The sequence below is a fragment of the Kitasatospora sp. NPDC089509 genome (assembly GCF_044749365.1).
In the GTDB taxonomy this organism is placed as follows: domain Bacteria; phylum Actinomycetota; class Actinomycetes; order Streptomycetales; family Streptomycetaceae; genus Kitasatospora.
In genome coordinates this window covers 1-57423 of record NZ_JBIVHS010000030.1, presented here as the reverse complement: position 1 = coordinate 57423, position 57423 = coordinate 1, and the positions used below count along the sequence as shown (strand labels likewise).

47 protein-coding genes, 2 tRNA genes and 1 pseudogene (1 of these 50 only partly in view) are annotated in these 57423 nt (G+C 73.3%); 19 read left to right on the top strand and 31 right to left on the bottom strand.

Going from position 1 to position 57423, the window contains the following annotated elements; genetic code table 11:
- The 3 genes from metG to rsmI all read right to left on the bottom strand — a co-directional run.
- A protein-coding gene (gene metG, locus ACIP4P_RS38970) for a methionine--tRNA ligase (protein ID WP_400927393.1) crosses the window boundary here: on the bottom strand, window positions 1-623 show its 5' end (the start). Its footprint begins 997 nt before the window's first position; only the first 623 of its 1620 coding nucleotides appear in the window; the start codon lies at window positions 621-623; its stop codon lies off the left edge, out of view.
- A gap of 192 nt (window positions 624-815) precedes the next feature.
- Window positions 816-1265, bottom strand: coding sequence for a hypothetical protein (locus ACIP4P_RS38965; protein ID WP_400927390.1), 450 nt, complete (start codon window positions 1263-1265; stop codon window positions 816-818).
- A 235-nt stretch (window positions 1266-1500) separates the two neighbouring features.
- Window positions 1501-2370: a 16S rRNA (cytidine(1402)-2'-O)-methyltransferase gene (gene rsmI / locus ACIP4P_RS38960; protein WP_400927387.1), complete on the bottom strand. Its 870-nt coding sequence runs from the start codon at window positions 2368-2370 to the stop codon at window positions 1501-1503.
- A gap of 105 nt (window positions 2371-2475) precedes the next feature.
- Between rsmI and ACIP4P_RS38955 the strand changes: the two genes are divergently transcribed.
- Window positions 2476-4272, top strand: a complete 1797-nt coding sequence (locus ACIP4P_RS38955; RefSeq protein ID WP_400927384.1) for a dolichyl-phosphate-mannose--protein mannosyltransferase — start codon at window positions 2476-2478, stop codon at window positions 4270-4272.
- 199 nt (window positions 4273-4471) lie between these two features.
- Window positions 4472-6244, top strand: coding sequence for a penicillin-binding transpeptidase domain-containing protein (locus ACIP4P_RS38950; RefSeq protein ID WP_400927381.1), 1773 nt, complete (start codon window positions 4472-4474; stop codon window positions 6242-6244).
- A gap of 130 nt (window positions 6245-6374) precedes the next feature.
- Here the strand turns inward: ACIP4P_RS38950 and ACIP4P_RS38945 are convergent, their stop codons facing one another.
- The 6 genes from ACIP4P_RS38945 to ACIP4P_RS38920 all read right to left on the bottom strand — a co-directional run bounded on the left by ACIP4P_RS38945 (window position 6375) and on the right by ACIP4P_RS38920 (window position 14228).
- Entirely contained in the window at window positions 6375-7778 is a 1404-nt protein-coding gene (locus tag ACIP4P_RS38945; RefSeq protein ID WP_400927378.1) for a glycosyltransferase 87 family protein, read from the bottom strand.
- A gap of 128 nt (window positions 7779-7906) precedes the next feature.
- Window positions 7907-9394, bottom strand: coding sequence for an amino acid permease (locus ACIP4P_RS38940; protein ID WP_400927375.1), 1488 nt, complete (start codon window positions 9392-9394; stop codon window positions 7907-7909).
- A gap of 247 nt (window positions 9395-9641) precedes the next feature.
- Window positions 9642-11165: a penicillin-binding transpeptidase domain-containing protein gene (locus ACIP4P_RS38935; protein WP_400927372.1), complete on the bottom strand. Its 1524-nt coding sequence runs from the start codon at window positions 11163-11165 to the stop codon at window positions 9642-9644.
- Window positions 11165-12499 carry an FtsW/RodA/SpoVE family cell cycle protein gene (locus ACIP4P_RS38930; protein ID WP_400927369.1) on the bottom strand — a complete coding sequence of 445 codons (1335 nt, stop codon included), beginning with the start codon at window positions 12497-12499 and terminating at the stop codon, window positions 11165-11167. The genes ACIP4P_RS38935 and ACIP4P_RS38930 overlap by 1 nt, the downstream gene beginning before the upstream one ends.
- Window positions 12500-12699: 200 nt before the next feature.
- On the bottom strand, window positions 12700-13383 hold the full coding sequence (locus ACIP4P_RS38925; RefSeq protein ID WP_400927366.1) for an ABC transporter: 684 nt from the start codon (window positions 13381-13383) through the stop codon (window positions 12700-12702).
- Window positions 13362-14228: an ATP-binding cassette domain-containing protein gene (locus ACIP4P_RS38920; protein WP_400927363.1), complete on the bottom strand. Its 867-nt coding sequence runs from the start codon at window positions 14226-14228 to the stop codon at window positions 13362-13364. The genes ACIP4P_RS38925 and ACIP4P_RS38920 overlap by 22 nt, the downstream gene beginning before the upstream one ends.
- 185 nt (window positions 14229-14413) lie before the next feature.
- Between ACIP4P_RS38920 and ACIP4P_RS38915 the strand changes: the two genes are divergently transcribed.
- The 3 genes from ACIP4P_RS38915 (at window position 14414) to ACIP4P_RS38905 (ending at window position 17120) form a co-directional block, all read left to right on the top strand.
- A complete protein-coding gene (locus ACIP4P_RS38915; RefSeq protein WP_350515374.1) occupies window positions 14414-15736 on the top strand; it encodes a VWA domain-containing protein in 1323 nt (440 codons plus the stop codon).
- Between the two features lie 2 nt (window positions 15737-15738).
- Entirely contained in the window at window positions 15739-16620 is an 882-nt protein-coding gene (locus ACIP4P_RS38910) for a peptidase (RefSeq protein ID WP_400927359.1), read from the top strand.
- Between the two features lie 65 nt (window positions 16621-16685).
- On the top strand, window positions 16686-17120 hold the full coding sequence (locus tag ACIP4P_RS38905) for a universal stress protein (RefSeq protein ID WP_350515376.1): 435 nt from the start codon (window positions 16686-16688) through the stop codon (window positions 17118-17120).
- On the opposite strand, the gene ACIP4P_RS38900 is transcribed toward ACIP4P_RS38905, so the two are convergent.
- The 10 genes from ACIP4P_RS38900 to ACIP4P_RS38855 form a co-directional block, all read right to left on the bottom strand.
- A complete protein-coding gene (locus ACIP4P_RS38900) occupies window positions 17110-18729 on the bottom strand; it encodes a DUF2079 domain-containing protein (RefSeq protein ID WP_400927355.1) in 1620 nt (539 codons plus the stop codon). The genes ACIP4P_RS38905 and ACIP4P_RS38900 overlap by 11 nt on opposite strands.
- Window positions 18730-18755: 26 nt before the next feature.
- Complete coding sequence (locus ACIP4P_RS38895; RefSeq protein ID WP_400927352.1) at window positions 18756-20084, bottom strand: glycosyltransferase 87 family protein; 1329 nt, start codon at window positions 20082-20084, stop codon at window positions 18756-18758.
- 244 nt (window positions 20085-20328) lie between these two features.
- A tRNA-Ala gene (locus tag ACIP4P_RS38890) sits at window positions 20329-20402 on the bottom strand.
- Window positions 20403-20474: 72 nt separating this feature from the next.
- Window positions 20475-21479, bottom strand: a complete 1005-nt coding sequence (locus tag ACIP4P_RS38885; RefSeq protein WP_400927349.1) for a hypothetical protein — start codon at window positions 21477-21479, stop codon at window positions 20475-20477.
- Window positions 21480-21629: 150 nt separating this feature from the next.
- A complete protein-coding gene (locus ACIP4P_RS38880) occupies window positions 21630-22256 on the bottom strand; it encodes a GNAT family protein (protein ID WP_350515418.1) in 627 nt (208 codons plus the stop codon).
- Complete coding sequence (locus ACIP4P_RS38875) at window positions 22253-22771, bottom strand: MogA/MoaB family molybdenum cofactor biosynthesis protein (RefSeq protein WP_350515380.1); 519 nt, start codon at window positions 22769-22771, stop codon at window positions 22253-22255. Before ACIP4P_RS38875 ends, ACIP4P_RS38880 begins: the two co-directional genes overlap by 4 nt.
- A complete protein-coding gene (gene moaC / locus ACIP4P_RS38870; protein ID WP_400927481.1) occupies window positions 22768-23208 on the bottom strand; it encodes a cyclic pyranopterin monophosphate synthase MoaC in 441 nt (146 codons plus the stop codon). The genes ACIP4P_RS38875 and moaC overlap by 4 nt, the downstream gene beginning before the upstream one ends.
- Before the next feature lie 163 nt (window positions 23209-23371).
- Window positions 23372-24709, bottom strand: a complete 1338-nt coding sequence (glp, locus tag ACIP4P_RS38865) for a gephyrin-like molybdotransferase Glp (protein WP_400927344.1) — start codon at window positions 24707-24709, stop codon at window positions 23372-23374.
- 26 nt (window positions 24710-24735) lie between these two features.
- A complete protein-coding gene (gene galU / locus ACIP4P_RS38860; RefSeq protein WP_350515383.1) occupies window positions 24736-25656 on the bottom strand; it encodes a UTP--glucose-1-phosphate uridylyltransferase GalU in 921 nt (306 codons plus the stop codon).
- 51 nt (window positions 25657-25707) lie between these two features.
- Window positions 25708-26616 carry a diguanylate cyclase domain-containing protein gene (locus tag ACIP4P_RS38855; RefSeq protein ID WP_400927340.1) on the bottom strand — a complete coding sequence of 303 codons (909 nt, stop codon included), beginning with the start codon at window positions 26614-26616 and terminating at the stop codon, window positions 25708-25710.
- Window positions 26617-26709: 93 nt separating this feature from the next.
- Here ACIP4P_RS38855 and ACIP4P_RS38850 point away from each other — a divergent pair, with 93 nt between their 5' ends.
- Window positions 26710-27285, top strand: a complete 576-nt coding sequence (locus ACIP4P_RS38850) for a 5-formyltetrahydrofolate cyclo-ligase (protein WP_400927337.1) — start codon at window positions 26710-26712, stop codon at window positions 27283-27285.
- Window positions 27286-27343: 58 nt separating this feature from the next.
- Here ACIP4P_RS38850 and ACIP4P_RS38845 read toward each other — a convergent pair whose 3' ends face one another.
- Window positions 27344-30067: a penicillin acylase family protein gene (locus tag ACIP4P_RS38845; RefSeq protein WP_400927334.1), complete on the bottom strand. Its 2724-nt coding sequence runs from the start codon at window positions 30065-30067 to the stop codon at window positions 27344-27346.
- Between the two features lie 284 nt (window positions 30068-30351).
- Here ACIP4P_RS38845 and ACIP4P_RS38840 point away from each other — a divergent pair, with 284 nt between their 5' ends.
- From ACIP4P_RS38840 to ACIP4P_RS38830, 3 genes are all read left to right on the top strand, one after another.
- The gene (locus ACIP4P_RS38840; protein WP_350515387.1) at window positions 30352-31836 is read left to right on the top strand and encodes a potassium/proton antiporter; all 1485 of its coding nucleotides are present in this window, start codon (window positions 30352-30354) and stop codon (window positions 31834-31836) included.
- 489 nt (window positions 31837-32325) lie between these two features.
- Window positions 32326-33585: an MFS transporter gene (locus tag ACIP4P_RS38835; RefSeq protein WP_400927478.1), complete on the top strand. Its 1260-nt coding sequence runs from the start codon at window positions 32326-32328 to the stop codon at window positions 33583-33585.
- 126 nt (window positions 33586-33711) lie between these two features.
- A complete protein-coding gene (locus tag ACIP4P_RS38830) occupies window positions 33712-34053 on the top strand; it encodes an FmdB family zinc ribbon protein (RefSeq protein WP_400927330.1) in 342 nt (113 codons plus the stop codon).
- Between the two features lie 640 nt (window positions 34054-34693).
- On the opposite strand, the gene ACIP4P_RS38825 is transcribed toward ACIP4P_RS38830, so the two are convergent.
- Both ACIP4P_RS38825 and ACIP4P_RS38820 read right to left on the bottom strand, forming a co-directional pair.
- Window positions 34694-35092 carry a hypothetical protein gene (locus tag ACIP4P_RS38825; protein ID WP_400927327.1) on the bottom strand — a complete coding sequence of 133 codons (399 nt, stop codon included), beginning with the start codon at window positions 35090-35092 and terminating at the stop codon, window positions 34694-34696.
- A gap of 123 nt (window positions 35093-35215) precedes the next feature.
- Window positions 35216-36202, bottom strand: a complete 987-nt coding sequence (locus ACIP4P_RS38820) for a sigma-70 family RNA polymerase sigma factor (RefSeq protein ID WP_350515391.1) — start codon at window positions 36200-36202, stop codon at window positions 35216-35218.
- Window positions 36203-36648: 446 nt separating this feature from the next.
- On the opposite strand from ACIP4P_RS38820, the gene ACIP4P_RS38815 reads away from it, so the two are divergent.
- Complete coding sequence (locus tag ACIP4P_RS38815) at window positions 36649-37476, top strand: phosphatase PAP2 family protein (RefSeq protein ID WP_400927324.1); 828 nt, start codon at window positions 36649-36651, stop codon at window positions 37474-37476.
- A gap of 96 nt (window positions 37477-37572) precedes the next feature.
- On the opposite strand, the gene ACIP4P_RS38810 is transcribed toward ACIP4P_RS38815, so the two are convergent.
- Window positions 37573-37645: transfer RNA gene (locus tag ACIP4P_RS38810), tRNA-Arg, on the bottom strand.
- Window positions 37646-37829: 184 nt separating this feature from the next.
- Window positions 37830-40181, bottom strand: coding sequence for a D-alanyl-D-alanine carboxypeptidase (locus tag ACIP4P_RS38805; protein ID WP_400927321.1), 2352 nt, complete (start codon window positions 40179-40181; stop codon window positions 37830-37832).
- Window positions 40182-40479: 298 nt separating this feature from the next.
- On the opposite strand from ACIP4P_RS38805, the gene ACIP4P_RS38800 reads away from it, so the two are divergent.
- The 3 genes from ACIP4P_RS38800 (at window position 40480) to ACIP4P_RS38790 (ending at window position 42709) form a co-directional block, all read left to right on the top strand.
- Window positions 40480-41220 carry a GPP34 family phosphoprotein gene (locus tag ACIP4P_RS38800; protein WP_400927319.1) on the top strand — a complete coding sequence of 247 codons (741 nt, stop codon included), beginning with the start codon at window positions 40480-40482 and terminating at the stop codon, window positions 41218-41220.
- Between the two features lie 419 nt (window positions 41221-41639).
- A complete protein-coding gene (locus ACIP4P_RS38795; protein ID WP_350515410.1) occupies window positions 41640-42503 on the top strand; it encodes a helix-turn-helix transcriptional regulator in 864 nt (287 codons plus the stop codon).
- Entirely contained in the window at window positions 42500-42709 is a 210-nt protein-coding gene (locus ACIP4P_RS38790) for a DUF397 domain-containing protein (protein WP_350515411.1), read from the top strand. The genes ACIP4P_RS38795 and ACIP4P_RS38790 overlap by 4 nt, the downstream gene beginning before the upstream one ends.
- Before the next feature lie 162 nt (window positions 42710-42871).
- Here the strand turns inward: ACIP4P_RS38790 and ACIP4P_RS38785 are convergent, their stop codons facing one another.
- Together ACIP4P_RS38785 and ACIP4P_RS38780 are read right to left on the bottom strand one after the other, a co-directional pair.
- Complete coding sequence (locus tag ACIP4P_RS38785) at window positions 42872-43987, bottom strand: ADP-ribosylglycohydrolase family protein (RefSeq protein ID WP_400927475.1); 1116 nt, start codon at window positions 43985-43987, stop codon at window positions 42872-42874.
- A 165-nt stretch (window positions 43988-44152) separates the two neighbouring features.
- Window positions 44153-46741: a bifunctional FO biosynthesis protein CofGH gene (locus ACIP4P_RS38780; RefSeq protein WP_400927315.1), complete on the bottom strand. Its 2589-nt coding sequence runs from the start codon at window positions 46739-46741 to the stop codon at window positions 44153-44155.
- A gap of 182 nt (window positions 46742-46923) precedes the next feature.
- Here ACIP4P_RS38780 and ACIP4P_RS38775 point away from each other — a divergent pair, with 182 nt between their 5' ends.
- Genes ACIP4P_RS38775 through ACIP4P_RS38765 form a run of 3 tightly spaced genes read left to right on the top strand, consistent with a single transcriptional unit; the run spans window position 46924 to window position 50239 of the window.
- Entirely contained in the window at window positions 46924-48219 is a 1296-nt protein-coding gene (locus ACIP4P_RS38775; protein WP_400927312.1) for an outer membrane lipoprotein carrier protein LolA, read from the top strand.
- Window positions 48220-48222: 3 nt separating this feature from the next.
- Window positions 48223-49317 carry an ABC transporter ATP-binding protein gene (locus ACIP4P_RS38770; RefSeq protein WP_400927309.1) on the top strand — a complete coding sequence of 365 codons (1095 nt, stop codon included), beginning with the start codon at window positions 48223-48225 and terminating at the stop codon, window positions 49315-49317.
- Complete coding sequence (locus ACIP4P_RS38765; protein WP_400927306.1) at window positions 49304-50239, top strand: ABC transporter permease; 936 nt, start codon at window positions 49304-49306, stop codon at window positions 50237-50239. Before ACIP4P_RS38770 ends, ACIP4P_RS38765 begins: the two co-directional genes overlap by 14 nt.
- 48 nt (window positions 50240-50287) lie before the next feature.
- Here ACIP4P_RS38765 and rarD read toward each other — a convergent pair whose 3' ends face one another.
- Both rarD and ACIP4P_RS38755 read right to left on the bottom strand, forming a co-directional pair.
- Window positions 50288-51268 (bottom strand): EamA family transporter RarD, encoded by a 981-nt coding sequence (gene rarD / locus ACIP4P_RS38760; protein WP_400927303.1) that lies wholly within the window; start codon window positions 51266-51268, stop codon window positions 50288-50290.
- A 174-nt stretch (window positions 51269-51442) separates the two neighbouring features.
- Window positions 51443-52321, bottom strand: coding sequence for an SDR family oxidoreductase (locus tag ACIP4P_RS38755; RefSeq protein WP_400927300.1), 879 nt, complete (start codon window positions 52319-52321; stop codon window positions 51443-51445).
- Between the two features lie 70 nt (window positions 52322-52391).
- Here ACIP4P_RS38755 and ACIP4P_RS38750 point away from each other — a divergent pair, with 70 nt between their 5' ends.
- Window positions 52392-52784, top strand: a complete 393-nt coding sequence (locus ACIP4P_RS38750) for a winged helix-turn-helix transcriptional regulator (protein WP_400927297.1) — start codon at window positions 52392-52394, stop codon at window positions 52782-52784.
- Here ACIP4P_RS38750 and ACIP4P_RS38745 read toward each other — a convergent pair.
- The gene (locus ACIP4P_RS38745) at window positions 52781-53548 is read right to left on the bottom strand and encodes a TetR/AcrR family transcriptional regulator (protein WP_400927294.1); all 768 of its coding nucleotides are present in this window, start codon (window positions 53546-53548) and stop codon (window positions 52781-52783) included. The genes ACIP4P_RS38750 and ACIP4P_RS38745 overlap by 4 nt on opposite strands.
- Before the next feature lie 63 nt (window positions 53549-53611).
- On the opposite strand from ACIP4P_RS38745, the gene ACIP4P_RS38740 reads away from it, so the two are divergent.
- A complete protein-coding gene (locus tag ACIP4P_RS38740; protein WP_350516870.1) occupies window positions 53612-53803 on the top strand; it encodes a DUF6011 domain-containing protein in 192 nt (63 codons plus the stop codon).
- Window positions 53804-53850: 47 nt separating this feature from the next.
- On the opposite strand, the gene ACIP4P_RS38735 is transcribed toward ACIP4P_RS38740, so the two are convergent.
- Window positions 53851-55833: a hypothetical protein gene (locus tag ACIP4P_RS38735; protein WP_400927291.1), complete on the bottom strand. Its 1983-nt coding sequence runs from the start codon at window positions 55831-55833 to the stop codon at window positions 53851-53853.
- Between the two features lie 363 nt (window positions 55834-56196).
- On the opposite strand from ACIP4P_RS38735, the gene ACIP4P_RS38730 reads away from it, so the two are divergent.
- The gene (locus ACIP4P_RS38730) at window positions 56197-56916 is read left to right on the top strand and encodes a chitinase (protein ID WP_400927288.1); all 720 of its coding nucleotides are present in this window, start codon (window positions 56197-56199) and stop codon (window positions 56914-56916) included.
- A gap of 284 nt (window positions 56917-57200) precedes the next feature.
- Here the strand turns inward: ACIP4P_RS38730 and ACIP4P_RS38725 are convergent.
- Window positions 57201-57423 (bottom strand): annotated as a pseudogene (locus tag ACIP4P_RS38725) (transposase); the annotation flags it as partial.

Genomic DNA, 57423 nt, shown 5'->3' with positions numbered 1-57423 from the left:
TCGTTGCGGGCCGAGGCCGGCTGGATGAAGTCCGGGTTGGCGGCGTAGAACTCCAGCAGCCGCTCGGCGTAGGCGGAGAGCCGGAAGAAGTAGTTCTCCTCCTCCAGCCACTCGACCGGCCGCTTGTGCACGGCGCAGAGCTTCTCGTCCTCGGTGGCGCCGTCGAGCAGTTCGGCGGGGAGCTTGAACTCCTCGCAGCCGACGCAGTACGGGCCGGAGTAGCCGCCCTTGTAGATCTCGCCCTTGTCGAACAGGTCCTGGACGAACTCCTGCACCCGGGCGGTGTGCCGCTCCTCGGTGGTGCGGATGAAGTCGTCGTTGGCGATCTCCAGGTGCTGCCAGAGCGGCTTCCAGGCCTCCTCGACCAGCTTGTCGCACCACTCCTGCGGGCTGACGCCGTTGGCCTCGGCGGTCCGCATGATCTTCTGACCGTGCTCGTCGGTGCCGGTCAGGTACCACACCTTCTCGCCGCGCTGGCGGTGCCAGCGGGTGAGGACGTCGCCCGCCACGGTGGTGTACGCGTGGCCCAGGTGGGGACGGTCGTTGACGTAGTAGATCGGGGTGGAAACGTAGTACGCCGGGGCGCTCGCCCCGGTGGTGCTGTGGTCTGCAGTGGCCGCCATGGTCGGAAAGCTTAGTCGGGCCCGAACACACGACTCGACCGCATTACCGCCGCACGCGTCCGCACCGCCCGTCGCACCGCCCACACCCGCACCCGCGCACACCCGCACCCGCGCCGCACCCGCGCCGCACGAGACCGGGGCCGCCCGCCGCACTGCTCGCGGCGGGCGGCCCCGGTGGTCCGTGGCGGGCGGTCAGCCGAACAGCCGCGCCCAGAACCGGGCCCAGGGCCCGCGCGGCCCGGACACCGGGGTCGCCCCGGCCGACTCGGCCGACTCGGTCGGCGCGGCCGGCGCGGGCTCCGCGTGCGCCGGGTAGCCGGGGGCGTGGTGCCGGGACTGGTCGGCGGAGGCCACCCGGCCCTCGCGCATGATCCGCACGGTGTGGCCACCGCACCCCGGGCAGGTCGGCTTGAGCAACGGGGACGGCACCCGGACGCCGTTGGCGTGGTACTCGAACACGATGTGGCCGTCCTTGGCCACGTGGTGCTCGATGTCGTACGCCTGCTCCCAGCCGTACCCGCAGCGCAGGCAGGCGAAGGAGTAGGCCTCCCGTACGGTCTCGACGGGAGTGTGCGCCGCCCCGGCCAGCCCGGGGACGCCCAGCGCGTTGCCACTGCGGGGGCTACCGATCGTGTCGCTCATAGCCAACTCCCAGTGCCCGTCGGGCGCTCGCCCGGCTGGGGCTTTCCATTCCAGGAAATGCCCGGACCGCCCCGGGTGACGCCCCTCTTGTGAAATCTTGGATGCGGGTTGGGAAGTCCTATACGAAGGGCCTCCCGCACCCCGGAAACCGGGGCCGAACCTTCAGCTCGGCGAGCGTTTACCGGGGCCTTCCCTCCAAGGTACGACTCCCCGCCCGCCCCGCACCCCCCGGAATTCACCCCTTTTTCAAAGCCCCGTCCAAGCCGTCCTTCTTGGCCGCCACCACGGCGTCGAAGACGTCCCGCTTGGGCACGGACAGTTCGACCGCGACCGCCGCGATGGCCTCCTTGCGCCGCTCCCCGGCCTCCTCCCGGAGGGCCACCAGCCGGGCCAGCTCGGCCGGGGTCAGCTCCTGCGGCGCGGCCGGCGGGGCGCCCGCGACCACGACGGTGATCTCGCCCCTGACGCCCTCGGCGGCCCAGGCCGCCAGCTCGCCGATCGGCCCGCGCTTGACCTCCTCGTAGGTCTTGGTGAGCTCCCGGCACACGGCCGCCGGCCGCTCCGGCCCGAAGGCCTCGGCCATCGCCGACAGCGCCTCGGCGATCCGGTGCGGCGCCTCGAAGAAGACCATGGTGCGCGGCTCGGCGGCGACCGAGGCCAGCTGCCGGGCCCGGTCGCCGTTCTTGCGCGGCAGGAAGCCCTCGAAGGTGAAGCGGTCGACCGGCAGGCCGGACAGCGCGAGCGCGGTGAGCACCGCGGACGGCCCGGGCACCGCGGTGACCTTCACGTCCGCCGCGACCGCCGCCGCCACCAGCCGGTAGCCGGGGTCGGAGACCGAGGGCATCCCGGCGTCGGTGACCAGCAGCACCCGGGCTCCGCCGAGCAGCGCCTCGACCAGCTCGGGGGTGCGGCCGACCTCGTTGCCCTCGAAGTAGGAGACGACCCGCCCGGCCGGGGTCACCCCGAGCGCCTGGGTGAGCCGGCGCAGCCGGCGGGTGTCCTCGGCGGCGATCACGTCCGCCGTGGCCAGCTCATTGACCAGCCGGGGCGGGGCGTCCGAGACGTCGCCGATGGGGGTGCCTGCGAGAACCAGTACTCCTGTCACGGGCCCCATCCTTCCACCTGGGGCCGTCCGGAGCTTTTGGTGACGATTCGGGCAGCTTCCGAGGGATCGCTCACCCGTACGAGGAGCGCCCCTACGATGTGGCGGATGAACGGCGACAAGGCGGCGCAGACGCCCACTGGTACGGACCACTCCGCGCGGGGCGGTGTCAGCCTGCCGTCCCCCCGGTCATCCTGGTCATCCCGGTCATCCGGTTCACCCGCGGCCTGGCGGGAGCGCCTGGCCGGGTACGGCTACCGCGCCCGCAGCGCCGGGACGCTCACCGAGCGCCTGGTCCCGCCGATGCCGGACGGCCCCCGGGTGACGCCGCCGGACGTCCCGCAGTCCCCGCTGCTGCTGCGCCTGGGCCTGGCGCTGCCGCAGGGCCTCTGGTACTTCCTGTGCCGCTGGTCCGGCTGGCTGGGCCCGATCGCGGTGGCGGTGTTCGCCGGGCTGCTGCGGTTCAGCAACCTCGGCCAGCCGCACGCGATCATCTTCGACGAGACGTACTACGCCAAGGACGCCTACGCGCTCTGGCACGGCGGCTACGAGATCAACTGGCCGGAGGACGCCAACACCACGATCATGACGCCGGGCGCGGCCGTCCCGTACCGCTCGACGCCCTCGTACGTGGTGCACCCGCCGGTCGGCAAGTGGATCATCGGCGCGGGCGAGCAGCTGTTCGGGATGAACCCCTTCGGCTGGCGGTTCGCGGTGGCCCTGCTCGGCACCCTGTCGGTGCTGATGCTGGCCCGGATCGCCCGCCGGATGTTCCGCTCCACCCTGCTGGGCTGCGTGGCCGGCCTGCTGCTCTCGGTGGACGGCCTGCACCTGGTGCTCAGCCGGACCGCGCTGCTCGACCTGGTGGTGATGTTCTGGATCGTCGCCGCCTTCGGCTTCCTGCTGCTGGACCGCGACCGCACCCGGGCCCGGCTGGCCGCCCGGCTGGACGGGGTCGCGGACGCGGCGCTCGCCCAGCGGATCAACCTGGGCTGGCGCCCGTACCGGATCGCGGCCGGCGTCTGCGTCGGCCTGACCTGCGCCACCAAGTGGAGCGGCCTGTACGTGGCGGCGGCCTTCGGGCTGCTGACCGTGCTCTGGGACGTCGGCGCCCGCCGGCTGGCCGGCGCCCCCCGCCCGTACCTGGCGGTGCTGGCCCGGGACGTGGTGCCGGCCTTCCTGTCGGTCGTGGTGGTCTCGGTGGCCGTCTACCTGGCCTCCTGGTGGGGCTGGTTCGCCAGCAGCACCGCGCCCGGTCAGGGCGGCTGGGGCCGGGACTGGGCGGTCGGCCGCTCCACCGACTACCCGTGGATACCCGAGGGCCTGCGCGCCCTGTGGCACTACCACTCGACGGTCTACGAGTTCCACACCCACCTGACCGACCCGCACACCTACCAGTCCAACCCGTGGTCCTGGCTGGTGCTGGGCCGCCCGGTGTCCTTCTACTACGAGTCCCCCAAGCTCGGCCAGGACGGCTGCACCGTCGCCGACTGCGCCCGCGAGGTGCTGGGCATCGGCACCCCGCTGCTGTGGTGGACGGGCGTGCTGGCGCTGGTCTACTGCCTGTGGCGGTGGGCGTTCCGCCGGGACTGGCGGGCCGGCGCCCTGCTGTGCGGCCTGGCCGCCGGCTACCTGCCGTGGTTCCTCTACCAGCAGCGGACGATCTTCCTCTTCTACGCGGTGGTCTTCGTCCCCTTCCTGGTGCTCGCCGTGACGATGCTGATCGGCGCGCTGATCGGGCCGCCCGGCGCCTCCCGGGACCGCCGGATCATCGGCTCGGCGACGGCCGGGCTGCTGGTGCTGCTGATCGTCTGGAACTTCCTGTACTTCTTCCCGCTGTACACCGGGCAGACCATCCCGCTGGAGGACTGGCGCCGCCGGATGTGGTTCAACAGCTGGATCTGAGGCCCCGGGCGGGCCCGCGGGGCGCCCGCACAGGGTTCCCCCGAAGCATCCGCACCCGGTCCACGACACGTACCAGATCCGTCACAAGACCCCAGCCTCCGGCCGGGGCGCCGAATCCGCCTGCCTAGGGTGGGAGACGTACCGCGTTTCCGGCCCCGCCGGTTGCGCCCGGCCGCGATACCCCTGGGGGATTGGCACCATGCGCAGTGGCGCGAAGATCGGCATCATCACCGGCGTGTCCATCGCCGTCCTCGCGGGCGGCGGCTACGGGGCCTACAGCCTGATGGGCGGCTCGGACTCCGGGTCCTCCGCGAAGAAGCCCCGCACCGTGGTCGCCGAACCGCCCTCCGCCGATCAGGCGGCGGCCGGCGCGAAGGACTTCCTGGCGGCCTGGGCCTCCGGCGACATCGCCAAGGCGGCCTCGCTGACCGACGACCCGGCCGCGGCCACCACCGCCCTGACGGCCTTCAAGGACCAGGTGAAGCCGAGCGCGCTGACCCTCACCCCCGCCGGTCCGGCCACCCCGCAGGCCTTCGCCTCGGCCACCGGCACCCCGAGCCCGGCCAAGCCCACCGGTGCGGCCTCGACGAACCCGTCCGCGAGCGCCACCCCCGGCGCCACCGACTCGGCGTCCCCCTCCGCCGCCGCCGGGCCCACCGGCGTGCTGATGGGCTTCAAGGCCCGCGCCGAGTTCGAGGGCACCAACCGGGCCTGGGACTACAACGGCTTCCTCGGCGTCGTGAAGATGAGCGACAACACCCCGGCCGTGCACTGGGCGCCCTCGGTGATCCACCCGCACCTGTCCGGCAACGAGACCATCGCCACCCAGCAGGTCTTCGCCCCGCCGTCCACCGTGGTGGACCGCAACGGCAAGCCCCTGCAGGGCGCCTCGCTCACCCCGGCACTGATGTCCAGCCTCCAGGACAACGCCCGCAAGCTGCTGCCGCCGGACCCGAACAAGGACAAGGACGCGGGCAGCGCGGTGGTCATCACCGACCCGGCCGGCAAGACCGCCGCGGACAAGCTGTTCACCATCGTCGAGCCGAAGCCCGGCCAGCCGTTCAAGGTGACCATCGACAACACCCTCCAGGCGGCCGCCGAGAAGGCGATGACCGACCTGGGCGGCAAGTCCGGCTCCATCGTCGCGATCGAGCCGAGCACCGGCCAGGTGCTGGCCTTCGCCAACGCCCCGGCCAACGGCCAGAACCGGGCCTTCACCGGCCTGCTCGCCCCCGGTTCGACGATGAAGATCCTCACCTCGACGGCCCTGCTGGAGGCCGGGGTCAACCCGGACACCACGGTCGCCTGCCCCGAGAAGAGCAGCAACCCGGTGGCGATCCCGAACGACTTCCCGGGCGCCTTCCCGAACAACACCCTCCAGCAGGACTTCATGGTGTCCTGCAACACGGCCTTCATCAACCAGGGCCTGACCAGCCTCAAGCCCGACACCCTGGCCAACACGGCCAAGGACGTGTACGGCATCGGCCTGGAGTGGAAGACCGGTCTGCCGAACGCCGACGGCAAGATCCCGGTGGCCCCGGGCAGCAAGGACGAGCAGGCGATGAACTACATCGGGCAGGGCAAGGTCCAGATGAACCCGCTGGCGATCGCCTCCGTCACGGCGACCGTCCAGAGCGGCGCGTTCAAGCAGCCCATCCTGGTCGCCGGGCTGCCGCAGCAGCAGGCCGCCCGGCAGATCTCGCCGGACGTCGCGACCAAGCTGCGGGCGATGATGAACGCCACCGCGGTCAGCGGCACGGCCAGCCAGGTGATGTCCGGGATCACCGACAAGGCGGGCGCCAAGACCGGCTCCGCCGAGGTCCAGGGCGCGACCACCACCAACAGCTGGTTCACCGCCTTCCGCGGCAACCTGGCGATCGCCGCCGAGGTCCAGGGCGGCGGCCACGGCGTGGACGCGGCCGGCCCGGCCGTCGCCTCGCTGATCAAGGCGGTCGGCGCCCCCCGGCAGTAGGCCCCGCCCCGAGCACTCCTTGCGCCCGCTCCGCCACGAAGGCGGAGCGGGCGCTCTCCGCCCCGAGGCACCACCGGAGGCGAGCGGGCGAGTCACCGCCCCGAGGCACCACCGGAGGCGAGCGGGCGAGTCACAACGGCAGCGCGGGCTCCGGCGCTGCCGCGCGGCTCGGCGGCAGCGGGCGGCGGCTGCTCCAGCGCCGGGCCGCCAGCCGGGGCCAGATCATCAGCACGGCGGGCAGCGCCAGGTATCCGAACCGGCCGGCCGGGGCGAGCGTGAAGGCGATGGCGAGCCCGCCGGCCAGCAGGTCGGCGGCGGCGATCGCGGAGACCGGCGGCCTGGCCACCAGCCAGATCGCCACCCCGATCAGGGCCAGGGTCATCAGCGCCAGCGAGACGGTGTGTCCGGTGGGCCCGAAGCCCGCCAGCACCTTGCCGGGCAACGGGCTGCCCGCCGGGGTGCGGATCGCGGTCATCCCGAGCGGGAAGCGCACCACCTGGTCGCGCAGCGCCGTCGGCTCGGTGAGGATCGAGGGCAGCAGCACCGCGGCGCTCACCCCGGTCGCGATCAGCGCGGTGCGGGCGGCGGGTCGGCGGCCGTACAGCCGCCACAGCAGCAGGACGGCGACCGGCAGGGCCGGCCAGGCGGTCCACTTGAGGCTGCAGGCGAGGGCGAGCACCAGTCCGGCGGCGACCGTGCGGTCCCGTTCGGCGAGGGCCATGGCGAGGCAGCAGACCCCGATCAGCGGCAGGTCGACCCCGCCGACCGCCAGGGCGAGCGCGATCAGCGGCGAGGCGGTGAGGATGGCCAGCGGTAGCAGCGGCGCGCGCTCCCGGGTGGGGCGCAGCAGCCGCCAGGCGGCCAGCAGGCAGACGACGAAGGTGAGGGCGAACCAGATCCGGGCGTCCCCGGCGACCCGGGCGAACGCGGTGGAGCTGCCGAGCAGCTGGCGCGGCAGTCCGAACAGGGACATCGCCGGCAGGTACGGGTTGTAGTCGGTGACCACCACCGGGTGCGGGAGGTAGACGTCACCGCTGGTGAGCAGCAGGTGGGCGGAGCGTTCGACCACCATCACCTCGGACTGGTGCCGGCCGTTGACGGCGAGCAGCCCGAGCGGTGCCACGACGGCCCCGAGCAGGGCGACCACGGCGGCGGCCTCGGCCGCGAAGCGGCGCGGCAGGACGAGGCAGAGCAGTCCGGCCAGGACGTAGGACGGGGCGGCGACCAGGCCCCAGAGCCGCTGGTTGTCCAGGTCGGAGACGAGCGGGAAGGCGGCGGCCCAGCCGGCCGCGATCAGGCAGCCGATCAGCTGGACCCAGCGCAGCGAGGCGAGTCGGGCGGGATTCCACCGATCGGGCGTAGGCGGAAAGGTGCTCTCGCCACGCTGCCGGGGGAACGGCCGGGGCAGCGTGGTGCTCGACGGCGGTCCGGGTCTGGACGGCGGTTCGGCGCCGGTGGTCTGGGCCGGCGTTCTCGTTCGGCCGGTGAAGCGGCCGCGCGGGCGGGAGGAGCCGGGCGTGCGGGTGCTCACCATGGTGGAAGGTTATGGCTGCCGAGCGGGCCCTGTCGCCATCGCCTCGGACCCCGTTCGGGACGCTACGCGCGTAGGGCCGCGGCCCGTCATGCCGGACGGCGGCCCTTCACGATTGGATAACAGCCGGGTCAGCCCGTCGTGGTGTCGGCCGGGGCGTCCTGCTTCCCGGCCCGCTCCAGCCGGGAGTGCTTGACGCTGTAGCCGAAGTAGACGACCACGGCGACGGCGAGGGCGATCGCGCCGGCCCGGAAGGTGTCGGCGTGCAGGCCGGTGATCAGGTAGATGCAGAAGCCGACGCTGATCAGCGGGACGACCGGGTAGCCGGGGACCTTGAAGCCGCGCGGCAGGTCGGGCTGGGTGCGGCGGAGCACGATGACGCCGATCGCGACCACCGAGAAGGCGATCAGGGTGCCGAGGCTGGTGATGTCGGCCAGCACGTTCAGCGGGATGAACGCGGCCAGCGCGCCGACGCCGATCCCGACCACCAGGGTGTTCCAGACCGGGGTGCCGGTGCGCGGGGAGAGCTCGGCGAAGCGCTTGGGCAGCAGGCCGTCGCGGCCCATCGAGTACAGGATGCGGGTCTGGCCGTAGATCACCACCAGGGTGATGCTGAAGATCGAGACGATCGCACCGACCGCGAAGATCATCGCGGGCCAGCTCTGGCCGGTGATGTTCTGCAGGATCTGGGCCAGGCCGGCCTCCTGGCCGTCGAACTCGGTCCACGGCTGGGCGCCGATGCCGGCCAGCGCGACCAGGATGTAGAGCAGGGTCACCACGACCAGCGAGATGATGATCGCCATCGGCAGGGTGCGGCGCGGGTTCTTGACCTCCTCGCCGGCCGTGGACACCGCGTCCAGGCCGATGAAGGAGAAGAAGATGCTGGACGCGGCGACCTGCACGCCGCCGATGCCGAGCGGCATGAACGGGGTCAGGTTGCCGGACTTGAAGCCGGTGAGCGCGACACCGATGAACATCAGCAGGATGACGATCTTGATCGCGACCATCACCGCGTTGACCTTGACCGACTCGCTGACGCCGCGGATCAGCAGGAAGCACACCATGGCGACCAGCAGCAGCGCCGGCAGGTTGAACCAGTGGGTGCTGTCCGGTGCCCCGGCCAGCTGCTCGGGGATCTTGAATCCGAAGGCCAGGTCGAAGAACTTGTTCAGGTACTCGGCCCAGGTCACCGCGATCGCCGAGGCCGAGACCCCGTACTCCATCAGCAGGCAGATGCCGACGCCGAAGGCCACGCCCTCGCCGAGGGTGGCGTAGGCGTAGGAGTACGAGGAGCCGGAGACCGGGATCGCCGAGGCCATCTCGGCGTAGCAGAGCGCGGTGAGCCCGGCGGTGACCGCCGCGATCACGAAGGACAGGATGACCGCCGGTCCGGCCGAGGGCACCGCCGTGTTGAGCACGAAGAAGATGCCGGTGCCGATGGTGGCGCCGATGCCGATCGCGGACAGCTGCCAGAGGCCGATGGAGCGGCGCAGGTGGATGCCGGAGCGTCCGCCTTCCTCGGGGGCACCGGCCGGAAGGCCGCGCCCCTCGCTCTCCGCGATCAGGGTCGTGACGGGCTTGCGTCGCAGCAGACGCGCACCGAGGGTGTTGCTGGCCAAAACCGCAGTCCTTCTGGGCGGGGGAGGGTGTCCAGGGGCCGGTCACCCGGGGCGCTGGGGGGTGCCATCGGGGACCAACCGAACAAACATGGGACAGTACCCCGCGAAAACGCCATTGTCGCAAACAAACAATACCGATCGGCGCATTGTACGAATCGTCGCATCGACAATGACAAACCCGACACTTCGCACCCGTCGCATCATCGGTCAATCCGCTAAACGTCCAGCTCAGCGCCGTCGATTGGCCTCAGCGGCCCAGTACCGCCCGCATCACCGCACGGGCGATCGGGGCCGCCAGCGCACCACCGGTCACATCCGTGGCGTCACTGTCCGCGACCACCACCGCCACCGCGACCGGCGGCACCGCGTCCGAGCCGGCCGGCTTGGCCCAGGCGATGAACCAGGCGTACGGCGTCCCGCTGTTGTCCGCCCCGTGCTCGGCGGTGCCGGTCTTGCCGCCGACCACCGCCCCGGGGATCCGGGCGTTGCCGCCGGTGCCGTTCTCCACCACGTCGGTCATCAGCCGCTGCAGCTGCCCGGCCACCGCCGGGCTGGTCGCCTGCCGGTACACGGCCGGCTTCATCAGCTCCACCGTGCCGCCGTCGCTCCTGGTCAGCCTGTCCACCAGCTGTGGACGCATCACCGTCCCGTTGTCGGCGACCCCGGCTGCGACCATCGCCATCACCAGCGGGGTGGCCGCGGTGTCGTACTGCCCGATCGAGGACAGCGCCAGCTGGGCCGGGTCCATCGAGGTGTCGACGTTCGAGCGGGCCGGGCGCACCGGCATGTCCAGCCTCGGATCGTTGAAGCCGAAGCCCTCCGCCGTCGCCACCAGCTTCGACAGCCCGGTCCGCTCCCCGAGCCAGCCCAGCACGCTGTTGCAGCTCAGGGTCATCGCGGTGTCCAGCGACAGCCCCGGCCGGTCGCAGGCCGCGTTGTCGTTGACCAGCGGCGTGGTCGTCCCGGGCAGCACGTACGGGAAGGGCGCCGCGGTCGGGGCGTCCGGGTCGGTCACCGTCCCGGCCGCCAGCGCCGCGGCGGCGGTGACCACCTTGAAGGTCGAGCCCGGCGGGTAGGTCTGCCGCAGCGCCCGGTTGAGCATCGGCTGGTCGCTGTCGGCCTGCAGCCGGTTCCAGGCGGTCTGGTCGGCGTTGCCGGAGCCGGCGAAGCCGCCCGGGTCGTACGAGGGGGTGCTGGCCAGCGCCAGGATCCGCCCGGTGGCCGGTTCGATCGCGGCCACCGCCCCCTTCTGGTCGCCGAGCCCGTTCATCGCGGCCTGCTGGGCCGCCGGGTCGATCGTGGTGTACACGTCCCCGCCGGGGTTCTGCCGGCGGGAGACGGCGTCCCAGAGCGACCAGCCGCCCAGCCGGCCGTCGGTGCCGGTCAGCAGGTCGTCCTCGGTGCCCTCCAGCTGGCTGTTGCCGTACGCCTGGGAGGCGAACCCGGTGACGGCGGCGTAGGTCGGGCCGTCGGTGTAGGTGCGCTTGTAGGCGTACCGGCCGCCGGTGGGCAGCGAGCCGGTCACCGCCCGGCCGCCGACCAGGATGTCGCCGCGCGGCCGGGCGTAGCGCTCGACGACGAGCCGCTGGTTGGCGCTGTTCCGGTCCAGGTCCCGGGCCTCGAACACCTGCACCCGGGTGGCCTGCACGCACAGCGCCCCGACCAGCAGCAGGCAGAAGGTGGCCGCCCGGCGCCCGGTGACCGAGATCCCGGGCAGCCCCTGCGGGCCGTTGCCCCGCGGCCGGCCGCCGCCGGACGGGCCGGCCGCCATCAGCCCACCACCTCCGGCGCGGGCCTGCGGGCCTCGTGACTCATCCGCACCAGCAGCGCCACGATGATCCAGTTGGTCACCACCGACGAACCGCCCTGGGCGATGAACGGCATGGTCATCCCGGTCAGCGGGATCAGCGCGAGCACCCCGCCCGCCACCACGAACACCTGCAGGCCGACGATCGCGGCCAGCCCGATCGCCAGCAGTCGCCCGAACGGGTCGCGCAGCGCGATGCCGGTCCGGAATCCCCGCGAGACCAGCACCGCGTACAGCAGGAACACCGCGAACAGCCCGGTCAGGCCGAGCTCCTCGCCGATGGTGGCGAGGATGAAGTCCGACTTGGCGGCGAAGCCGATCAGCACCGAGTGCCCGTTCCCCAGCCCGGTGCCCAGCTCGCCGCCCCAGGCGAAGGCGAACAGCGACTGGGCGATCTGGTTGGCGCCCCGGCCCGCCGCGATCGAGCCCAGCGGGTCCAGCCAGTCCACCACCCGGCTGTGCACGTGCGGCGAGAGCCAACCCACCGTCACCGCGCCGACCGCCGCCAGGCCCAGCCCGATCGCGATCCAGCCGGTGCGCGCAGTGGCCACGTAGAGCATCACCACGAACAGCCCGAAGTACAGCAGCGACATCCCGAGGTCGGTCTCCAGCACCAGCACCCCGACGAAGGCCGCCCAGATCATCAGCACCGGCCCGAGCACCCGCCCGCGCGGCAGCTGCCAGCGCCAGACCCGGCGGCCGGTGAGCGCCAGCGCGTCCCGGTGCACCGCCAGGTAGGCGGCGAAGAAGACGGCCAGCAGGATCTTGGCGAACTCCCCCGGCTGGAAGGAGAGCGGCCCGACCACGATCCAGATCCGGGAGCCGTACACCGGCGGGAACAGGATCGGCACCACCAGCAGCACCAGCGCCGCCAGCGCCCCGACGTGCGCGTAGCGCTGCAGCCGCCGGTGATCGCGCACCAGCAGCACCACCGCGATGAACAGCCCCACCCCGAGCGCCGACCAGAGCAGCTGGGTGGAGGCGGCCTCCCGGCCCGGGGTGGCCCGGTCGAGCCGGTAGATCACCACCAGGCCGATCCCGTTGAGCAGCACCGCGATCGGCAGCAGCAGCGGATCCGCGTGCCGGGCCCGCCGGCGGACCACCGCGTGCGCCGCGAGCGAGAGCACACCCAGCGCGGCCCCGTACTGGACGGCGTCGGCCGGCGCCTCGCCGTCGAGGTCGACGCCGACCCCGACGTAGCCGAACACGGCGATCAGCACGGCCGCCAGCACCAGCACCAGCTCGGTGGTGCGCCGGGTCGGCACCGGCCGGTCGGGCCGGGCCGGGGATCTCGTCACGGCGGAAGGTGTCGCCACGGACCGTCCTGGGGGGAGGCGGGGATGCCGATCGGGGCGGACCGGACGCCGGTGCGACGGCGGCCCTGCCCAGGTTCGTCACCCTAACGAGCGTTATCCATATGTACGGCAGTTCGGCACGGTGTGTCCGCCGGTGTCGCGATCACCCCGAACGGCCCCCGCCCCGGCCCCCACCCCGCCCCTCACTCCGGCCGCCGCCCCGCCAACGCCGCCACCCCCGCCCCGACCACGGCCACCAGCACGACGGACAGCAGCAGTTGACCCCAGGGCACGCAGAGCCGCCCGGTCCGGGCCGCCGTCACCACCCCGCGCACCGCCGCGTTGGCCGGCGACACCGGCACCACCAGCGCCGCCGCGGCCAGACCCAGCGCCGCCAGGATCCCGTACGGCGAACGGACCGGCACCGGACGGTTGGCCACCGCCCCGGCCAGCACCCCCGACAGCACACAGACCACCGAGGCGGCCAGGCCGGCCAGCAGCGCCCGGCCGACCCCCGGATCGGCCCCCGCCCCCGGGTTCACCACCGGCCCACTCGTCCACCACAGCGCCGCCACCGCGCCCACCGCCGACAGCAGAGCCGCCGTCAACGCCGCCAGCAGCGCCGCCAGGTGCACCCGCGCCGGGCCCGCCGCCGCCACCAGACAGGCCCGCGACGCCGCCGGCTCCGCCGTCAGCACCCCGCGCACGTACCAGGCGCTCACCGGCACCAGCACCCCCGCGCCGTAGCCGAGCCCGCCCAACAGCGGATCCCCCGGAGACACCCCGACCACCAGCAGCAGCACGAACGTCAGGAACGGCGGCAGCCAGGCGTGCGAGCGCACCAGCAGCTCCAGGTGGTACCGGGTCAGTGGTCCGAGCCGCCGCACCGCTCCCCCTCCCGTCGACGCACCGCCAGCACCCGCACACCCGGCCGGCCCAGCAGCAGAGCGCGCAGCAGCGCGTCCGAGTGACCGGCCGGCACCGCCAGGCGCACCAGCGCCCCGCCCAGCGCGACCGCCTCCGGCCCGCCGGGCAGCCGCTCCGGCAGCGCGACGCCGTCCGGCAGCTCCACCTCGACCTCCATCACCGGCCCGTCGGCCACCACCGGCCCCGGCCCCTCCGCCACCGGCCGCAGCCCGCCGTCCGGGCCGACCCGGTAGGCGGCACCGGTCCGCCCGGCCAGCCGGTCCGGGTCGTGGTCCACGAACAGCACCGCCGCGCCCGCCGCCGCCCGCTCGACCGCCGCCTCGTCCAGCACCGCCCGGGCCCCCGGGTCCAGCCCGGTCCACGCCTCGTCCAGCAGCAGCACCGGGGCCTCGGACATCAACGCCTGCGCCACCGCCACCTTCTGACACGTCCCCTTGGACAGCCGGCTCAACGGGGTGCCCGCCCGGTCCGCGATGCCGAACCGGTCCAGCCACTCCCCCGCCCGCCGCCGCGCCACCGCCGCCGACAGCCCGTGCACCCGGCCCACCCGCAGCAGGTACGCGGAGGCGTCGAACGGCAGCGCCGGCGGGAACCGCTCCGGCACGTACGCCGCCGCGCCGGACCGCACCACCCGGCCGGTACTCGGCCGCTCGATCCCGGCCACCAACCGCAGCAGGGTCGACTTGCCGCTCCCGTTCGCCCCGGCGATCCGCACCAACTCCCCCGGCCCGACCGCCAGATCGACGTCCCGCAGGACCCACCGCCCGCCCCGCCCGTACCGCTTGCCGACCGCGGTCAGCTCCATCCCCACCCCGTCTCCATCGGATCCCCACGAAGGCTATCCAGCCCCGGTAAAGCCACCGTGAGCATCCCGCCCGGCAACCGCCGCGCCCCGCACCGGAGTTCACGCCGGAGCCCGCGCCGGAGCGAACCGGCGGCCCGCCCGGCCCCGTTTGGCCCCGACGAACTGATGATCCCTAGGATCACCGGGTGAATACCGGACGACGACCGCACACCAGGCTCGGCAGCCTGCTGGCCGCCCTGGCGATAACGGGCGCCTCGCTGCTCCTCGGCCTGCCCGCCCACGCCGACGAACCCTCAGCCGGCGCCACCCCAGCACCCCAGGAGGCCCCCAAGGTCGACCTGATCCTGGACGTCAGCGGCTCCATGAACACCGCCGACATCCAGGGCAAGAGCCGCATCTCGGTGGCCCAGAACTCGCTGAACGAGGTGATCGACGCCCTGCCCCCGGAGGCCGAGTTCGGCATCCGCACCCTCGGCGCCAGCTACCCCGGCAACGACAAGACCGTCGGCTGCCAGGACACCAAGCAGCTGTTCCCGGTCGGCAGGACCAACAAGGTCGAGGCCAAGACCGCCGTCGCCACCCTGCGCCCCACCGGCTGGACCCCGATCGGCCTGGCCCTGCGCGGCGCCGCCCAGGACCTCGGCAAGGGCGACGCCACCCGCCGGATCGTCCTGATCACCGACGGCGAGGACGACTGCGCCCCGCCGGACCCGTGCGACGTGGCCCGCGAACTCGCCGCCCAGGGCATCCACCTGGTGGTCGACACCCTCGGCCTGGCCCACGACGACAAGACCCGCCAGCAGCTGCTCTGCATCGCCAACGCCACCGGCGGCACCTACACCGACGTCCGCACCGGACAGCAGCTCACCGACAAGGTGAAGCAGCTGATCGACCGCAACGACGACACCTACACCGTCAACCCGGTCAAGACCACCGGCACCGACAAGTGCGACAACGCCCCGGTGCTCGCCCCCGGCGTCTACAGCGACCGGGAGAAGTTCTCCGAGCACCGCGTCTACAAGGTCCCGGTCAAGGCCGGCCAGGAGCTGCGCGCCTCGGTCAGCGTCGGACTCGACCGCGCGGTGGCCCGCGACTACGGCGTCCTGCTCCAGGCCACCAGCGCCACCGGCCAGGAACTCGTCCGCGGCACCGACGCCGGCAGCACCCGCACCGACGTCGTCTCCACCGGCCTGCGCTGGTCCACCGACGACTCCAAGGGCTACGTCACCGCGAGCCCGACCGCCTCGGCCAAGGACAAGCCGGACACCACCGTCTGCCTGGTCGTCAGCAACGCGCTGGCCCCGCAGGCCGGCGTCCACACCGACCCCGGCATGCCGCTGGAGCTGACCGTCGACCTGGCCGCCGCCTCGCCCGCCCCCGAGGGCGCCGCGATGGGCCTCGGCCGCGGCTGGATCCTGCTGCTCACCCTCACCCTGGCCGGCCTGGCCTTCGGCCTGGTCTCCGGCTGGATCGCACGCTGGCGGATCGCCGTCTGGCGGGAGAACTGACCATGCGTACGACGATCCGCGGCGCCCTCGCCGCCCTCGCCCTGCTGCCCGCCCTCGCGCTGCCCACCCTCGCGTTGGGCGCCCCGGCCGCCTCCGCCGCCTCGCCGTCCCCGAGCGCGACCGCGAGCGGCAGCCCGGCCCCGGCCACCAAGGCCGGCACCTCCTTCCTGACCGCGGTCAACCTCTCCCCCGGCCAGGACGCCGACGTCGCCGTCTCCACCGGCGACTACCTGTACTGGGCGTTCGGCGCCGCCGAGGGCCAGACCCCGACGATCAACCTGACCGTCAACCTGGCCCCCGCCGCCGACCGGCACGGCCCGCAGACCTGGACCGTCGAGGTCTTCGACGGCCTGCGCCGCCGCCAGGCCTGCACCGCCGGCACCCAGAACGCCACCGGCGACCAGAGCGCCACCGCCCTGACCCTCAACTGCACCCTGCGCGAGGTCCGCACCTGGGCCGAGCCGTGGTCCGGCGACCCGCTGCCCGGCACCTACTACGTCCGGCTGTCGGTCACCGACGCCCCGCAGCCCGACCTCGGCCTGGCCGCCACCACCCGGCTGCACGTCACCGCCAAGGGCAACGCCGACAACGCCCAGCCCGAGGGCGGCGAGCTGAAGGCCCCGCTGGTCCCGCCGGTCGGCGGCGGCGCGAGCACGGCCAAGGCGGCGGCCCCGGTCGCCGAGAAGCAGCACTGGTACACCGGCTGGTTCTCCGGCTGGAACAGCCGCTGGTACTGGACCATCGGCGGCGGCTTCCTGGCCGCCCTGGCCGGCGTCCTCGGCTTCCACCTGACCCGGCACCCGCGCGGCCACCGCCCCGGCCGCTACGGCGCCGTCCCGCCCCAGGGCTCGCACCAGCACCAGTCCTACGCCGAGCGCCCCTGACCCACGCCCCCGGGGGCCGGCCGGAGACCTTCCGGCCGGCCCCCGGCCGTGTCTACGCTCGAAGCATGCAGCCGCACGGCCTGATCGTGGTCGGCGTGGACGGCTCCGCACCCGCCCTGGCCGCCGCCCGCTGGGCGGCCCGCCTGGCCGGCCTCACCGGTGGCCCGCTGGAGGCGGTGGCCGTCTGGGACTTCCCCTGCCTGTACGGCGACCACGGCCTCGTGCCGCCCGCCCTGGACGGCTTCGAGCCCGAGCACCGGGCCGCCCGGATCCTGGACGAGACCGCGGCCCACTGCGCCGTCCCGCTGCGCCGCCACCTCAAGGCCGGGCCGCCGGGCCCCGCCCTGGTCACCGCCGCGGCCGGCGCCGCGCTGCTGGTGCTCGGCAACCGCGGCCACGGCACCCCGCCGGAGGTCCCGCTGGGCACCGTCGCCCAGTACTGCCTGTGCCACGCGTCCTGCCCGGTGGTGATCGTCCGCGCGGGCGGGGTCAGCCCTTGAACAGGTTGTGCCCCACGTCGGTCGGCACCTTGTCCTGGACCGGCTTGCTGCCCGGCCCGGGCACGTGCTCGCCGGGCACCGGCTCGTCGCCCTCCCGGTGCAGCAGCACCACGCCGTCCTCGGCCCAGAGCTGCCGGTAGCCGTGCGCCAGCAGCAGCTGGATCCGGTCGGCCTGCTCCTTGTCCGTCGTGAACGGGAAGGACCGCTTGTCGGAGCGGATCAGCACGTACGCGCGCCCGCGCGGCGTCCCGTCCACCAGCACCACGTCGGTCCGGGCGGTCAGCCGCGGCGCGATCTGGTTGTCCGCCTCCACCGAGGCGCCGTCCGGGATCAGCGCGGCCGCCCGGACCAGCGCGGCCTCGCTCGCCCGGGGCTCCCAGGAGGACGGCACCGCGAGCTGCAGCAGCCCGATCGGCACCGCCGCGACCAGCGCCACCCCGACCGTGCCCAGGCCCAGCAGCCGGGCCCGCCGACGGGTCCGCTCGGGCCGCCCGGTGCTGCTCAGCCGCCCCAGCACCTCCAGGCTCGCGGTCAGCAGGACCGGCCAGAGCATCGAGTCGTAGTGCCGGGCGATCGACCAGTGGTTGGGGTTGCTGGACAGGATCCGCTCGGCCAGCAGCGGCACCAGGCACAGCACGGTGGCCGAGCGCAGCGGCAGCAGGAACATGGTGCCGAACAGCCAGAGCAGCAGCAGCGGCTTCAACGGCTGGTCGAAGGCGGTCTGCACCAGCAGGAACGGGTTGTGCAGCAGGTTGCGGACCGCCTCGCCGCCGTCGGCGCCGAGCGCGTCGTAGTTCCAGTAGTAGCCCGGCTCGCCGCCCATCGCCGGGATCAGCCAGGTGATCGCCACCGCCGAGGCGATCGGCCCGCCCAGCAGCAGCCCGATCCCGGTGAACCGCCCGGCCCGGTCCCCGGTGCCCCGGGTGCGCAGCAGCAGCACCAGGCCGTACGCGCCGACCAGCAGGCCCAGGTCCTCCTTGGTGCAGCACAGCAGCACCGCGGCCAGCACCACCGTGCCGTAGCGGCGGGCCAGCCCGCGCTCCAGCAGCAGCAGGATCAGCGGGACGGCGAACGCCACCTCGTGGAAGCCGACCCGGGAGGCGACCAGCAGCGGCCAGCCGAGCGCGTAGACCAGCCCGGCCAGGTCGGCGGCCCGGCGGGCGGTGCGCGGCTCGGCGGCGGCGAAGGCGTGCGCGGCGATCCGGCGGATCAGCGGCACCCCGAGCGCGAACAGCAGCGCCTGTCCGATGATCAGCGAGCGCGGGTCGTCCCAGATCCAGTACAGCGGCGCGAGCAGCGCCAGCACCGGGGAGAAGTGGTCGCCGAGCAGCGAGAACCCCGGCGGGAACTCGTGGTGGTAGTACTTCAGCGTGGAGACCGGCAGCCCGAAGTGCGAGTAGCCGCGTATCCCCTGGTCGAAGATGCCGAGGTCGAAGCCGCCGAGCGAGACGGACGCCCAGCCCTGCATCCCGATCGCGCACATCACCGCGAAGCACAGCACGCTGAGCAGCACGGTGCGCCGCGCGGGCGAGCCCAGCGCGGCGGCGGCCCGGCGGGCGGCGGGTACGACGGCACGGGGCGTCGGCGGGCTTGCGGTCTGGGTGGTCACGTCGGCTCCGGTCCGTCTCTGGTCCGTCAGGTCCGGTTGGTCAGGGCGGGGTCGCGGTCGGGATCGGGGGCGGCGTCGAGCCTGGCGCCGAGCAGCGCCCAGGCGCCGGCCGAGGCGTCGACCGCCTGCCGCCGGGCCCGGTACAGCCGCACGCCGACGACCGCCAGGACGGCGATGGCCAGCGGCGGGTAGATCGCGCCGGGCAGCTGCCAGTACCAGACGACGCCGCGGCCCCAGCGGTGCGGCACCGCCCACATCACGTGCGAGAGGAACACCACCAGCGTCACCCCGAGCAGCACCCGGCGGCGGGTGTTCCTGGCCTCCGCGGCCAGCAGGGCGATCAGCGGGATGCACCAGACCCAGTGGTGGGTCCAGCTGATCGGCGAGACCAGCAGCGCGGTGAAGGCGGCGCAGACGCCGCCCCAGGCGTCGGCCCGGCGCAGCACCCGGGTGGAGCGCCCGGCGAGCACGGCCACGCCCAGTCCGAGGGCGCCCACCAGCCCGCAGACGATCAGCCCGACCGTGCCGGGGTCGTTGACGTCGAGCAGCCGGCAGACGGCCCCGCGCAGCGACTGGTTGTCCACCAGCACGGTGACGCCGACCCGGCTCGGGTCCCACAGGTAGTTGGTCCAGAACCCGTACGAGCCGTCCGGCAGTACGATCCAGCCGATCAAACCGGCCGCCAGGAAGGTGCCCATGGAGACCAGCGCGGCCCGGACCCGTCCGGTCAGGAACAGGTAGACGGCGAACAGCCCCGGGGTGATCTTGATCGCGGTGGCCAGGCCGATGCCCACGCCCTTGGTGCGGCTGCGGTCGGACCGGGTGAGGTCCCACAGCACCAGGCACAGGATGGCGAGGTTGACCTGGCCGTACTGGAAGGTGGTGTAGACCGGCTCCAGCCAGACCGCGAGGCCGGCGCCGAGGATCGCGGCGGCCGGGCGGTACCGCCGGGCGGGCCAGCCGGCCAGCTTGAGCGACAGGTGCACGGACAGACCGAGCAGCGCGTAGTTGCCGAGCATCACCAGGACGCGCAGGGTGCTCACGCCGAACCAGGTGCTCGGGACGAACAGCATCGCGGCGAACGGCGGGTAGGTGGCCGGGAGGTCCCAGCCGGGCAGCCGCATCGCGTACAGGTCGTCGCCGTTGACGACGGCCTGGCCCTCGGCCCGGTAGACGAGCATGTCGACCATGGTCGCGCCGTGCAGGTGCCGCTGGATGACGAACGCCGCGACCGACAGCACCGCGACGCAGATCGCCGCGACGGTCCAGGAGTTCGGTCGTCCGCCTGTCGGGCCGCTGTCGGGCCCCTCCGGGTCCGCTCGCCGCGTCCACCGTGTCAGACCGAACTCGCGCACCGCGATGGCACCCCGTTGAGATAGACCAGATCGTTCCCTCGTCGCCGTCTGGGCCCAACCACCATAACCGACCCCTCTGAGACTCCCCTGAGTTCCAAAGTCCGTCAGCTTCCGCCCTGGTGGGAGCGGTGTGACCTCGGTCACCAGCCCTCTCGCCGGGCCTTCCGGGCCGCAAAACGCGAAGTCCCGCCGGGAGTTGACTCCCGGCGGGACTTGGTGGACCGGCCTGAGCCGATCCGTTGGGTGGAGCTGAGGGGATTCGAACCCCTGACCCCCTCGATGCGAACGAGGTGCGCTACCGGACTGCGCCACAGCCCCAACGAGAAGAAACTCTAGCACCTTTCGAAGGGGGTCCGTGACCACCCCCCTGGTCGGGGGCGGTCACGGCGGTCATTCGTTGGCCGCGCGGGGGCGGGACTCCGGGGCCGGGGCCTCGGCGTACTGGTCGAACAGCGGGGTGCTGCGGGGCTCGGCGGGGCGCCCGGCGGTCCAGGTGCCGGGGGCCGACAGGTCGACGCCGCGGGACACCCGGGGGGCGACCGGCGCGGTGACGTAGGTCGGCAGCGGGACGGGCACCGGCTCCCAGGAGTCCGGGCCGGCCGCGCCACGCTCGCGCATGCCGTCGACCCACTCCTCGTGCTCGGTCGCCTCCGCCACCACGGAGGCGGAGGACGCCGCGACGGTGGGCTGCTCGGGGTCGGCGGCCAGCCGCAGGTGCGACCGGCGGCCGGGCCGCTGCCCGGCGGGCGCGGCCTGGTCCGGCTCCACAGGGGCGGGGGCCTCGACCGTCGGCCGGTCGTCCACCGGGGCCTCGGCCCGCTGCCGCTCGCGCTGGCGCAGCCGCTCGGCCGCCTGGACGGCCCGGGACCGGTCCAGCTTCACCTCGTACCGCTGCCGCTCCAGCTTGCGCAGGTGGCCGATGTAGAGGGTGAGGAGGAGTGCCGGGACGGCCGGCACCCAGAGGAAGGCGAGACCGGCCACCGCGGCGACCACCGCGCCGAGGGCGAAGGCCAGGAAGAGGGCGGTGACCATCCGGCGCCGGCGGGCCAGCAGCCGGGCCCGGCGCTCGGCGCCGCCCTGCCGCACGGCGGCGGGCCGTTCGACCGGGCGTTCCGCCGGGGGTTCGGGCTCCCGGGCCGCGGGGTCGCCGGAGGCGGCCGCGTCCCGTTCGGGAGGACCGTCGTCGCTGTGCTCGTCGTCACGCGGTTCGTCGCCCAGGGCCCGGGCTGCCCGCCGCTCCAGCGCCGAACGCCCGGCCAGCAGGCGGATGGCGGTGCTGAAGCGTTCCGTCGGGCGCGCCTCGTTGAGTTCGTCCTGCCTGCGGAGCCACATCGGCACCAGATAGGCGGCCCAGGCCCCTACGATGACGGCGTAGATAAGGCCGCTACTGCTCACGATTCACACCGTACGGGCGCCGGGGAAGGCCCGGCAGCAATTTGGCGCGGCGTGTCGTGTGATCAAGCTGATTCTCCGACTATTTTGCCGGTGTTTGTGACGGTCCGCCACCACGCCGATGCCATATCGATATTTGATTCGAACAGATATTCAATTACGTGACTCGCGGCCGGAACTGATCGCCCGCCAACGCTCCAGCATCCCCTCCGGGACCTCCTCGGCGGTCAGGGCGTAGACCAGGTGGTCCCGCCAGTCCCCGTCGATGTGGAGATAGCGCGGGCGGATTCCCTCCGAACGGAAGCCGAGCTTTTCCACCACCCGGCGGCTCGGACCGTTCTCCGGACGGATGCAGACCTCGATCCGGTGCAGTCCGAGGGTGCGGAAGCAGTGGTCCACCGAAAGCGCCACCGCCGTCGGCATGATGCCCCGGCCGGCCACCGCCTCGTCGATCCAGTAGCCGACGTTGGCCGAGCACATCGAGCCCCAGGTGATCCCCCCGACGGTCAACTGGCCGACCAGCTGGCCCTTGTAGAGCACCACGAAGGGCAGCATCCGGCCGGCCGAGGCCTCGCCGCGCAGGAACCGGACCATCTGCCGGTAGGTCGGACGCGGGCCCGCCGCCCGACCCGCCGGGCCGGGCGGCACGGTGGCCTCCCAGCGCCGCAGCCAGTCCCGGTTGCGGCGGCTCACCTCCTGCCACTCGCGCTGGTCGCGGGCCCGGATCGGGCGCAGCACGACCTCCCCCTCGTGGAGTTCTACCGGCCAGCCGGCGTTCAGTGCGCTCTCCCGGAAGCTGGGGCGTCGGGCCGGGGGTGGTCCCCGCCGCCGAGCTGGTCGACGGCGTGGGCGAGCAGCGGCTCCAGGACGGCCAGGCCGTCCTTGACGCCGCCGGTCGAGCCCGGCAGGTTGACGATCAGGGTACGTCCGGCGAGCCCGGCCAGCCCGCGGGAGAGCGCCGCGGTCGCCACCTTGTCCCGGCCGTACGCGCGGACGGCCTCGGCGATCCCGGGGACCTGCCGGTCGATCACCCGGGCGGTCATCTCGGGGGTGAGGTCCATCGGCGAGATGCCGGTGCCGCCGGTGGTCAGCACCACGTCGTAGCCGGCCGCGACCGCCTCGCGCAGCACGGCCTCGACCGGCTCGCCGTCCGGCACCACCCGGGGGCCGTCGACGGTGAAGCCCATCGCGGTCAGGCCGGCCACCAGCAGCGGGCCGCCGCTGTCCTGGTACACCCCGGCCGAGGCCCGGTTGGAGACGGTGACGGCCAGCGCCCGCCCGGCCGACGCCTTCACTCGGCCACCTCCGGCGCGAACCAGTCGCCGCTCTTGCCGCCGGTCTTGGCGAGCACCCGGACGGACTCCACGGCGGCGCCCTTGTCGACCGCCTTGACCATGTCGATCACGGTCAGCGCGGCGACCGCCACCGAGGTCAGCGCCTCCATCTCGACACCGGTGCGGTCGGCGGTCCGCACCGTGGCGGTGATCTCGACCGCGTCGTCCGCGACGGCGAGGTCGACCTCGACGCCGGAGACCGCGATCGGGTGGCAGAGCGGGATCAGGTCCGGGGTCCGCTTGGCGCCCATGATCCCGGCGATCCGGGCCACCGCGAGGGCGTCGCCCTTGGGCACGCCCTCGCCGCGCAGCAGCTCCACCACCTTCGGGGAGACCCGGACCCGGCCGGCCGCGACGGCGGTGCGCACGGTGGTGGCCTTCTCGGAGACGTCGACCATCCGGGCCGCGCCCTGCTCGTCGACGTGGGTGAGGCGGTCGCCGGGGTTCGGTGTCGTCACGGGTAACTCCAGGGGCGCGCAGGTCGAATACCGCGCTACCGTACCGCTCGGCACGCGCCCGCTCGCCTCCGGGCGCTCCTGACCCGCCGCCGACGGCCGACGCTCAGGCGTCCAGCAGGACGACGTCGACCTCGCTGCCGGCCGGCAGGCCGGTGACCTCCTCGGGGACGGTGATCAGGCAGTTCGCCCGGGCCAGCGCCCCGACCAGGTGGGAGTCGGCGCCGCCGACCGGCTCGACGGTGCCGTCCGCCGCCGAGTAGCGGCCGCGCAGGAACTGCCGGCGGCCGGCCGGGGAGCGCAGCTCGGCCGGGCAGAGCGCGCGCACCACCGGGCGGTGCACCTCGGCCGCGCCCAGCATGGTGCGGATCACCGGGCGGACGAAGAGCTCGAAGGAGATGTACGCGCTCACCGGGTTGCCCGGCAGGGCGAGCAGCGGCACCCCGGACGGGCCGCCGATCCGGCCGAAGCCCTGCGGCTTGCCGGGCTGCATCCGCAGCCGGCGGAAGTCCACTCCCCCGTAGGACTCGAAGACCTCCTTGACCACGTCGTACGCCCCGACGCTGACCCCGCCGCTGGTGACGATCAGGTCGGCCCGGCCGAGCTGGTCCTCCAGGACGGCGCGCAGCCGGTCGGCGTCGTCGGGGACGGCGCCGACCCGGTAGGCGATGGCGCCGGCCTCCTGGGCGGCCGCGGTGAGGGTGAAGCTGTTGGAGTCGGCGATCTGCCCCGGCCCGACCGGCTCGCCGGGCTGGACCAGCTCGCTGCCGGTGGAGAGCACCACCACCCGGGGGCGCGGGCGGACCTTCACGGTGGCCCGGCCGATCGCCGCGAGCAGGCCGAGCTGGGTGGGGCCGAGCCGGGTGCCGGCCTCCAGCACCCGGGTACCGGCCGCGACGTCGCTGCCGCGGCGGCGGATGTGCGCGCCCTCGGCGACCGGGCGCAGCACCCGGACCTCCTCGTCGGCCACCGGCGCGCCCATCGCGGCCGCGGCCGTCCCGGTGCCGGTCCCGCCGTCGGTCCACTCGACCGGGGCGACCGCCTGGGCGCCGGGCGGCAGCGGGGCGCCGGTCATGATCCGGGCGGCCTGGCCGGGGCCGACCTTCGGCAGCTCGTCGGCGCCGGCGGCGATGTCGCCGACCACGCCGAGCACCGACGGGTAGGTGTCGGTGGCGCCCTCGGTGTCGGCCGTGCGGACCGCGTAGCCGTCCATCGAGCTGTTGTCGAAGGGCGGCAGGTCGCCGTCGGCGACCACGTCCTCCTCCAGCCGGCAGCCCTGGGCGTCGAGCAGCTGGAGCTCGATCGCGGGCAGCGGGCCGACCGCGGCCAGCACGTCGGCGCGGTGCTCGTCCACCGTCCAGAAACGAGGAGCCGCCGGTGCCCGGTCCGCGGACCCGTCGCAGCAGGCTGCGGGGGTGGTGCTGTGCTCCGTGGACCCGGTCATCGGCGGCTCGCTCTCTGTGTCTGGGATCAGTCCTGCAGCTCGGAGCCGACGAACTCCCGCAGCCAGGAGCGGAACTCCGGGCCCAGGTCCTCGCGCTCGGCGGCCAGTCGGACGATAGCGCGCAGGTAGTCGGCGCGGTCGCCGGTGTCGTAGCGGCGGCCCTTGAACAGCACGCCGTGCACCTGGCCGCCGGTCTCGGCCTCGCGGGTGGTCAGCTCGCGCAGGGCGTCGGTGAGCTGGATCTCGCCACCGCGGCCGGGCGGGGTCTCGCGCAGCACGTCGAAGACCAGCGGGTCGAGGACGTAGCGGCCGATGACCGCGTAGTTGGAGGGGGCCTCGCCCGGCTCGGGCTTCTCGACCAGGTCGGTCACCTGGAAGACGTCGTCGCCGAAGCCGTTCGCCTTGACGGCGGCGCAGCCGTAGAGGTGGATCTGGGAGGGGTCGACCTCCATGAGGGCGACGACCGAGCCGCCGAGCTCCTGCTGCACCTCGATCATGCGGGCGAGCAGCGGGTCGCGCGGGTCGATCAGGTCGTCGCCGAGCAGGACGGCGAACGGCTGGCCGGCGACGTGCTGCTCCGCGACGGAGACGGCGTGGCCGAGGCCCTTCGGGTCGCCCTGGCGGACGTAGTGCATGTTGGCCAGCTCGACGGACTCGCGGACCCGGCGCAGGCGGTCCTCGTCGCCCTTGCGGACGAGCAGCTCCTCCAGCTCGTAGGCGCGGTCGAAGTGGTCCTCCAGCGCGCGCTTGTTGCGGCCGGTGACCATCAGTATGTCGGACAGGCCCGCGGCGGAGGCCTCCTCGACGACGTACTGGATGGCCGGCTTGTCGACGACGGGCAGCATCTCCTTCGGGGTTGCCTTGGTCGCCGGGAGGAAGCGGGTGCCCAGTCCGGCCGCGGGCACCACGGCCTTGGTCACCGGAATACGGGAGGGGGTCGTCGTCATGCGTTTACCTTACTCAGGCACGTTTTCGCCCGGCCGCGCACGGTCGGACGGCTAGGACAGCACGTCGCGCGGCACGGCCACGATGGCGGGCGTATGGGAAGCGACCGGTTGGGCCAGGGAGTCCCCTCCGGTACAGGCCGACAGACTACCCGGCTTTTCCGAACGGTCACCTTCAGCAGTCGTCGCCTGCTCCGGAGCGGAACCGGGCTGCTCGCGGGGCCCGGCCGCGGGCCGTCCCGGACGCGGCGCGATCCGCCAGCAGTCGCCGCCGGCCGCGCGCGCGGCGGCCAGCGCGGCGTCGGCGGAGCGCAGCAGGACGGCCGCGTGGGTGCCGTCCTCGGGCAGCACGGCGACGCCGACCGCGGCGGTCAGGCCGTTGCCCGAGGGCGGGCGGGGGGCCCGGGTGCCGGAGGACCAGTCCAGCAGCAGGTGTCGGCGGACCGACCAGACCAGCCGCTCGGCGACCTGCGCGGCCCCCTCGGCGCCGGTGTCCGGCAGCACCACCAGGAACTCCTCGCCGCCGTACCGGCCCAGGGTGTCGGCCCGGCGGATCTCCATCGCCAGCCGCTGGGCGAGGTCGCGCAGTATCGCGTTGCCGCGGGCGCGGCCGTGCTCGGCGGTGACCGCCTCGAAGCCGGCGATCGCCAGCAGCAGCACGGCCAGTGGGCGGGGGCCCTCGGCGTGGTCGGTGTGCTCGGCGCGACGGGCCCGCTCGATCTCCCGGTCCAGGGTGAGCTGCAGGTGACGGTAGTTCCAGACCCCGGTGAGCGGGTCGCAGGAGGCGGTCCGCTCCAGCTCGGCGCAGCGCTCCTCCAGCTCGGCGACCCGCCCGGTCAGCCGGTCCCGGTCGGCGGCCGCCCCGGCCCGCTCCCGGCGCAACCGCAGTCCGAGCACGGTGGCGCCGGCCAGCGCGGGGGCGCTCAGCGCGGCCAGGGCCTGGACCAGCAACGGGGTGGACAATCGGGGCGCCCTTTCGCGTGTCAGGCTCTGCGCGTCACGGTTGGCAGGTGTTCGGAACGACTTTCCGAACGGCTTTCGGACGCGGAGGATCCGGTGCACAACGAGAAGAGCGAGCTGAGGACACGGCTGTTGACGGAGCGCCGCGCGCTCACCGCCGAGGGGCGCGCGGCCGCCACCGACGCGCTGGCCGGGCACGCCTGGGAGCTGGCCCCGCCCGGCAGCACGGTGGCCGCGTACGTCTCGGTGGGCGCGGAGCCGGGCACCCGGCCGCTACTGGACGCGCTGCTGGACGGCGGCGTGCGGGTGCTGCTGCCGGTGCTGCTGCCCGACAACGACCTGGACTGGGCCGAGTACGCGGGCCCCGCGACGCTGGCCCCGGCCGGGCGCGGGCTGCTGGAGCCGGTCGGGCCCCGGCTCGGGCCGGAGGCCGTCACGGGGGCCTCGGTGGTGCTGCTGCCGGGCCTGGCGGTGGACCGGGCCGGGCTCCGGCTGGGCCGCGGCGGCGGCAGTTACGACCGGGTGCTGGCCCGGCTGGCGCGGGCCGGGGTGCGGCCGGTGCTGGCCGTGCTGCTGTACGACCACGAGCTGCTGGAGCGGGTGCCGGCCGAGTCGCACGACCGGCCGGTGGACCTGGTGGTGACGCCCTCGGGGGTGCGGGCGCTCGGATAGCCGGACGGCCCCGCCGTCCTCGGGGGACGGCGGGGCCGCTCGGAGTGTCGTACGGGTGTCAGCTCCCGGTGAGCACCAGCTTGTGCTTGGTCGCCTTCTCCACCGCGTCCGGGGTGAAGGCCCAGGTCAGCAGCTTGCCCTTGAGCCAGAGGTCGGTCTGGTCGTTGTAGTTGGTGTGGAAGGCGTGGCCGGAGGCGCCGCCGACGTTGATCCAGCGCGAGGAGTCCAGGTCGTTCAGGTCGACCACCATCCGCATCGACGGGATCCAGTCCACCTGGTAGCCGGCCGCCGCGTTCCAGCCCGCCGCGTCGACCGCCGCCGAACCGCCGGAGAGGCGGTACGGGCCGCGGTTGAGCAGCTTGTGGACGACGCCGGAGGCGATCGAGGAGTTGTCGGTGCCCATGGTCTGCTCGCGCAGCTCCAGCTTGTGCAGGCGGCCCCAGCTCCAGGTGGAGATGTCCTTGCCGAGCAGCGAGGTCAGGTCCTGCCGGGCGTTCTTCATCGCCTCCTTGAGCAGGTTGTCCAGGCCCTTCTGCTCCTTGTGCTGGGAGTCGATGTACGTCCACCACGAGCTGTCGGGCTTGTCCAGCTGCTGGCGCACGACCTCGGTCCAGCGGTCGCCGCCGTCCGGCTGGGCCTTGGACGGGTCACGGGTGCCGCACTGGTTGACGATCCGGCTGGAGCTGTCCGGCTTGGTCGGGTCGTCCTGCTGGCGCACCAGCAGGCAGTTGTCCTTGGCCCGGATGTCGGCCGGGAACTTCTGGCCGAAGGCGAGGCTGAGCAGGTTGCGCCAGACGCCGTTGTAGTAGGCGGCGGCCGCCGAGTCGGCGTCCTGGTGGAAGTTCCAGTCCTTCAGCAGGTCCTGCGCCTGGCGTACGTACGGGTCGTCGATCTGCTGCTTGAGCAGCAGCGGGACCAGCGTCTTGGCCATGATGCTGGTGTTGTCCAGCTGCAGGGTCTGCATGTCGTCCGGCGAGATCTTGCCGTTGTTCTTGAGCAGGCCGTCGATCTGGTCGGTGATCTCCTTGGCCCGGGTGCCGTACTCCCAGTCCTTGGTGAGGGTGTACTTGTAGCTCGGGTCCACCACGGCCTGGTTGGCGGTGACGATGTAGCCGACCGTCGGGTTGAAGCTGTACGGCAGCGCGGTGAACGGGACCGGGTCCGGCTTCCACTGGTACGAGGAGTCCCAGCCCGGGGCGGGCATGGAGCCGTCGCCCTTGCCGCGCACCGGGATGACGCCGGGGGCCTGGTAGCCGATGTTCTTGGCGTCGGCGTAGATCAGGTTCTGCGCGGGGACCGCGAAGTCCTTGGCGGCGCCACGGAAGTCGTCCCAGTTGCGGGCCCGGTCCAGTTCGAAGACGGCGTCCATGGTCCGGCCCGGGCTGAGCGCCGTCCACTGCAGGGCGACGCCGTAGCCGCCGGTGCCGCGGTCGGGGGCGGAGGTGCCGTTGGGGGCGTACTTGCCGACGTTCTGCTGCTCGGTGCTCACGTCGGAGATCAGCGGGGCGCCGGTCTGGGTGGTGCGGACGGTGATGGTGCGGTCCTCGCCGCCGGCGACCTTGACGGTCTCCTTGCGGAGGTCGAACTTCACGTCCTTGCCGTCCACCTGGTAGGTGTCCGGGCCGGTGACCTTCTCCAGGTAGAGGTCGGTGACGTCGGCGCCCAGGTTGGTGAAGCCCCAGGCGATGTCCTTGTTGTGGCCGATTATCACGCCGGGCATCCCGGCGAAGGTGAAGCCGGAGACGTCGTACTGGCAGGCCGGCGAGGTGGTCCGGCAGTGCAGGCCCATCTGGTACCAGACCGAGGGCAGGCCGGGGCCGAGGTGCGGGTCGTTGGCCAGCAGCGGCTTGCCGGTGGTGGTGTGCGAGCCCGCGACCACCCAGGAGTTGGAACCGATGCCCTGACCGGGGCGGCCGAGCAGCTGCGGCATCGCGTCGATCCGGTCGGTGAGGCCCTGCAGCAGGGCCTTGGTGGTGGCCGCGCCCTGGGCGGTGCCGCCGGTGCCGGGGGCGGCGCCGGGCTGCGGCGAGCCGTCGGCCGGGCGGTAGGTGTCGCCGCCGACGGTGCCGGTCTTCACGATCGTGCCGTTGCGGGCGTACGGGTAGTCCGGGTAGAGCTCGGCGATCTTGTCCGGGCCGAAGTCCTGGGCGAGCAGCGAGCGGTCGATCTCCTCCTGGAGGTTCCCGGAGAGGTTCCAGGCCATCGCCTTGAGCCAGGCCACCGAGTCGACCGGGGTCCACTGCTCGGGCTGGTAGCCGCTGTTGACGGCGCCCAGCAGGGCGTACTCCAGCGAGGCCTTCTCACCGCCGGGGTGCTCGGACAGCCAGGCGTTCACGCCGTCCGCGTAGGCCTGGAGGTTCTTCTTGGTGTCCGGCGAGAGCTTGGTGTCGTACTCCTTCTGCGCCACCTGGCGCCAGCCCATCGTGCGGATGAAGGAGTCGGTGTCGACCTGGCTGTCGCCGAACATCTCGGACAGCCGGCCGGCCGTGATGTGCCGGCGGACGTCCATCTCCCAGAACCGGTCCTGGGCCTGGACGTAGCCCTGGGCGCGGAACAGGTCCTCGTTGGTGTCCGCGTACAGCTGCGGAATGCCGTTGGCGTCGCGCTTGACGTCGACCGGCGCGCTCATGCCCGCCACCTTGACCGTGCCGTCGACCTCCGGGAAGGACGCGCGGACCGCGGTGACCCCGCGGTAGCCGCCGTAGCCGACGCCGGCCACCAGCAGCACGACCAGCACGATCACGATCAGACGGGCGCGCCGGAACTTCTTCGAGCGGGGCATCTGGGTCCTTGCGGTCCTGACTTCGGGGCGGGCGGGCGTGTCCGGGGCCTGGGACCGGGACAGGGCACCACATTAGGCCGAGTCGGCGCACCGCCGTGAACGGGGGACCGAGCTGGGGCGAAGCTAAAGGTATGGCAAAATGTTAGACTGAGTAACGATCCGCAACAGGAGCATTGACGACTTCTTAGCGGGCCGACGCCCGACGGAGTCCTCCCTGTACCAACGGAACGCCCCCAGCACCACCTGACACCCCGCCCGCCCATGCCTGCCCGAGGTGCCACTGCGTGAACGTCGACCACCTGAACCAGCTCCTGCTCGAAGCCTCCGTGATCCTGCTCTTCGCGGTGGTCGCCGTCCGGTTCTCGACCCGATCAGGACTGCCCAGTCTGCTGATCTACCTCGGGATCGGCGTGGCGCTGGGCCAGAACGGGATCGGCGTCACCTTCAACAACGCCGAGCTGACCCAGGTGCTGGGCTACGCGGCACTCGTGGTGATCCTGGCCGAGGGCGGCCTCAAGACCAGCTGGCGCGAGGTCAAACCGGCCATGCCGGCGGCCACCGTGCTGGCCACCGTCGGCGTCGGGATCAGCGTCTTCGTCACCGCGGCCGGCGCCCACTGGCTGGTCGACCTCGACTGGCGGACCTCGCTGCTGCTCGGCGCGATCGTCTCCTCCACCGACGCGGCGGCCGTCTTCTCGGTGCTGCGGATGGTCCCGCTGCCGCACCGGCTGACCGGCCTGCTGGAGGCCGAGTCCGGCTTCAACGACGCGCCCGTGGTCATCCTGGTCGTCGCCTTCGCCTCCACCGGCGAACTGGACTCCTGGTACGTGCTGCTCGGCACGATCGCCGCCGAACTGGCGATCGGCGCGGCGGTCGGCCTCGCCGTCGGCAAGCTCGGCGCCTACGCGGTCAAGCACGTCGCACTGCCCTCCTCCGGCCTCTACCCGATCGCCGTGGTGGCGCTCACCGTGCTCGCCTACGCCGGCGGCGCGCTGCTGCACGGCTCCGGCTTCCTCGCCGTCTACATCAGCGCGGTGATCCTCGGGAACTCCAAGCTGCCGCACGGACCCGCCGTGCGCGGCTTCGCCGACGGACTGGCCTGGATAGGGCAGATCGGCATGTTCGTGCTGCTCGGACTGCTGGCCGCGCCGGAGAGCATGGGCGACGCGGTCGTCCCCGCGCTGGTGGTCGGCGCGGTGCTGGTCTTCGTCGCCCGACCGCTGTCGGTGATCCTCACCCTGACCCCGTTCAAGGTGCCCGGCCGCGAACAGGCACTGCTGAGCTGGGCCGGGCTGCGCGGGGCGGTGCCCATCGTGCTGGCCACCATCCCGGTGGTCTCCGGCGCCCACAAGGCCGAGGACGTGTTCAACATCGTCTTCATCCTGGTCGTCGTCTTCACCCTGCTCCAGGGCCCGACCCTGCCGTGGATGGCCAAGCGGCTGCGGATCGGCGAGGGCGCGATGGGCCAGGACCTCGACATCGAGTCCGCGCCGCTGGAGAAGCTGCACGGGCACCTGCTGTCGGTCGCACTCTCGCCGACCTCGCGGATGTCGGGCGTGGAGATCAGCGAACTGCGGCTGCCCAAGGGGGCCGCCGTCACCCTGGTCGTCCGGGAGGGCAACTCCTTCGTGCCGGACAAGGCGACCATGCTGCGCGGCGGGGACGAGCTGCTGGTGGTCACCACGGACGAGGTCGGCGAGGCGACGGAGCGGCGACTGCGGGCCGTGGACAAGGGCGGCAAGCTGGCGGGGTGGCTGAACGGACGGTGAGTGCCCGGGCGGGATGGGGGCCGGGGCAGCCGCCCCGGTCCGCCCCGGCCCGCCCGGGCCGGTGTGACGCGGGAAAGCCTGGGTGGTCTGGCGGGATCTACGCGCGTAACTGTATGCTGGTGCGACTACGTCGTATGACCACCGCTAGACCACCCCCAGCATCTGCCTGACGCAGAGTTGGCGCGACCGCTCGGCGGCCGCGGTCCGGCTCCCGGCCCACCAGGCCCGGCCGACCCGGTATCTACCCCGGTCGACGCGCGAGAGGACGACTCTCGGCGCCGTCGGGGCCACACCATGCCCTGCCGCGCTACCAGGCAGCAGGAAGGACCGACCGTGACGGCCCGCCGAACGGTCGAGATCGCCGCGGAATCCGCCCCGGACACCGCGCAGTCCACCGCCCAGGACACCGCTCAGGGCACTCTTCGGTCCGCCGCGACCGACACCGGCGACACCGCCGCCGAGGCGCCCGCCAGGGTCGGGTACGGCGAACTGCTGCGCACCCCCGGCGCCTGGACGTTCCTGTCCCCCGCCCTGGTCGCGCGACTGCCCTACGCGATGCTCAGCATGGGCATCCTGCTGCTCGTCACCCAGACCACCGGCTCGTACGGCACCGCCGGTACGGCCGTCGCCGTCGCCGCCGTCGCCCAGGCCCTGATCGGGCCGCAGACCGGACGGCTGGCCGACCGGTACGGCCAGGCCTCGGTGCTGGTCCCGACCGTGCTGGTGCACGCCGCCTCGGTCGCCCTGCTGATCACGCTGGCGCTCGGCCACGCGCCGGCCTGGAGCGTCTACCTGGCCGCCGTCCCCGCCGGGGCGAGCGTGCCGCAGGTCGGCGCGATGGTCCGGGCCCGCTGGGTCTCCACCTTCACCGGCGAGGGCGCCTCGCCCGCCGCCGGGGCCAAGGTGAGCACCGCGTTCGCCTTCGAGTCCGTGACGGACGAGTTCACCTTCGTGGTCGGCCCGATCCTGGCCGCCAACATCGCCGCCCTCGCCAGCCCGGCGGTCGCGTTGGTCGTCGAGGCCTCGCTGACCCTGGTCGGCGGTCTGGCCTTCGCGGCCCAGCGGCGCAGCGCCCCGGCCCGGATCCTCCCGGAGCCCGGCGTGAAGCGCGTCTCGGCACTGGCCTCGCCCGGCGTCCGGCTGCTGGTCGGGGCCTTCCTCGGGGTCGGCGCGGTGTTCGGCGGCATGCAGGTGTCGGTCAACGCCTTCGCGGACTCGGTGGGGCAGCACGACTCCGGCGGCACGGTGTACGGGATCTTCGCGGGCGGCTCGATGCTGGCCGGCGTGCTGTACGGCGTGATCGCCTGGCGGCGTCCGGTCCAGCAGCGGATGGTCATCAGCTACACGATGCTGGTGCTCGGCTGCTCGATGCTGTGGGCGATGCCCAACCTGGTCGCGCTGACCGTCGCCGGGCTGATCTGCGGCCTGGCCATCGCCCCCACCCTGATCAGCGGCTACACCCTGGTCGAGACCCTGGTCGCGGACGGCGCCAAGACGGAGGCCTTCACCTGGCTGACCGGCGCGATCGGACTGGGACTGGCACTCGGCTCGATGGCGGCGGGCAAGCTGCTCGACGGCCACGGGCCCTCGGTCGGGTTCCTGGTGCCGGCCGTCGGCGCCGGGCTGGGGCTGATCGCCCTGGTGTCGCTGCGGCACCTGCTGGCGGCCCCGGGCGGACCGGGACGCGTGGTGGCCTCCTCGGCCGAGCTCGGCAACGCGGCGGAGCTCGTCGGCGCGGCCAAGGGCTGAACCGGTGGTGGGCGGTGACGCGGTACCGGCTCATCTCACACCGGATTCGCTGGACTGATCCAACGGAATACCGCATCATTGACCATCGTTAGCACTCATCAGGCGAGAGTGCCAGGAGGAAGACAAGTGCCCACGTACCAGTACCAGTGCACCGAGTGCGGCAACGGCCTGGAGGCGGTGCAGAAGTTCACCGACGAGGCGCTGACCACGTGCCCCGACTGCCAGGGACGGCTCCGCAAGGTCTTCTCGGCCGTGGGCGTCGTGTTCAAGGGCTCGGGCTTCTACCGGACCGACAGCCGCTCGTCCTCCAGCAGCTCGGTGGGCGCGGGTTCGTCCGTCGGCTCCTCGACGTCGTCGACCTCGTCGTCGACCTCGGGTTCGGGTTCGGGCTCGTCCGGTTCTTCGAGCTCTGCCGGTTCGTCGAGCTCGTCGAGCTCCTCCAGCAGCCCGGCTCCGGCCGCCAGCTGATCTCGGCTCCCGGACTCTCCGGGGGTTGCCGAAACTTCGGGAAGGCCCGTCGGCCCCGCTTCGTGCGGGGGCGGCGGGCCTTTTCGCGCGCTTCCGTCAACTTCCGATGGTCGCCCTCACTCGCGTGAGTGTACGAAGTTGTCCACAGGGGCGAGGTTTTCCACAGGCTATGGGAACGCGCTTTCCGACCGCGCCGGAAAGGCGCATCGTACGGATCACCGGGCCGGATCCAGCCGACCCGGCCGAGTCCGGAGGTGCATCCCGATGACGACCGTGAGCCTGTCCGTTCCACTGCCCGCGCCGACCGTGCCGCCACGGCGGGAGGTGCCGAGCTTCCCGCCGATCCGGCGCGGCTGCGGCGGGTGGCACCGCTGGCGCCGGGCCGTCCGGCGACGGGCGGGAGTGCCCGCGCTGGTGCTGCTCGCGGTGGCCGCGGCGCTCGCCACGGGGCCGGCGCGAGCCGGACTGCCGCCACCCTCGGGGGGCGCGGCGGGGCGCCCCGGTTGTCCGTCCGGCCCCCCGGAGGATCATCCGTGAGCCGAGGCCGAGGAGGTCCACCTGCTGACCGAGAACCGCGACGCGCCGGGCAGGGCCCACCGGCGCCCGCTGTTCCCCGGGATTCGCGGGATTCCCGGTCCTTCTAGTCCCCGTGGTGCGGCGGGCGCTGACTCAGGTACCAGTCCAGCCCCCGCCCACCGCTCTCCCCAGCCCCGGGGCGGTCGCCCCAGCCGGCGTCGGTGTCGTCCCGGGACTGCTGGTCCAGCGGGTCGCGGAAGAGCAGCCGGGCCTTGGCCGCGGCGGAGGTGGAGGTGGAGGTGGAGGTGGTGGTGGAAGGGGTGGAGGCCGGGGTTGGGGTGGAGGAGGAGGGAGGGAGGGAGGGGGAGGGGGAGGGGGAGGGGGAGGGAGGGGCGGGGGTCCCCCCCGCGCCCCGCGCCCGGTCCTGGTGCTGGTCCTGTTCCTGGCCCTGCCCCTGGCCGCGCCCCGGTTCGTGCGCCTGCTCGCGTTCCTGCTCGTTCACCTTGTCCACTCCCCTGCTCACGGTCCGCCCTGTCCTTCCAGCCTAGAAGCCTCGCGGGGCTCCCGGTGACGCGCTTCGGGCCCGGTTGCAGAGCACTCCGCAACCGGGCCCGGGGAGCCGACCTCAGCCGTAGGCCGTCGGACGTCAGGCCGCTTCGAAGCCCGCGTGGTCGGCGATCTTCTTCAGCTCGGCGAGCGCGTGCTTCTCGATCTGCCGGATCCGCTCACGGGTGAGACCGTGCTGCTTGCCCACCTCGGTGAGGGTGCGCTCGCGGCCGTCCTCCATGCCGTAGCGGGAGCGGATGATCGAGGCGGTGCGGTCGTCCAGCCGGCCGATCAGGCCGTCCAGTTCCTCGCGCCGGAGCATGACCATCACGGCGTCCTCGGGGGACGTCGCCCCGGTGTCCTCCACCAGGTCGCCGAACTGGGTCTCACCCTCGTCGTCGACCGACATGTTGAGGCTGACCGGGTCCCGGGCCCAGTCCAGCACGTCCTTGATCCGGGCCTCGGTGGTGTCCAGCTCGGCCGCGATCTCGGCGGGCTCGGCCTCGCGGCCCAGCTCCTTGGACTTCTCCCGCTGCACCCGCCGGATCCGGCCGAGCTCCTCGACCAGGTGCACGGGCAGCCGGATGGTGCGGGACTGGTCGGCGATCGAGCGGGTGATCGCCTGCCGGATCCACCAGGTCGCGTAGGTGGAGAACTTGAAACCCTTGGCGTAGTCGAACTTCTCGACGGCGCGCACCAGGCCCGCGTTGCCCTCCTGGATGAGGTCCAGCAGGGGCAGACCGCTGCGCGGGTAGCGGCGGGCGACCGCCACCACCAGGCGGAGGTTCGAGCGGATGAAGACGTCCTTGGCGCGCTCGGCGTCGGCGGCTATCGCCTCCAGCTCCTCGCGCGTGACGCCGTCGGGGAGTTGGCCGTCGGGGAGCTCACTCTCCTCCAGCAGGTGCTGGGCGTACACACCGGCCTCGATCCGTAGCGAGAGCTCGACCTCCTCGGCGGCATCGAGCAGGGGCGTCCTGGCGATCTCGTCGAGGTACATACCGACCAGGTCGCGGTCGGCCTCAAGGTTGGTCGGGCGGGCCGCGCGAGTCCGGTCGGCCCTGTCGCGAACGACGGCACGGGTGGCCATGCTTGCTCCCTTTGCTGGTGTTGCCGAGGTCTGCCTGCCTGCCCGAGAGGGCAAGAAGTGCGGGCCCCGGGGGGCTCACACGTAACGATCCAACGAACAGATTCCGGACAACATTCCCAAGTCGTTCAGATTCTTCCCCGCGATGCAGTATCCTGCCGGTTTTCACCCGGGTTCTGGACGCTCGGTGACCGCTCGGGCACCTCGGGTGCCCGCGAACGACCGATTCCATGACCGACCCTGCGGCTCTTTCCTCGGCGTTCCTTCACCGGCCGCACACCCGGCCGCCGCCTACTCGTTGAACAGGCGAACGATCGCGTACGTTCCCGCGCGCCCCCGTTTTCCGCCCGCGCCCACCCCCCGGCGCACGCAGGTCCTCCGCACAAAAGATGCCGAATCGCTATCACCCCAGCTCCGGATCGGCACAGGCCGCTGGGAAGGTGTCAGGCATGCACCTGACCAACAGCACGACCCCCGTCACCGTGCGTCAGCGCCGTCTCCTCCGGGACGCGTCGCTCGCGCTGGGCTGTGCCGCGCTGTTCGGCCTCCTGGCGCTGCTGGTGACGGGCCACTGGCACCCTCTGCACGAGCTCGACCAGGACTGGATCAGCGAGTTCCACCTCTACGCACGGGAACACCGGGCCTGGACCGCCGCGGTGCAGACCCTCTCCGACATCGGCGGTCCCGTCACGATGCGTGTCCTCCTCGGCCTCGCGGCCGCCTGGCTCCTGCTGATCGGCGCCCGGGTGCTGGCCGGCTGGGTGGCCGCCCAGGCCCTGGTCGGCTGGGGCGCCCAGTGGGCGCTCAAGCTGGCCGTCGACCGGCAGCGGCCCGCCTTCTCCGACCCGGTCTCGCACGCCGACGGCCCGGCCTTCCCCTCCGGGCACGCCATGGCCTCCGCGATCACCTGCGCCGTCCTGGTCGGCCTGGTCTGGTACCGGGTCGACCGGCGCGGCCGGATCGCCGCATGTGCGGTGGCCGCGGTGACGATGCTGGCCATCGGCTGGACCAGGATCGCCCTCGGGGTGCACTGGCCCAGCGACGTGCTGGCGGGCTGGCTGGCCGCCGGCGCCGTCGTGGGCGTCGTGACGGCCGTGATCGAGATCTGGCGGCCCGGCGCCCTGGCCCGGGACGTACGCCGGGTCAACTGGCGTACCAGGCCCCGGGTTCAGCGGGTCATCGTGCCGTCGGTCCGGCCGCCCCGGGTCGACGAGCCGCCGGAGGACGCCGAGTTGGACGACCCCGGGGCCGACGGGCCACGGTCCGGGCGCAGTTGACGGTCCGGAGGCCGGGCGCGACCGCGTAGGGCGGCGGGAACGCCACAGGCCCTCCGTCCCGGGCGGGAGGAGGGCCTGTGAGCTGCGATTCCGTTGTGCCCCAGGCAGGATTCGAACCTGCGACACCGGCTTTAGGAGAGCCGTGCTCTATCCCCTGAGCTACTGAGGCATGGCCGGTCGGTGACCAGGCCGTTCACAGCGTACCGGATCGGGCGTCGGCCAGGGGTGGCGGACCGTGGCACGGGCCCCGGCGGGGCCGGCGAACGGCGAAGGGGGAGCCGGGCGGACCGGCTCCCCCTTCGAGGTTCGGAGAAAGCGAGAGGAAGCGGAAAGGGGAAAGGACGGAAGGAGGGTCAGAGCAGGCGCAGCAGGCGCGACTGGATGGACGGCGGGTTCAGGTCGGACTGGAGGGCCACCGGCACCTCGGTCTTGCTGTCACCCACCCGCAGCGTGCCGATCTCCTGGCCCGCCGCCATGGTGTGGCCGACCGCGCCCGGGGCGAGGGTGATCGTGCCGGTGATGCCCGGGAAGCCGGCCACCACGAGGTCCTTGGTCGCGACGACCGGGACCTTGCCGCCGAGCCCGTCGTCCACGGCCCCGACGACGTCGCCCTTCTTCACCACGGTCTGACCGGTCAGCCCGTTCTGGGCGGCCTGGATCTGCTTGCCGCTGACCTTGAGCACGGTCGGCAGGATGCCGTCGCCCGGGTTGGGCGAGGTGGCCTGCTGGCCCAGGGTGACACCGAGGATCAGTCGCTTGGTGCCGCCGATGTCCTTGTACGCGGCCCACATCAGGCAGCCGCCGGCCGGGGTGCTGGAGCCGGTCTTGACGCCGATGACGCCGGTCTTCGGGTTGATCAGGTTGTTGGTGTTGGAGATCTTCACGCCGTTGAGGGTGGTGTCCGGGGTGGCGACGATCTGCCGGAAGATGTCGTCCTGCATGACCTGCTCGGCCAGCTTCAACTGGTCCTTGGCGGTGGACTTGGTGTCCGCGTTGAAGCCCGCCGGGTCGGCGTACGTGGTGTTGGTCATGCCGAACTTGGCCGCGGTGTCGTTCATCTCCTTGACGAACGCCTCCTCGGAGCCGGAGTGGAAGCGGGCGAGCAGCCGGGCCACGTTGTTGGCGGACGGCAGCATCAGCAGTTCCAGCGCCTGGTACTCGCTGAGCACCTGGTTCTCGGTGAGCGTCACCCGGGACTCGTCGGCGTTGCCGGACTCCTGCGCGGCCTGCTTGTCGACGACGATCTTCGGGCCGCTCTCCCCCTTCTTCAGCGGGTACTTCTGCAGGATCAGGTAGGCGTTCATCACCTTGGTGACGCTGGCGATCGAGGCCGGCGTCTCCTGACCGGAGCTGCCGAGGGTGCCGACGCCGACCACCTCGGCGGCCGACTGGCCCTTGGTCGGCCAGGCCAGGTCGAGCTGGTCCCCGGAGAAGCTGAAGCCGGACGAGGCCGTCATCCGCAGCTTCGGGTCCGGCAGCGGGCGCAGCAGCTGCGCCACCACCACCGCGCCGAGCACCACGGCCAGGAACACCGTCCAGATGGTGATCCGCTTGAGCGCGCGCCGCAGCGGCGAGACCGGGCGGGCGTTGAGGGTCGCCAGGACCTCCATCGCCTCGGCCGTGTTCTCCGGCGGGAGCATCGGCTGCGGGGAGGGCAGCGGCTCGGGGCCGGGCAGTGGCGGGGTGGGCGGCAGCGGCCGCGGGTCGGGCTCGGGCAGCGGCGTCGGCGCGGGGGTCGGCGTCGGCTTGGGGGCCGGGAGCGGGGTCGGGACCGGGGTCGGTTCGGGTTCGGGGAGGGGCTCGGGCGTCGGCTCCGGGACGGGGGCCGGCTCCGGGGGCTCGGGCACGGTGCCGACCGTCGGGGCCGCGGGCGTGCGCAGCGGCTTGGGCTTCTCCAGCTTCTCGGCCTGACCCGGCTTGGTCAGCAGGAGGGTCGGCGAGGAACCGGCGGGGGCGTCCTTCTCGGGCGCGGCGGGCTTCTCGGCCGTCTCCTCCGCCTCGGTGTCGGCCTCGTCGGCGGCGGCGTCGGTCTTCCCCGCCGCCTTGTCCCCGGCCTTGTTCCCGGCCTTGTCCCCGGCGTTCTCCGCGGCCTTGTTCCCGGCCTTGTCCGCAGCCTTCTCGGCGCCCTCGACGATGCCCTCGCCGGCGACCTCCGCCGCCACGGCTGCCGTCCGCATGGCGAGACGGGGGTCGGCGACGGACGGCCGCTCGGCGGCCTCCTTCGTCCCGTCCGCCTTCGTCCCGTCGGCCTTCGGCTCCTCCGTCCGATCCGCCGCCCCGCTGTCGGAACCGTCCTCGTCCGCGGGCTTCAGCAGTTCCTCCGGCAGGCGCAGCGCGGTGGTCCTGCTGTCCACCGGCAGGCGCAGCATCGTCGTCCGGCTGTCCACATCCCGGACACGGAGCTGTACGGTCGAGCCGCCCTTGGCGCCCGTCTTCGGCGCGTCGGTGTCGCCCTCGGCGCCGGCGGCAGCGTCCGCATCGACGGCCGCGCCGGCGGAGTCGGCGTCAGCGGCGGGCACCGCGTCGGCACCGTCCGCCGGAGCCTCGGCGGAGGCCTTCGCGGGGACCTCCGTCGGGACCTCCACGGCCTCCCCGGTGCCGGCGGCCGCGGCTGACGCCCCGGCAGTCACCGCACCGGTCCGTTCGCGCTCGCGGTCCTGCTCTCGCTCGCCGTCCCTCAGCACCCTGTCGGGGGACTCGCCCACGTATCCCAGCCTCCTCAACGCCCGGCGGGGCACCGGCGAACCCGATTTCGGGAAGCCGACGCCCCGCCCCGTGTACCTGTACAGTCTCCGCCACCGATGGCCGATCCGGCCGCGCACACCCCGCCCGACCGGCGCTTATTGCCGCCGCACGGCCGCAATGCGGTGTGTTCAAGGGTCAGACGCCGGGCCTGTGGCCGCCGGTTCCGCGCCTTCACCGCAAGGTCACGATTCGGAGGCGTACTCGACAAGCCCGTGTGAGAGGCGTCACCCTGTCTCTCATCCACGCGGGGAGGCTTGGATGGGCAAGAGCCGCAGAACTGTTCCCGAGGAACTCTTGCTGCTCGCTTTGGACCCGACCACGGGTACCACGGCGCAGCCGCAGACCCTCGACCTCGGACTCGCCGGGGCGCAGCTCGTCGAGCTGTCCCTGGCCGGACGGATCGTACCGGAGGGCGACCGGATCGCCGTCGTGCTCGCACGGCCGACGGGCGACCCGACGCTCGACCACGCACTGGAACTGCTTCGCCGACGCGGCAGTCCGGTCCGCGCGGCGCACTGGATCGGCGGGCCCCGGCTGGGGCTGCGGCAGACCTACCTGGCGCACCTGGAACGCTGCGGCATGGTCACGGCCGTGCCCGGGCAGGTGTGCGGGGTGCTGCCGACGATCCGGTACCAGGCGTCCGACGACTGCACCAACGCCGCGATCAAGCAGCGGCTGGACACCGCGATCCGCACCGGCGTGCCGCCGGACCCGCGGACGGCCGCGCTCGCGGCCCTCGCCCACTCGGTGGGTCTGGGCAAGCACCTGTATCCGGGTAACGAGGGCCGGTCCTCGCGGTCGCGGCTGCGCGATCTGATCCGGTACGACCCGCTGGGCGGGATGGTCGCGCACGCGGTGATGGACGTGCAGAACGGCCTGCCGGCCCAGCAGAACCGTTCTTCCCAGGGTTCCGGGGCCGTTTCCGGTCGTTCCGGCGCCCGTGCGGCGGGCCGGGCTTCGGGCGGGCGGGTCTCCGCCCCCCGGGTCGGGGTGCGCTGAGCCCGGCGGTCCGACGGCACGGGCAGCACCCGCAGCACCGGTACCACGAGCAGTACCCGCAGCAAGAGCAGCACCGGCACCACGAGCAGCACCGAGGGGCGGTCGCCCCGCGACGCAAGTCGCCCGGCGACCGCCCCTCTGCCGTTCCCGCACGCCGCCGCCGAGGTCCGTCCCGGCCGGTCGCGGGGTCGGCCGCAACGACCGGTTCGAGTCGCCGAGCCGCATTACCACCTGGGGGCTTCCGCCGTCTCACGGACGCGCTTTTCCGACGATCTGTTCTACCGCGCTGCTGTGATTCCCCGGCGCCGACCTGGCCCAAGGTGACATGCTGCTCCAAGTCAGGGGGGTTGGTCCCAATGTCCGAAGTGTTCCGAGGACTGCCGTTCCAACGATCACCAGAGGTTCGGCCGGAGGTCGACGTGTCCGCGAACATCAATCCCACCGTGCGCCGCCGACGGCTCGGCTCCGAGCTGCGCAAACTCCGCGAGGGCCTGGGGATGACGGCGGAGGAGGTGGCCGGTCGGCTGATGGTCTCCCAGTCGAAGATCAGCCGGCTGGAGAACGGCCGCCGCAGCATCAGCCAGCGCGACGTGCGTGACCTCTGCGACGTGTACAACGTGGCCGACGACCAGATGCGCAACAGCCTGATGGAGATGGCCAAGGAGTCCCGGCAGCGCGGCTGGTGGCACGACTTCAACGACATGCCGACCCCGTACAGCGTCTACATCGGCCTGGAGGCGGAGGCCTCCTCGATCCGCGCGTACGAGTCCTCCTTCATCCCCGGTCTGCTGCAGACCGAGCAGTACGCCCAGGCGGTGGTCGAGGGCACCCAGCCGGACACCGACGCGAACGCGGTGCAGCGCCGGGTGCAGGTGCGGATGAAGCGCCAGGAGCGGGTACACGGCGAGAACCAGCTCGGCAGCCTGTGGACCGTCATAGACGAGGCGGCGCTGCGGCGCGAGGTCGGCAGCCGGGAGATCATGGCCAAGCAGCTGCGGCAGATGCTGGAGCTGAGTCTGCGTCCGAACATCACCATCCAGGTGATCCCGTTCTCGCACGGGGCCCATCCCGGCATGACCGGGACATTCTCCCTGCTGGAGTTCCCGGAGTCAGCCGATTCCACGGTTGTCTACTTCGAAGGTGTGACGAGCGATCTCTACCTGGAGAAGGAGGCCGATGTGCGCCGCTATACCGGTCTGTACGACTACCTGAGAGCGGCCGCGCTCGGTGTCGCGGAGAGCCGGTCGCTGATAGCCGACATCGAAAAGGGATACCACGAATGAGCACCCCCGCCGAGCACGGAGCCCACTGGCGCAAGAGCAGTCACAGCGGAGGCCAGGGCGCCTGCGTGGAGATCGCCGGACCGGCCGCGGGAGCGGTCGCGGTCCGGGACTCCAAGGATCCGCTCGGACCGCAGTTGCGCTTCTCCACCGAGGCCTGGAACGCGTTCGCGTCGGCCGCGGCGGCGGGGTCCTTCGGCGAGGTCTGATCCGACCGGATCCGTGCTCGGCCCGGTTGCCCGTAGCACTGTCCGTCGCCCCGTGCGGCGGTCGGCGCGACGGGCAACTGCCGTTCCGGGCCCGGTCCTCCGGCGCCGGGACGCCAAGACTCCGGGACTCCGGGACGCCGGGACAGCGAGACTCCGGGACGCTCAGTGCGCCACCGGGTAGCGGACGGCCCAGTCGGCGCCCTCCGGGCTGTGCCGGTCGTGCAGTTCGGTGCCGTGCATCAGCTCCAGGGCGAAGTCGTCGGCGAGTTCGAGGATCGCCCCGCGCCCCTCCAGCCCGGCCACCAGGCCGGGCGGCAGCGCGGTGTCGCCGTGCAGCACCCCGAGCAGGTTGCCGCAGATCGCGCCGGTGGAGTCGCTGTCGCCGGAGTGGTTGACGGCGAGCAGCAGGCCCGAGCGGACGTCGTGCGCGACCAGCGCGCAGTAGACCGCGATGGCCAGCGCCTCCTCGGCGACCCAGCCCTCCCCCAGCGCCTCGACCCGCTCGGCGGACGGCTCGCCGGCCCGCACCGCGTCCAGCGCGGCCCGCAGGGCGGCGGTGGTCTCCTCGTGCGCCTGCCGCTCGGAGAGCAGGGCCAGCGCCAGGTGGACGCCCTCCTCCAGGGTGCCGCCGCGGGCGACCGCCTGGACGATCACCGCGAGCGCGCCCGCCGCGAGGTAGCCGGTGGGGTGGCCGTGGGTGAGCACCGAGCACTCCACCGCGAGTTGGAACACCAGGCCCGGCTCCCAGGTGGTGAGCAGCCCGAACGGCGCCGCCCGCACCACCGTGCCGCAGCCCTTGGAGTGCGGGTTCTTGGGCTGGTCCAGGGTGCCGAGCCGCTCGCCGTCCGGGCCGGTGAGGCCGGTCAGGCAGCCCTGGCCGGGGGCGCGCTGGGCGTACAGCCATTCCTCCCGGCCGAGCCAGCCGAGGTCGGGGCGGCGCTCGTCCGGGCCCCAGTCGCGCTGGGTGGCGGCCCAGCGCAGGTAGGCGAGGTGGAGGTCGGTGGGCGGGTGCCAGCTGCCGGTGTCGCGCCGGATGTGGGCGCGGATCAGGCCGTCCACGGTGAACAGGCTGAGCTGGGTGTCGTCGGTTATCGCGCCGGTGCGCCCGTAGGCGGGGAGGTAGCCGGTGACGCCCTGCGGGCCGTGCTGGGCCCGGATCTTCTCCAGCGGCTCGAACTCGACGCCGGCGCCGAGCGCGTCACCGATGGCACCGCCGAGCAGGCAGCCGCGGACCCGGCTGCGGAAGTCCTGCTGCTGGGCTCGTGACCACAGTGGCATCACGGCGGGGCGCCTTTCGTCGGGGTCGGGGGCCGCGCGCGGCCCCACGGCGGCCGACGCGCCCCCGCACTGTACTTCGAAGATTCGAACGGATCGACGGAGTCCCCGGCCCGCGCACCCCGGCCCGCCGTCGGTGGCACGGCGGGCCGGGGCGGCGCCCGGGTGTCAGTCGAGGACGGGCAGCAGCTCCGGCAGGTGCCCGTCCGAGGCCAGCGCCGCCGCCTGCCGCTCGGCGGGCACCTCGCCGTAGACGGTGGTGCGCTGGCGGTGCGGGCGGCCCGCGGCCTCGGCGATCGCCTGGAGGTCGCGCACCGACTTGTAACTGCCGTACGCGGAGCCGGCCATCCGCGAGATGGTCTCCTCCATCAGCGTGCCGCCGAGGTCGTTGGCCCCCGAGCGGAGCATCTCGGCCGCGCCCTCCGCGCCCAGCTTGACCCAGCTGGTCTGGATGTTGGGGATGTGCGGGTGCAGCAGCAGCCGGGCCATCGCGACCACCGCGCGGTTGTCCCGGGCGGTCGGACCGGGGCGGGCGATGCCGGCCAGGTAGACCGGGGCGTTGGTGTGGATGAACGGGAGGGTGACGAACTCGGTGAAGCCGCCGGTGCGTTGCTGGATCTCCGCGAGCAGTCGCAGGTGGCCGAGCCAGTGCTGCGGGGTGTCCACGTGCCCGTACATCATGGTGGAGGAGGAGCGGATGCCCAGTTCGTGCGCGGTGGTGACCACCTCGACCCAGGTCGCGGCGGGCAGCTTGCCCTTGGTGAGCACCCAGCGGACCTCGTCGTCGAGGATCTCGGCGGCGGTGCCCGGGATGGTGTCCAGGCCGGACTCCTTGGCCTGCTGCAGCCAGTCCCGGATCGACAGTCCGGTCCTGGTCGCGCCGTTGACCACCTCCATCGGGGAGAAGGCGTGCACGTGGATGCCGGGCACCCGTTCCTTCACCGCGCGGGCGATGTCGAAGTAGGCGGTGCCGGGCAGGTCCGGGTGGATGCCGCCCTGCATGCACACCTCGGTGGCGCCCACCTCCCAGGCCTGCGCGGCCCGTTCGGCGACCTGCGACAGCGACAGGGTGTAGGCGTCCGCGTCGGTGCGGCGCTGGGCGAAGGCGCAGAAGCGGCAGCCGGTGTAGCAGACGTTGGTGAAGTTGATGTTCCGGGTGACGCAGTAGGTGACGTCCTCGCCGACCGCCGACCGGCGGACGTCGTCGGCGATCCGGCAGAGCGCGTCCAGGGCCGGGCCGTCCGCGTGGAACAGGGCCAGCGCCTGGTCGTCGGTGAGCCGGGTCGGGTCGTCGGCGGCCACCGCGAGCGCCTCCCGCAGGTCCCCGGCGAGGCGCTCGGGCGCGCCCTTCGCCAGCACCTGTTCGCGCAGCACGTCCCAGTCGCCGTACACGTCCTCGAAGTCGGCCCGGCGGTCGCCGGTGCGGCCCTCGGTGTCGACGGCGGTGTGCAGGTCGGTGCGGCCGTACGACTGCGGGAGGTCCTCGGGTTCCTGCCAGGGCAGGCCGCGGACCGGCGCGTCGGGGTTGGCCAGGCCGGTGGCCGGGTCGGCGAGGGCGCGGACGTGCGGCAGCACCCGCGGATCCAGCCAGGGTTCGCCGCGCAGCACGTACTCGGGGTAGACGGCCAGCCGCTCGCGCAGTTCGAAGCCGGCCGCGGCGGAGCGCTCGGCCAGCCGGTCGATCTGCGGCCAGGGGCGTTCGGGGTTGACGTGGTCCGGGGTGAGCGGGGAGACGCCGCCCCAGTCGTCGATGCCGGCCGCGATCAGCCGCTCGTACTCGCCGTCCACCAGGTTCGGCGGCGCCTGGAGGCAGGCGCTCGGGCCCAGCAGGTGCCGGGCGACCGCCACCGTGGCCACCAGCTCGTCGAGTTCGGCGTCGGGCATGCCGCGCATCGCGGTGTCCGGCTTGGCCCGGAAGTTCTGCAGGATCAGTTCCTGGACGCCGTGGTAGGCCCGGGAGACCTTGCGCAGCGCGAACAGCGACTCGGCGCGCTCCGCGTGGGTCTCGCCGATGCCGATCAGCAGGCCGCTGGTGAACGGGACGGAGCTGCGGCCGGCGTCCTCCAGCACCCGCAGCCGGACGGCCGGTTCCTTGTCGGGGGAGCCGAAGTGCGGGCCGCCGGGTTCGCTCCACAGCCGGGTGGCGGTGGTCTCCAGCATCATCCCCATCGAGGCGGAGACCGGCTTGAGCCGCTGGAAGTCCGTCCAGCTCAGCACCCCGGGGTTGAGGTGCGGGAGCAGTCCGGTCTCCTCCAGGATGCGGATGGACATCGCCCGGACGTAGGCGACGGTGTCGTCGTAGCCGTGCGCGTCCAGCCACTCGCGGGCCTCCGGCCAGCGGTCCTCGGGCTTGTCGCCGAGCGTGATCAGGGCTTCCTTGCAGCCGAGTTCGGCCCCGCGCCGGGCCACCTCCAGCACCTCGTCCGGGGACATGAACATCCCCTGGCCCTCGCGGCGCAGCCGGCCGGGGACGGTGGCGAAGGTGCAGTAGTGGCACTTGTCGCGGCAGAGCCGGGTGAGCGGGATGAAGACGCTCTTGGAGTAGGTGATGACTCCGGGGCGGCCGGCCGCCTCCAGTCCGGCGTCACGCACCCGGGCGGCGCTCGTACACAGGTCGCGCAGGTCCTCGCCCCGGGCCTGGAGGAGCACGGCGGCCTCGGTCTGGTCGAGGGCGACGCCGTCGCGGGCGCGGCGCAGGGCGCGCCGCATCGCGTTCGCGGTCGGGGGGGTGCTTGCTTCCGTGACGGTTCCGTCCATGGCGCGACCCTACGCCAGACGTCGTACTCCGGCAGGAGTAACCCTGAGGCCGTATCAGGGTCGACGTACCCCGGCAGGCGAACATCGAGATGGCCCCGCAGGGCGATGACGCGGCGGCGGACCCGGCCTCTAATGGAGGGGCAGTGCCAATCGCACGGCTTCACGGAGGAGTTGAGGACGACATGACCGATGAGACGGCGGTGGACGGCCGGATGGACGACGGGGCGCCGTACCGCTCACGACGGCGCACCATGGTGCGCGCCGGGGTTCCGCTGGCGATAGCCGCGGTGATCGCCGCCGGGGTCGGCCTGGTGCCGGCGCTGGCCGCCGACTCGCCGCCGGACCTCCCCCAGTTGTCGGCGGAGCAGGTGGTGGCCAAGGCGCTCGGCTCCGACGCCCAGACGCTGTCCGGGGAGGTCTCCGTCTCCACCGACCTGGGGTTGCCCAGCCAGCTGGTGGGCGCGGCGGCCGGCGGGCTCGGCGCCGCGGCCGGGCACGGCTCCGGCCAGGGCGGGGGCTCGGCCGCGGACCCGCAGGCCAAGCTGCTGGGCCTGCTCGGCGGCGACCAGACGCTGCGGGTCGCGGTGGACGGCCCGGACCGCCAGCGGGTGGACCTGCTGGAGAACATGGCGGGCTACACCCTGGTCCGCAACGGCGACCAGAGCTGGGCCTGGGACAGCTCGACCAACACCGCGGTGCACCTGACCGGGCGTCCGGCCGGGCACGGCGAGGGCGCCAAGACGCCGCTGACCGGGGTGCCGACCACCCCGCAGGAGGCCGCCAAGCAGTTCCTGACCGCGGGCGCCGGCACCACCTCGGTGACGGTGGCGGGGACGGCCAACGTGGCCGGGCAGAACGCGTACCAGCTGAGCGTCAAGCCGACCCAGTCCGGCTCGACGATCGCCGAGGTGCGGATCGCGGTGGCCGCCGACAACGGGGTGCCGCTCGCGGTGGTGGTGAAGTCCATCGACGGTTCCACCGTGCTGGACATCCACTTCACCGACGTCTCCTTCGCCAAGCCGGCCGCCAAGACCTTCGACTTCACGGCTCCCAAGGGCGCCAAGGTGACGGAGAAGAAGGCGGACGAGGCGACGAAGGACGCCCAGGGTGCCCAGGGCGGGCACGCGAAGGGCCAGGGCGTCCAGGGTGCCCAGGGCGAGCGGGGCGCCGGGGGCTACAACGGGATGAACGTGACCGGCGAGGGCTGGACGACCGTGGTCTCCACCCAGCTGCCCAGCTCCCCCAAGGCGCCCTTCGGCGGCCCGCAGGGCGACGGCGGGCAGGCTGACGGCAAGCAGGGCAAGCGGCACAGCGGAGTGATAAGCCCGCAGGCGCTGGCGAAGTCGCTTGGCAAGCCGGTCGCCGGCGGCACCCTGATCAGCACCAAGGTCGTCAACGTGCTGCTCACGGACGACGGCCGGGTCTTCGCCGGTGCGGTGACCCTGCCGGTCCTCCAGCACGCCGCCGGGGTGAACTGACGGATGACCGGGACTCCCGTAACGGGGGACGTTACGGAGTCGGCCGGGGGTCCGGGCGCCGCGTCGCGCCCGGCCCCCGCGCCCGCCCCTGGCTCCTCCCCCGTCCTCTCCTCCGCTCCGTCCGTCTCCCCGTCCGTTTCTCCGTCCGTCTCCCCGTCCGATGACGTGATCAGGACCCGCGGTCTGACCAAGCGCTTCGGGGGCGGCCAACTCGCCGTCGACGGGCTGGACCTGACCGTGCCGCGCGGCTCCGTGTTCGGCTTCCTCGGCCCCAACGGCTCCGGCAAGACCACCACCATCCGGATGCTGATGGGCCTGATCTCCCCCACCTCCGGCGTGGCCACCGTGCTCGGCGAGTCGATGCCGCAGTCCGTCGCCTCCGTGCTGCCCCGGGTGGGCGCGCTGATCGAGGGCCCGGCGCTGTACGGCTTCCTCTCCGGCCGGGACAACCTGGTCCGCTTCGACGCCGCCGACCCGACCGCCGATCCGCGCACCCGCAAGCAGCGGGTCGAGGCCGCGCTGGAGCGGGTCGGCCTGAGCGCCGCCGCGGGCAAGAAGGCCCGCGCGTACTCGCTCGGCATGAAGCAGCGGCTGGGCCTGGCCTCCGCACTGTTGCAGCCGCGCGAGCTGCTGGTGCTGGACGAGCCGACCAACGGGCTGGACCCGCAGGGCATGCGGGAGATCCGGGCGCTGGTCCGGGAGGTCGCGGCCGAGGGCACCACGGTGTTCCTCTCCTCGCACCTGCTGGACGAGATCGAGCAGGTCTGCACCCACGCGGCGGTGATGTCGCGCGGCCGGCTGGTGGTGCAGGGCACCGTCGCCGAGCTGGCCGCCCGGGCCCAGGGCCGGCTGGTGGTCCGTACCCCCAACGTGGCGCAGGCCGCCGAGGTGCTGGCGGCCCACCAGGTGGGCGCGCTGGTGCCCGGCGAGGGCCGGGTGGACGGCGAGCTGGGCGCGAGCGGCGACGAGGTGCTGCCCAAGCTGTGCGCGGCGCTGGTCGAGGCCGGGGTCCGGGTGCACGGGTTCGGGCTGGAGCGGGGCACATTGGAGGACGCCTTCGTGGCGCTGACCGGGGAGGGCTTCGATGTCGCGGGCTGAGGCGACGGACGCCGGGGCGGCACGGGCCGAGGCGACGGGCGCCGGTACGGCGCGGGCCGGGGCGGTGCTGGTGACCGGGCGGCGGCCGCAGACCGCGTCCGGGTTCCTGGCGCTGTTCCGCAACGAACTGCACCTGACCTTCCGCCGGATGCGGACCAAGGTGCTGCTGGGCATCCTGGCGGCGCTGCCGATCCTGATCGGGGTGGTCGTCAAGCTCAACACGGACAGTTCGCGCGGCGGTGGCGGCGGGGCTCCGAGCTTCATCGCCCAGACCACCCAGAACGGGCTGTTCCTGGTGTTCACCGCGCTGGCGGTGGCCCTGCCGGTCTTCCTGCCGATGACGGTCGGCGTGGTCGCCGGGGACTCGGTGGCGGGCGAGGCGGCCACCGGGACGCTGCGCTACCTGCTGGTCGCCCCGGCCGGGCGGACCAGGCTGCTGGCCGCCAAGTTCACCGCCGGGCTGGTGTTCTGCATGGCGGCGACCGCGGCGGTCGCGCTGGCGGCGCTGGCCACCGGGGCCGCGCTGTTCCCGCTCGGCGAGGTCACCCTGATCTCCGGGGACACCATCGGCTTCGCCGACGCACTGCTGCGCGCGGTGCTGGTGGCCGGGGTGGTCGCGGCCTCGCTGGCCGGACTGGTGGCGATCGGGCTGTTCGTCTCCACCCTCACCGGCAGCGGCATCGCGGCGATGGCCGCGACCGTCGGGCTGGTGATCACGGTGCAGATCCTGGACGCCTTCCCGCAGCTGGACCCGATCCGGCCGTTCCTGTTCACCCACTACTGGATGAACTTCTCGGACCTGCTGCGCGAGCCGATGTACTGGGACGGCGTGTGGAAGGACCTCGGCCTGCAGGCCGCCTACGTCGCCGTGTTCGGCTCGGCGGCCTGGGCCCGGTTCAGCAGCCGCGACATCAGCGCCTGAGCGGGGTCAGCGGGGAGCGGGGTCGGCTGGGTCGGCGCGTGAGTCGCGTCAGCGGGTGACCGGCTCCTTGGGGGCCTCGGAAGCGGGAGCGGGTTGCGGCACGGCCGCGGCCCGCTCCGCGCGGTCGGTCCGCACCTGGCGCAGCGCGTCCCAGGTGAGCAGCGCCAGCGCGGCCCACACCAGGGCGAAGCCGGCCCAGCGCGCGGGCGGCATCGACTCGTGGAACACCGCGACGCCGATCAGGAACTGGAACACCGGCGCCAGGTACTGCAGCAGGCCCAGTACGGTCAGCGGCACCCGGACGGCGGCCGCGCCGAAGAACAGCAGCGGGACCGCGGTGATCACCCCGCTGAGCACCAGCAGTGCGGAGTGCCCCCAGCCGTAGGAGCCGGCCACCGTGTGGCCGAAGGTGCCGCGTCCGCTGACCTCCAGGTAGACCAGGTAGCCGAGGGCGAAGGGGAACATGAAGGCGCTCTCGGCGGCCAGGCTCTCCAGCCCGCTCAGCCCGACCTGCTTCTTCAGCAGGCCGTAGGTGGCGAAGGAGAGCGCCAGGGTGAGCGCGATCCAGGGCAGCTGCCCGAAGGCGACGGCCAGCACCGCGACGGCGGCCGCGCCGATGCCGACGGCCGTCCACTGGGGGCCGCGCAGCCGCTCCTTGAGCACCAGGACGCCGAAGCCGATGGTCACCAGCGGGTTGATGAAGTAGCCGAGGCTGGTCTCCACCACGTGGCCGTTGTTGACGGCCCAGATGTAGACGCCCCAGTTGACCGAGATCACGGTGGCGGCGCCCGCCAGCATGGCGAGCCGGCGGGGCTGGCGCAGCAGCGGGCGTATCCAGCTCCAGTGCCGCTGGGCGACCAGCATCAGCACCACGGCGACCAGCGACCAGACCATCCGGTTGGCCAGGATGTCGTCGGCGGCGCCGGGCTCCAGCAGCGGCCAGAACAGTGGGAAGAGCCCCCAGATGCCGTAGGCCGCCATGCCGTACCAGAGGCCTCGGCCGCTGTCCTGCTGGTTTGTCTGTGGCATGGCCGAGTGCCTCCCGCGCGCGTGTGACGTCGGGGCGACGGTAGCGGGCGGGAGGCGGGGCTGTCATCTCCGTTTCCGTATTTTGGTCATGACATTGCTTGAATGCTGGACCTGTCCGGTGTTTCCGGAGGTCAGGCGGCCAGTCGGTCGGCAACCGCCGGCCGACGGCTCGGCTCAGGCGCCGAGCGCGGTCCGGACGGTCTCGGCCAGCGGGACGGTCGGGCGGCCGATCAGCCGGGCCAGGTCGCCGGTGCGCAGGGCCAGCTGCCCCTTGACGATGGCCGCGTCGGTGTCCGCGAAGATCTCCGCGAAGCCCTCCGGCAGTCCGGCCGCCACCAGCCGGCGCACCTGCTCCGCGGGCTCGACGTCCCGGTACACCACCGGGCTGCCGGAGGCCGCCGCCAGCTCGGCCGCGTACTCGTCCATGCTCCAGTCGGCGTCGCCGCTCAGCTCGTACACCCGGTTCGCGTGCCCCTCACCGGTGAGCACCGCCACCGCCGCGTCGGCGTAGTCCCGGCGCGGGGCGGTGGCCACCCGGCCCGCGCCGCTGCTGCCGAAGACCTCGCCGGCCTCGACGCTCGCGGCCGCGCCGGCCGTGTAGTTCTCGGTGTACCAGCCGTTGCGCAGCAGGGCGAAGGGGACGCCGGAGGCCCGCAGCAGCTCCTCCGTGCCCTGGTGCTCCTCGGCGATCCGGAAGGTCGCGGTGGGCGCGGCCAGCACGCTGGTGTACGCGAGCAGCGCGACCCCGGCGGCCTTCGCCGCGTCGATCACCGCACCGTGCTGGGCGACCCGGTGGCCGAACTCGTTCCCGGAGATCAGCAGCACCCGGTCCCCGGCCGCGAAGGCCCCGGCGAGCGACTCGGGACGGCCGTAGTCCGCCTCCTGGACCCGCACGCCCCGCTGCGCCCACTCCTCGACCTTGGCCGCGTCGCGGACCAGGACCCGGATCTCCTCCGCCGGGACGGCGGCGAGCAGGCCCTCGACGACCAGGCGGCCGAGCTGTCCGGTGGCTCCGGTGACGACGTACATGTTCTGCTCCCTCAGGTGTTCCATGGGCTTACACACTCACCCTAGGGACGGCACTAACCTGTGGAAAGTACGCACTTCAAAGTAGGGTACTGACATGAAGGTAATCGCTACGGAGCCCTCGCTGGTCGACAAGCTGCCGGACGTCTACGACCGGATGTGCCCCTCCCGGGGCGTGCTGGAGCACGTCACCAGCCGGTGGGGGGTGCTGGTGCTGATCACGCTGCGCGAGCGCGGCTACCGCTTCAGCGAGCTGCGCCGCCGGGTCTCCGGGGTCAGCGAGAAGATGCTCGCCCAGACCCTGCAGACGCTGGAGCGGGACGGCTTCGTGCTGCGCGTGGCGCACCCGGTGATCCCGCCCCGGGTCGACTACAGCCTCACCCCGCTCGGCCGGGAGGCCGCCGAGTACGTCGCGGCGCTCGCCCAGTGGGTGGAGAACCGGATGTGCGCGGTCTCCGAGGCCCGGGAGGAGTACGACGCCCGGCCCTAACCCTTGACGATCAGGGCCTCCAGGCCGTCCAGGACGCGGGCCAGGCCGAAGGCGTACGCGTGCTCCGGGCTGTACGCGCCGCCGTGCGCCTCACCGGCGGCGGCGCCGACCCGGGCGGCGACCGGGTGGCGCTCGGGGTCGAAGACCCGGGCCAGCAGCTCCGCGTTGGCCTGCCACCACTGGGCGTCGGTCAGCGCGCTGTCCTGCTGGGCGGCGCGCTCGTCGGCGGCCATCCGGGCGCAGGTCTGGACGAAGCCCAGCAGGTGGGTCAGCGCGGCGTCCAGCTCGACGTCGGGCAGGCCGGTGCCCTCCAGGGCGCGCAGCTCGTACTCGTACTTGGCCATCAGTCCGGGGCCGAGCGGCGGGCGGCTGGTGGACACCGCGGCGACCCACGGGTGGGCCCGGAACAGCGCCCGGTTGTCGTCCGCGACGGCGGTCGCCCGGGCCCGCCAGCCCTGGTCGGTCGGGGTGCTGCGGGGCATGGCGGCGTAGACCGTGTCCAGCATCAGGTCGAGCAGTTCGGCCTTGCCGGGCACGTAGGTGTAGAGCGCCATCGGGGACAGTCCGAGCTCCTGGGCGACCCGGCGCATGGTGACCGCGTCCACGCCCTCGGCGTCCGCCAGCGCGACGGCGGCGGCGGCGATCTCCCCGGTGGAGCGGGCCTGCCGGGGGCCGCGCCGGCCGGGCTTCTCCTCGGCCGTCAGCCCCCAGAGCAGGGCGAGGGTGCGTGCCGGGTCTCCTGCGCTGCTGCGGTCCGTGGCCATGCGGAGGATCCTTTCACGGGCATCCGGCGCCGTTCGCGCGCGACGACGGCTACCGTCTCCCCCATGACCAGCCCCGAACCGCTCCCCGGCACCGGCTCCACCGGGGCCCTGCGCCCCCGGGTCACCTGCCGGCGCTGCCACCGTCCGCTGCACGACCCGGAGTCACGGATGCTGCGGCTGGGGCCGGAGTGCCGCGATCCGGCGGAGCGGGTGGCGCGGTTCGAGGTGGACCAGGAGACGCTGCCGGGGATGTAGCCCCGGCAGCGGACCGGGGCGGGGGCCGGCCGCCGGTACCGCGGGTGTCACGAGCGGCGGAAGAGGCGGCGGAGCAGGCCGGGCCGGGCGGGGCCGGCCTCGGCGGAGCCGCTGCCGTGGGTGGAGTCGCCGTCTTCGCCGGTGGCGGCGGCGGGGTCGGTGGGGTCGCCGGTGGAGCCGGCCGGGTCGTCCGTGGGGTCGGTGGGGCCGCCGTCGTCGGCGTCCCGGGCGTCGGCCTCCGCCACCAGCTGCCGCGCCAGGTCGCGGTCGGCCCGGTCCGTCCACGGCGCGGCCAGCACCAGGGCGCAGTAGGAGCGGAGGATCGTCACCACCCGGCTGCGGCTGGCCCGGGCGCTGTAGTGCAGCCGCTGCCGGAGCAGTTCGGCGATGTCGGCGCGGGCGGCGGGATGGGTCCAGCCGATCGCGACCAGGGCGAAGCCGGCCGCCTCGACCACCCAGTCCTCCGGCCCGAGCAGCAGGTCGCGCAGCACCCGGCGGCGCTCGGAGCCCTCCCAGGGCTGGTCGGTGCGGTGGTGGGCGATGCCGAGGCAGGCGAAGGCCTGGACCGCGCGCACCCAGAGTTCGGGCTGGTGGGCGAGCAGTGCCCGGCCGAGGTCGTCCTCGCGCGGCAGCGGCGGGTGGACGAGCGCGCCGAGCAGTTCGTCCAGCGGCAGCCCGGCCAGCCGGACGGCGTGGTCGTAGGCGGCGGGGACGGTCGGCCAGACGATCTCGGCGGTGGCGCGCAGCAGTTCGGCGCCGGCGGGGGCGGGTGCGGCGACCGCCGGGCGCGGGTCGGTGCCGTCCCAGGCCCAGATCCGGGTGGTGGGCTCGGTCAGCGGCAGCCGGGGGTCGGGCTCGCCGACGGACCGGTAGGTGACCGTGGAGCGCGGCAGGGCGAGTTGGACGGCCAGCACGGAGCTGGGCGGCTCGACGGCGGAGGCGGTGCAGTCGATCTCGGTGTCGCGGCCGGTACCGGACGTGCCGAGCACCTGGTGCAGCACGTTGACGGTCGCCTCGGTGGCGCCGGAGACCATGCCGAGCCAGGGCTCCCGGTGGCTGAGCCGCTCCAGCAGGTCCTGGGCGTACTCGTGGTCGGGGTGGTCGCGGTGGTGGTCGGCGAGGGCGAGCAGGTGGGCGGCGTCGCCGTCCACGGCGTGCCGCAGCCCGTGCCGGGCGGGGGCGGCCTTGGGGTGGTCGGGGTCGACCGCGAGGACGCGCTCCAGCCAGGGCAGGCCCTCGGCGGGGCGGCCGAGGGTGCCGTACAACTCGGCGACGTCGACGGCCAGGTAGCCGCTGGAGTCGGCCTCGTCCGGCGCGGCCCGGGCCAGTTCGGCCTCCCAGACGGCCAGCGCCTCCTCGGGGCGGCCGTCGGCGCGCAGGGCGTTGCCGAGCATCACGGCGGGCAGGTAGCCGGGGGCCAACCGCTGGGCGCGTTCGGCGAGTTCGACGGCGCGGGTGGTGGCGCCGAAGCGGCGGGTCAGGCCGGAGGCCATCGCCAGCAGCAGTGGGTGTTCGGGGTGGCGGTCGGTCACGGCCCGCAGGAAGCGTTCGAAGGGCCGGACGGTGTCGGCCAGCTCGGCGGGCAGCGGGTCCGGCAGGGCGCCGGCGGCGCGGGCCACCGCCTGGGCGACGGCGTCCGGGTCGACCAGGGTGGGCAGGTCCTCGCGGGCGAGCCAGGCGGTGTGCGCCCAGGGGCGGGCCGGTTCGTACTGGATCGCCGAGGCGAGCAGGGCGACGGCGGTGTCCCAGTCCCCGGCGGCGGCCTCCACGTGGGCGCGGCAGACGACGGTGCCGAGGTAGACCTCGCCGTCCAGCGGGAACAGTTCGCGGGCCTTGCCCGGGCCGCCCGCGGCGGCGCACAACTCGGCCAGTGCCTCGTGGAGTTCGGGCAGCTGGGGGTCGGCGAGGATCGCGTCGGCGAGGTGGTCGGCGGCGTGGGCGAGGTCGCCGGAGTCGATCGCCAGGCGGGCGACGGCCACCTCGCCCTCGGCCGCCAGCCGGTCGTCGCCCTCGCCGTCGGTGTGCGCCATGCCCTGTCCCCCCGTCGCGCCGTGTCGGTCCGGCCGTCGTGGCGCGTGACGTGTTCCCCGCGTCGCGCGCCCCGTGCCTCGCCTTGTGCCTGGTGCCTCGTGGCTCGTGTCTCGTGTCTCGTGTCTCGTGCGCGGATGAGGTTATCCGGTGCGTATGACTGCCGGATGATCACCCTGTCGGTTCACCCTTGCGGGGCGGCCGGCCCGGGTGTTGCGCCAAATCCTCGACGGGATAGGACTCTTACGAGTGGTTTGGGCCGTGGAAGGCGCTGGGCGTCGGTGATCGCGCACCACGATGACGGAGGCGCTTCGAGCGCGAAGCACCGTCCCCCTGCCAGCCCTTCCGCATTCCGACGAGGAACGATGAAGCTCTCCCGCACCCTGTCCGCAGTCGCCTCCGCCGCCGTCCTGAGCACCCTCGCACTGACCGGCGCGCCCGTCACCCCCGCGGCCGCCGCGGGCTCCTTCGTGGTCAGCGAGGCCCAGTTCAACCAGATGTTCCCGAGCCGGAACTCCTTCTACACGTACCAGGGCCTGACCGACGCGCTGGGCGCCTACCCGCAGTTCACCACCACCGGCGACGCCGCCACCCGCAAGCGCGAGGCGGCCGCCTTCCTGGCCAACGTCAGCCACGAGACCGGCGGGCTCAAGTACGTCGTCGAGCAGAACAAGGCCAACTACAGCCACTACTGCGACACCACCCAGCCGTACGGCTGCCCGGCGGGCCAGTCCGCCTACTACGGGCGCGGGCCGCTGCAGATCAGCTGGAACTTCAACTACAAGGCGGCGGGCGACGCCCTGCACATCGACCTGCTGCACGACCCGTACCAGGTCGAGAAGAACCCGGCCACCTCCTGGAAGACCGCGCTGTGGTTCTGGGACAGCCAGAAGGGCGCCGGGACGATGACCCCGCACGACGCCATCGTCAACAACAAGGGCTTCGGCGAGACCATCCGCAGCATCAACGGCGACCTGGAGTGCAACGGGAAGAACCCGGACGAGCGCAACGACCGGATCAACCTGTTCAAGCAGTTCGTCGGGGTGCTGGGCACCAACGTGGGCGGCGGCAACATCTCCTGCTGAGGCGCGCCCCGGGGGGCGGGTGGGGAGCGGGAAGTCGGCCCGGCCGACTTCCCGCTCCGCGCTTCATCCGATCGAGTGAGTGGTGATGCTCCTATGGGCTGTCAAGCGGCGGTGAGCCAGTCGCGGTAGGCGTTGGCGAGGTCGTCGTCTCGGCGGATTCCGCGTTCGAGGGTGGAGATGGTGGTCGGCCAGACGCTGAAGTGGTTGGCGACGGCGGTGAGGGTGATGTTCTTGGCCTGCCGGAGCGGTCGTAGGTCGGCGATGCCGGGGACTGCGATGGTCGTGGTCAGGCAGCGGAAGACCTCCCGGGCGATGGCCCGTTTCAGGAGCCGGATGATCTCCTTCTTCGTCCGCCCGGCCTCGGTCTGGCGCACGACGTAGTCGCGGGTGCGCCGGTCGCTGGACATCCGGCAGAGGGCGGCGTTGGCTGCCCGGTCGCCGCCTCGTGAGAGGCGGTGCCGGTTGGTCCTGCCGCTGGAGGCGGGGACCGGTGCGGCCCCGCAGAGC

Coding starts and splice junctions, on each gene's coding strand:
- ACIP4P_RS38920 (WP_400927363.1), bottom strand. CDS start 14,228: ATGGAGCTGACCGCGGTCGGCAAGCGGTACGGGCGGGGCGGGCGGTGG.
- ACIP4P_RS38780 (WP_400927315.1), bottom strand. CDS start 46,741: ATGGACGGAACCGTCACGGAAGCAAGCACCCCCCCGACCGCGAACGCG.
- rarD (WP_400927303.1), bottom strand. CDS start 51,268: ATGCCACAGACAAACCAGCAGGACAGCGGCCGAGGCCTCTGGTACGGC.
- ACIP4P_RS38965 (WP_400927390.1), bottom strand. CDS start 1,265: ATGAGCGACACGATCGGTAGCCCCCGCAGTGGCAACGCGCTGGGCGTC.
- ACIP4P_RS38815 (WP_400927324.1), top strand. CDS start 36,649: ATGCACCTGACCAACAGCACGACCCCCGTCACCGTGCGTCAGCGCCGT.
- ACIP4P_RS38750 (WP_400927297.1), top strand. CDS start 52,392: ATGAAGGTAATCGCTACGGAGCCCTCGCTGGTCGACAAGCTGCCGGAC.
- ACIP4P_RS38775 (WP_400927312.1), top strand. CDS start 46,924: ATGACCGATGAGACGGCGGTGGACGGCCGGATGGACGACGGGGCGCCG.
- ACIP4P_RS38935 (WP_400927372.1), bottom strand. CDS start 11,165: ATGGCGGCCGGCCCGTCCGGCGGCGGCCGGCCGCGGGGCAACGGCCCG.
- ACIP4P_RS38800 (WP_400927319.1), top strand. CDS start 40,480: ATGGGCAAGAGCCGCAGAACTGTTCCCGAGGAACTCTTGCTGCTCGCT.
- ACIP4P_RS38950 (WP_400927381.1), top strand. CDS start 4,472: ATGCGCAGTGGCGCGAAGATCGGCATCATCACCGGCGTGTCCATCGCC.
- ACIP4P_RS38905 (WP_350515376.1), top strand. CDS start 16,686: ATGCAGCCGCACGGCCTGATCGTGGTCGGCGTGGACGGCTCCGCACCC.
- ACIP4P_RS38735 (WP_400927291.1), bottom strand. CDS start 55,833: ATGGCGCACACCGACGGCGAGGGCGACGACCGGCTGGCGGCCGAGGGC.
- ACIP4P_RS38740 (WP_350516870.1), top strand. CDS start 53,612: ATGACCAGCCCCGAACCGCTCCCCGGCACCGGCTCCACCGGGGCCCTG.
- ACIP4P_RS38910 (WP_400927359.1), top strand. CDS start 15,739: ATGCGTACGACGATCCGCGGCGCCCTCGCCGCCCTCGCCCTGCTGCCC.
- ACIP4P_RS38785 (WP_400927475.1), bottom strand. CDS start 43,987: ATGCCACTGTGGTCACGAGCCCAGCAGCAGGACTTCCGCAGCCGGGTC.
- ACIP4P_RS38770 (WP_400927309.1), top strand. CDS start 48,223: ATGACCGGGACTCCCGTAACGGGGGACGTTACGGAGTCGGCCGGGGGT.
- ACIP4P_RS38790 (WP_350515411.1), top strand. CDS start 42,500: ATGAGCACCCCCGCCGAGCACGGAGCCCACTGGCGCAAGAGCAGTCAC.
- moaC (WP_400927481.1), bottom strand. CDS start 23,208: ATGGTCGACGTCTCCGAGAAGGCCACCACCGTGCGCACCGCCGTCGCG.
- glp (WP_400927344.1), bottom strand. CDS start 24,709: ATGACCGGGTCCACGGAGCACAGCACCACCCCCGCAGCCTGCTGCGAC.
- ACIP4P_RS38845 (WP_400927334.1), bottom strand. CDS start 30,067: ATGCCCCGCTCGAAGAAGTTCCGGCGCGCCCGTCTGATCGTGATCGTG.
- ACIP4P_RS38955 (WP_400927384.1), top strand. CDS start 2,476: ATGAACGGCGACAAGGCGGCGCAGACGCCCACTGGTACGGACCACTCC.
- ACIP4P_RS38755 (WP_400927300.1), bottom strand. CDS start 52,321: ATGGAACACCTGAGGGAGCAGAACATGTACGTCGTCACCGGAGCCACC.
- ACIP4P_RS38945 (WP_400927378.1), bottom strand. CDS start 7,778: ATGGTGAGCACCCGCACGCCCGGCTCCTCCCGCCCGCGCGGCCGCTTC.
- galU (WP_350515383.1), bottom strand. CDS start 25,656: ATGACGACGACCCCCTCCCGTATTCCGGTGACCAAGGCCGTGGTGCCC.
- ACIP4P_RS38765 (WP_400927306.1), top strand. CDS start 49,304: ATGTCGCGGGCTGAGGCGACGGACGCCGGGGCGGCACGGGCCGAGGCG.
- ACIP4P_RS38730 (WP_400927288.1), top strand. CDS start 56,197: ATGAAGCTCTCCCGCACCCTGTCCGCAGTCGCCTCCGCCGCCGTCCTG.
- ACIP4P_RS38745 (WP_400927294.1), bottom strand. CDS start 53,548: ATGGCCACGGACCGCAGCAGCGCAGGAGACCCGGCACGCACCCTCGCC.
- ACIP4P_RS38820 (WP_350515391.1), bottom strand. CDS start 36,202: ATGGCCACCCGTGCCGTCGTTCGCGACAGGGCCGACCGGACTCGCGCG.